The organism is Pseudarthrobacter sp. WHRI 8279, from assembly GCF_040224115.2.
GTDB lineage: Bacteria > Actinomycetota > Actinomycetes > Actinomycetales > Micrococcaceae > Arthrobacter.
The window spans coordinates 225981-282173 of record NZ_CP168162.1; the positions used below are offsets into that span (position 1 = coordinate 225981).

At 66.7% G+C, this 56193-nt stretch carries 52 protein-coding genes (2 of these 52 running past the window's edge); 23 read left to right on the forward strand and 29 right to left on the reverse strand.

The annotated features are described in order from the left end of the window. Both ABRP28_RS01070 and ABRP28_RS01075 read left to right on the forward strand, forming a co-directional pair. Positions 1 to 1431 carry the 3' portion of a GntP family permease gene (locus ABRP28_RS01070; protein ID WP_350004344.1) on the forward strand. It extends 60 nt beyond the left edge of the window, so the window shows 1431 of its 1491 coding nt (coding positions 61-1491); its start codon lies off the left edge, out of view; the stop codon is at positions 1429 to 1431. Positions 1432 to 1684: 253 nt separating this feature from the next. Continuing rightward, positions 1685 to 2467, forward strand: coding sequence for an SDR family oxidoreductase (locus tag ABRP28_RS01075; protein ID WP_350004343.1), 783 nt, complete (start codon positions 1685 to 1687; stop codon positions 2465 to 2467). Positions 2468 to 2560: 93 nt separating this feature from the next. Here ABRP28_RS01075 and ABRP28_RS01080 read toward each other — a convergent pair whose 3' ends face one another. Then, complete coding sequence (locus tag ABRP28_RS01080) at positions 2561 to 4150, reverse strand: alkaline phosphatase D family protein (RefSeq protein WP_350004342.1); 1590 nt, start codon at positions 4148 to 4150, stop codon at positions 2561 to 2563. A gap of 164 nt (positions 4151 to 4314) precedes the next feature. Here ABRP28_RS01080 and ABRP28_RS01085 point away from each other — a divergent pair, with 164 nt between their 5' ends. After that, positions 4315 to 5568 (forward strand): S8 family serine peptidase, encoded by a 1254-nt coding sequence (locus ABRP28_RS01085; protein WP_350004341.1) that lies wholly within the window; start codon positions 4315 to 4317, stop codon positions 5566 to 5568. A gap of 3 nt (positions 5569 to 5571) precedes the next feature. On the opposite strand, the gene ABRP28_RS01090 is transcribed toward ABRP28_RS01085, so the two are convergent. The 3 genes from ABRP28_RS01090 to ABRP28_RS01100 form a co-directional block, all read right to left on the reverse strand. Beyond that, on the reverse strand, positions 5572 to 5991 hold the full coding sequence (locus tag ABRP28_RS01090; protein WP_350004340.1) for a hypothetical protein: 420 nt from the start codon (positions 5989 to 5991) through the stop codon (positions 5572 to 5574). Between the two features lie 155 nt (positions 5992 to 6146). Next, positions 6147 to 6596, reverse strand: coding sequence for a DUF4383 domain-containing protein (locus ABRP28_RS01095; protein WP_350004339.1), 450 nt, complete (start codon positions 6594 to 6596; stop codon positions 6147 to 6149). 125 nt (positions 6597 to 6721) lie between these two features. Next, entirely contained in the window at positions 6722 to 8035 is a 1314-nt protein-coding gene (locus ABRP28_RS01100) for a GAF domain-containing protein (RefSeq protein ID WP_350004338.1), read from the reverse strand. Positions 8036 to 8204: 169 nt separating this feature from the next. Between ABRP28_RS01100 and ABRP28_RS01105 the strand changes: the two genes are divergently transcribed. The 3 genes from ABRP28_RS01105 (at position 8205) to ABRP28_RS01115 (ending at position 12982) form a co-directional block, all read left to right on the forward strand. Beyond that, a complete protein-coding gene (locus ABRP28_RS01105) occupies positions 8205 to 10004 on the forward strand; it encodes an NAD(P)/FAD-dependent oxidoreductase (protein WP_350004337.1) in 1800 nt (599 codons plus the stop codon). A gap of 16 nt (positions 10005 to 10020) precedes the next feature. Beyond that, positions 10021 to 11076: a 2,3-butanediol dehydrogenase gene (locus tag ABRP28_RS01110; RefSeq protein ID WP_350004336.1), complete on the forward strand. Its 1056-nt coding sequence runs from the start codon at positions 10021 to 10023 to the stop codon at positions 11074 to 11076. Between the two features lie 70 nt (positions 11077 to 11146). Continuing rightward, the gene (locus ABRP28_RS01115) at positions 11147 to 12982 is read left to right on the forward strand and encodes a gamma-glutamyltransferase (RefSeq protein WP_350004335.1); all 1836 of its coding nucleotides are present in this window, start codon (positions 11147 to 11149) and stop codon (positions 12980 to 12982) included. Positions 12983 to 13008: 26 nt separating this feature from the next. On the opposite strand, the gene ABRP28_RS01120 is transcribed toward ABRP28_RS01115, so the two are convergent. From ABRP28_RS01120 to ABRP28_RS01135, 4 genes are all read right to left on the reverse strand, one after another. After that, positions 13009 to 14481: a multicopper oxidase family protein gene (locus ABRP28_RS01120; protein ID WP_350004334.1), complete on the reverse strand. Its 1473-nt coding sequence runs from the start codon at positions 14479 to 14481 to the stop codon at positions 13009 to 13011. Beyond that, positions 14481 to 14750 (reverse strand): SHOCT domain-containing protein, encoded by a 270-nt coding sequence (locus ABRP28_RS01125; protein ID WP_350004333.1) that lies wholly within the window; start codon positions 14748 to 14750, stop codon positions 14481 to 14483. The genes ABRP28_RS01120 and ABRP28_RS01125 overlap by 1 nt, the downstream gene beginning before the upstream one ends. Before the next feature lie 90 nt (positions 14751 to 14840). Next, complete coding sequence (locus tag ABRP28_RS01130; protein ID WP_350004332.1) at positions 14841 to 15698, reverse strand: alpha/beta fold hydrolase; 858 nt, start codon at positions 15696 to 15698, stop codon at positions 14841 to 14843. A gap of 47 nt (positions 15699 to 15745) precedes the next feature. Then, positions 15746 to 17020: a flavin-containing monooxygenase gene (locus ABRP28_RS01135; RefSeq protein WP_374152907.1), complete on the reverse strand. Its 1275-nt coding sequence runs from the start codon at positions 17018 to 17020 to the stop codon at positions 15746 to 15748. A gap of 316 nt (positions 17021 to 17336) precedes the next feature. Here ABRP28_RS01135 and ABRP28_RS01140 point away from each other — a divergent pair, with 316 nt between their 5' ends. Both ABRP28_RS01140 and ABRP28_RS01145 read left to right on the forward strand, forming a co-directional pair. After that, entirely contained in the window at positions 17337 to 17540 is a 204-nt protein-coding gene (locus tag ABRP28_RS01140; RefSeq protein ID WP_066274236.1) for a cold-shock protein, read from the forward strand. 401 nt (positions 17541 to 17941) lie between these two features. Next, positions 17942 to 18790: an alpha/beta fold hydrolase gene (locus tag ABRP28_RS01145; protein WP_350004330.1), complete on the forward strand. Its 849-nt coding sequence runs from the start codon at positions 17942 to 17944 to the stop codon at positions 18788 to 18790. 25 nt (positions 18791 to 18815) lie between these two features. Here ABRP28_RS01145 and ctaD read toward each other — a convergent pair whose 3' ends face one another. Next, positions 18816 to 20570 carry a cytochrome c oxidase subunit I gene (gene ctaD, locus ABRP28_RS01150; protein ID WP_231454453.1) on the reverse strand — a complete coding sequence of 585 codons (1755 nt, stop codon included), beginning with the start codon at positions 20568 to 20570 and terminating at the stop codon, positions 18816 to 18818. 98 nt (positions 20571 to 20668) lie between these two features. Next, entirely contained in the window at positions 20669 to 21406 is a 738-nt protein-coding gene (locus ABRP28_RS01155) for an FCD domain-containing protein (RefSeq protein WP_350004329.1), read from the reverse strand. 188 nt (positions 21407 to 21594) lie between these two features. Here ABRP28_RS01155 and ABRP28_RS01160 point away from each other — a divergent pair, with 188 nt between their 5' ends. Next, positions 21595 to 22140, forward strand: coding sequence for a gluconokinase (locus ABRP28_RS01160; RefSeq protein ID WP_231454448.1), 546 nt, complete (start codon positions 21595 to 21597; stop codon positions 22138 to 22140). 42 nt (positions 22141 to 22182) lie between these two features. Continuing rightward, the gene (locus ABRP28_RS01165) at positions 22183 to 23586 is read left to right on the forward strand and encodes a GntP family permease (RefSeq protein WP_350004328.1); all 1404 of its coding nucleotides are present in this window, start codon (positions 22183 to 22185) and stop codon (positions 23584 to 23586) included. Between the two features lie 134 nt (positions 23587 to 23720). Here ABRP28_RS01165 and ABRP28_RS01170 read toward each other — a convergent pair whose 3' ends face one another. Both ABRP28_RS01170 and ABRP28_RS01175 read right to left on the reverse strand, forming a co-directional pair. Then, positions 23721 to 24524: a GAF domain-containing protein gene (locus tag ABRP28_RS01170; protein ID WP_374152908.1), complete on the reverse strand. Its 804-nt coding sequence runs from the start codon at positions 24522 to 24524 to the stop codon at positions 23721 to 23723. Between the two features lie 163 nt (positions 24525 to 24687). Further along, on the reverse strand, positions 24688 to 25071 hold the full coding sequence (locus ABRP28_RS01175) for a TfoX/Sxy family protein (RefSeq protein WP_350004326.1): 384 nt from the start codon (positions 25069 to 25071) through the stop codon (positions 24688 to 24690). 163 nt (positions 25072 to 25234) lie between these two features. On the opposite strand from ABRP28_RS01175, the gene ABRP28_RS01180 reads away from it, so the two are divergent. Next, positions 25235 to 26056, forward strand: coding sequence for an SDR family NAD(P)-dependent oxidoreductase (locus ABRP28_RS01180; protein WP_350004325.1), 822 nt, complete (start codon positions 25235 to 25237; stop codon positions 26054 to 26056). 40 nt (positions 26057 to 26096) lie between these two features. Here ABRP28_RS01180 and ABRP28_RS01185 read toward each other — a convergent pair whose 3' ends face one another. Together ABRP28_RS01185 and ABRP28_RS01190 are read right to left on the reverse strand one after the other, a co-directional pair. After that, the gene (locus ABRP28_RS01185; RefSeq protein ID WP_350004324.1) at positions 26097 to 26726 is read right to left on the reverse strand and encodes an FMN-binding negative transcriptional regulator; all 630 of its coding nucleotides are present in this window, start codon (positions 26724 to 26726) and stop codon (positions 26097 to 26099) included. A 4-nt stretch (positions 26727 to 26730) separates the two neighbouring features. Next, positions 26731 to 27705 (reverse strand): DMT family transporter, encoded by a 975-nt coding sequence (locus ABRP28_RS01190; protein WP_350004323.1) that lies wholly within the window; start codon positions 27703 to 27705, stop codon positions 26731 to 26733. Between ABRP28_RS01190 and ABRP28_RS01195 the strand changes: the two genes are divergently transcribed. Beyond that, positions 27704 to 29116 carry a PLP-dependent aminotransferase family protein gene (locus ABRP28_RS01195; RefSeq protein ID WP_350004322.1) on the forward strand — a complete coding sequence of 471 codons (1413 nt, stop codon included), beginning with the start codon at positions 27704 to 27706 and terminating at the stop codon, positions 29114 to 29116. The two genes, ABRP28_RS01190 and ABRP28_RS01195, sit on opposite strands and share 2 nt — an antisense overlap. Before the next feature lie 12 nt (positions 29117 to 29128). On the opposite strand, the gene ABRP28_RS01200 is transcribed toward ABRP28_RS01195, so the two are convergent. After that, positions 29129 to 29632: a hypothetical protein gene (locus tag ABRP28_RS01200; protein ID WP_350004321.1), complete on the reverse strand. Its 504-nt coding sequence runs from the start codon at positions 29630 to 29632 to the stop codon at positions 29129 to 29131. A gap of 239 nt (positions 29633 to 29871) precedes the next feature. On the opposite strand from ABRP28_RS01200, the gene ABRP28_RS01205 reads away from it, so the two are divergent. From ABRP28_RS01205 to ABRP28_RS01215, 3 genes are all read left to right on the forward strand, one after another. Then, entirely contained in the window at positions 29872 to 32838 is a 2967-nt protein-coding gene (locus ABRP28_RS01205; RefSeq protein ID WP_350004320.1) for a BTAD domain-containing putative transcriptional regulator, read from the forward strand. A 204-nt stretch (positions 32839 to 33042) separates the two neighbouring features. After that, complete coding sequence (locus ABRP28_RS01210; RefSeq protein WP_350004319.1) at positions 33043 to 34476, forward strand: amino acid permease; 1434 nt, start codon at positions 33043 to 33045, stop codon at positions 34474 to 34476. A 159-nt stretch (positions 34477 to 34635) separates the two neighbouring features. Next, positions 34636 to 35403, forward strand: coding sequence for an IclR family transcriptional regulator C-terminal domain-containing protein (locus tag ABRP28_RS01215; protein ID WP_350004367.1), 768 nt, complete (start codon positions 34636 to 34638; stop codon positions 35401 to 35403). Here ABRP28_RS01215 and ABRP28_RS01220 read toward each other — a convergent pair. The 3 genes from ABRP28_RS01220 to ABRP28_RS01230 all read right to left on the reverse strand — a co-directional run bounded on the left by ABRP28_RS01220 (position 35400) and on the right by ABRP28_RS01230 (position 37560). Then, positions 35400 to 36164, reverse strand: coding sequence for an IclR family transcriptional regulator (locus ABRP28_RS01220; protein WP_350004318.1), 765 nt, complete (start codon positions 36162 to 36164; stop codon positions 35400 to 35402). The genes ABRP28_RS01215 and ABRP28_RS01220 overlap by 4 nt on opposite strands. Positions 36165 to 36331: 167 nt before the next feature. Continuing rightward, entirely contained in the window at positions 36332 to 37084 is a 753-nt protein-coding gene (locus ABRP28_RS01225) for a cyclase family protein (RefSeq protein ID WP_350004317.1), read from the reverse strand. After that, entirely contained in the window at positions 37081 to 37560 is a 480-nt protein-coding gene (locus tag ABRP28_RS01230; protein ID WP_350004316.1) for a hypothetical protein, read from the reverse strand. Before ABRP28_RS01230 ends, ABRP28_RS01225 begins: the two co-directional genes overlap by 4 nt. Positions 37561 to 37658: 98 nt before the next feature. On the opposite strand from ABRP28_RS01230, the gene mmuM reads away from it, so the two are divergent. Further along, positions 37659 to 38621: a homocysteine S-methyltransferase gene (gene mmuM, locus ABRP28_RS01235; protein WP_350004315.1), complete on the forward strand. Its 963-nt coding sequence runs from the start codon at positions 37659 to 37661 to the stop codon at positions 38619 to 38621. 58 nt (positions 38622 to 38679) lie between these two features. Here mmuM and ABRP28_RS01240 read toward each other — a convergent pair whose 3' ends face one another. Then, the gene (locus tag ABRP28_RS01240) at positions 38680 to 38958 is read right to left on the reverse strand and encodes a hypothetical protein (protein WP_350004314.1); all 279 of its coding nucleotides are present in this window, start codon (positions 38956 to 38958) and stop codon (positions 38680 to 38682) included. Between the two features lie 39 nt (positions 38959 to 38997). Beyond that, complete coding sequence (locus tag ABRP28_RS01245; protein WP_350004313.1) at positions 38998 to 39549, reverse strand: dihydrofolate reductase family protein; 552 nt, start codon at positions 39547 to 39549, stop codon at positions 38998 to 39000. A gap of 210 nt (positions 39550 to 39759) precedes the next feature. Between ABRP28_RS01245 and ABRP28_RS01250 the strand changes: the two genes are divergently transcribed. After that, entirely contained in the window at positions 39760 to 40188 is a 429-nt protein-coding gene (locus ABRP28_RS01250) for a hypothetical protein (RefSeq protein WP_350004312.1), read from the forward strand. 24 nt (positions 40189 to 40212) lie between these two features. Here ABRP28_RS01250 and ABRP28_RS01255 read toward each other — a convergent pair whose 3' ends face one another. Both ABRP28_RS01255 and ABRP28_RS01260 read right to left on the reverse strand, forming a co-directional pair. After that, positions 40213 to 42429, reverse strand: coding sequence for an EAL domain-containing protein (locus tag ABRP28_RS01255; protein ID WP_350004311.1), 2217 nt, complete (start codon positions 42427 to 42429; stop codon positions 40213 to 40215). Positions 42430 to 42600: 171 nt separating this feature from the next. Continuing rightward, positions 42601 to 42870 (reverse strand): GlsB/YeaQ/YmgE family stress response membrane protein, encoded by a 270-nt coding sequence (locus ABRP28_RS01260; RefSeq protein ID WP_350004310.1) that lies wholly within the window; start codon positions 42868 to 42870, stop codon positions 42601 to 42603. A 223-nt stretch (positions 42871 to 43093) separates the two neighbouring features. On the opposite strand from ABRP28_RS01260, the gene ABRP28_RS01265 reads away from it, so the two are divergent. Then, positions 43094 to 43960 (forward strand): HAD family hydrolase, encoded by an 867-nt coding sequence (locus ABRP28_RS01265; RefSeq protein WP_350004309.1) that lies wholly within the window; start codon positions 43094 to 43096, stop codon positions 43958 to 43960. 36 nt (positions 43961 to 43996) lie between these two features. Here ABRP28_RS01265 and ABRP28_RS01270 read toward each other — a convergent pair whose 3' ends face one another. Then, positions 43997 to 45379 carry a UDP-glucose/GDP-mannose dehydrogenase family protein gene (locus tag ABRP28_RS01270; RefSeq protein ID WP_350004308.1) on the reverse strand — a complete coding sequence of 461 codons (1383 nt, stop codon included), beginning with the start codon at positions 45377 to 45379 and terminating at the stop codon, positions 43997 to 43999. Then, positions 45376 to 46533 (reverse strand): glycosyltransferase family 1 protein, encoded by a 1158-nt coding sequence (locus ABRP28_RS01275; RefSeq protein ID WP_350004307.1) that lies wholly within the window; start codon positions 46531 to 46533, stop codon positions 45376 to 45378. Before ABRP28_RS01275 ends, ABRP28_RS01270 begins: the two co-directional genes overlap by 4 nt. 259 nt (positions 46534 to 46792) lie before the next feature. Between ABRP28_RS01275 and ABRP28_RS01280 the strand changes: the two genes are divergently transcribed. After that, positions 46793 to 47662: a PRC and DUF2382 domain-containing protein gene (locus ABRP28_RS01280; RefSeq protein ID WP_350004306.1), complete on the forward strand. Its 870-nt coding sequence runs from the start codon at positions 46793 to 46795 to the stop codon at positions 47660 to 47662. 247 nt (positions 47663 to 47909) lie between these two features. Here the strand turns inward: ABRP28_RS01280 and ABRP28_RS01285 are convergent, their stop codons facing one another. Further along, on the reverse strand, positions 47910 to 48368 hold the full coding sequence (locus tag ABRP28_RS01285; protein WP_350004305.1) for a DUF4383 domain-containing protein: 459 nt from the start codon (positions 48366 to 48368) through the stop codon (positions 47910 to 47912). A 153-nt stretch (positions 48369 to 48521) separates the two neighbouring features. Here ABRP28_RS01285 and ABRP28_RS01290 point away from each other — a divergent pair, with 153 nt between their 5' ends. Continuing rightward, positions 48522 to 49841 carry a DUF6350 family protein gene (locus ABRP28_RS01290; protein WP_350004304.1) on the forward strand — a complete coding sequence of 440 codons (1320 nt, stop codon included), beginning with the start codon at positions 48522 to 48524 and terminating at the stop codon, positions 49839 to 49841. Here the strand turns inward: ABRP28_RS01290 and ABRP28_RS01295 are convergent. Continuing rightward, complete coding sequence (locus tag ABRP28_RS01295; protein WP_350004303.1) at positions 49838 to 50269, reverse strand: hypothetical protein; 432 nt, start codon at positions 50267 to 50269, stop codon at positions 49838 to 49840. The two genes, ABRP28_RS01290 and ABRP28_RS01295, sit on opposite strands and share 4 nt — an antisense overlap. A gap of 39 nt (positions 50270 to 50308) precedes the next feature. Here ABRP28_RS01295 and purN point away from each other — a divergent pair, with 39 nt between their 5' ends. Beyond that, a complete protein-coding gene (purN, locus tag ABRP28_RS01300; protein ID WP_350004302.1) occupies positions 50309 to 50902 on the forward strand; it encodes a phosphoribosylglycinamide formyltransferase in 594 nt (197 codons plus the stop codon). A gap of 119 nt (positions 50903 to 51021) precedes the next feature. Here the strand turns inward: purN and ABRP28_RS01305 are convergent, their stop codons facing one another. Next, entirely contained in the window at positions 51022 to 52374 is a 1353-nt protein-coding gene (locus ABRP28_RS01305; protein ID WP_231455852.1) for an MFS transporter, read from the reverse strand. Between the two features lie 142 nt (positions 52375 to 52516). Between ABRP28_RS01305 and purH the strand changes: the two genes are divergently transcribed. Next, the gene (purH, locus tag ABRP28_RS01310) at positions 52517 to 54202 is read left to right on the forward strand and encodes a bifunctional phosphoribosylaminoimidazolecarboxamide formyltransferase/IMP cyclohydrolase (protein ID WP_350004301.1); all 1686 of its coding nucleotides are present in this window, start codon (positions 52517 to 52519) and stop codon (positions 54200 to 54202) included. 126 nt (positions 54203 to 54328) lie between these two features. On the opposite strand, the gene ABRP28_RS01315 is transcribed toward purH, so the two are convergent. Both ABRP28_RS01315 and ABRP28_RS01320 read right to left on the reverse strand, forming a co-directional pair. Then, positions 54329 to 54502, reverse strand: a complete 174-nt coding sequence (locus ABRP28_RS01315; protein WP_231455856.1) for a hypothetical protein — start codon at positions 54500 to 54502, stop codon at positions 54329 to 54331. After that, positions 54486 to 55445 carry a hypothetical protein gene (locus ABRP28_RS01320; RefSeq protein ID WP_350004300.1) on the reverse strand — a complete coding sequence of 320 codons (960 nt, stop codon included), beginning with the start codon at positions 55443 to 55445 and terminating at the stop codon, positions 54486 to 54488. Before ABRP28_RS01320 ends, ABRP28_RS01315 begins: the two co-directional genes overlap by 17 nt. Positions 55446 to 55778: 333 nt before the next feature. On the opposite strand from ABRP28_RS01320, the gene ABRP28_RS01325 reads away from it, so the two are divergent. Continuing rightward, positions 55779 to 56193: the start of an NADP-dependent isocitrate dehydrogenase gene (locus tag ABRP28_RS01325; RefSeq protein WP_350004299.1), read on the forward strand. It continues 1805 nt past the right edge of the window; only the first 415 of its 2220 coding nucleotides appear in the window; it begins with the start codon at positions 55779 to 55781; the stop codon falls past the right edge of the window.

The following is a 56193-nucleotide window of genomic DNA, read 5'->3' on the forward strand; positions in this document are numbered from 1 at the left end:
CTGCGCACCCGGCTCGACGCGTTCGTCGCGCTGCTCATCGCCGCCCTCGTGACCGGCCTCGTGGCCGGCCAAAGCCCCCTCGACATCGTCAAAGCCATCACCACGGGCTTCGGCAACACCCTTGCCTCGATCGGCATCGTGATCGGGCTCGGCGTGGCCATCGGCAAGATCCTTGAAGTCTCGGGCGCCGCCAACGCGCTGGCCCTGGCCTTCCTGCGGCTCTTCGGCAAGGGCCGGGAGCCCTGGGCCATGGGCACCGTGGGCGCCCTGGTGTCCATCCCGGTCTTCTGCGACTCCGGCTACGTGATCATGAACCCGCTGGCCCGCTCCATCGCACGGGTCAAGCGCGCCGGCTACGTGACCCTGGCCCTGGCACTGGGCGTCGGCATGACCCTGACGCACCACCTGGTCCCGCCCACCCCCGGACCCCTGGCCGTCACCGGCCTGCTGGGCGCGGACCTGGGCGCCGTCATCCTTACCGGCCTGGTGTTCACCGTCCTGCTCCTGCCGATTGCCGTGACCTACGCCAAGTGGATGGGACCCAAGCTCGAAAGCGCCGTCACCGAGGAAGTCCGCGAGGCCGTCTACGGCCGCGCCGCACTGGTGGGTGCCTCCGAAGGATCCCACCACGGCAGCACGGGAACCAGCACCGCCGACGACACCCCTGCGCAGGACGAAGACCTCCCGGACGATCCCGAACTGGACCTGGGCACTCCGCCGGAGGGCGCCAAGCCGCACCGCGTCGGCGCGTTCCTGGCCTCCCTGCCCCTGCTGGTTCCGCTGCTGCTGATCGTGCTGAACACGGTCACCGGCGCCATGGACCAGAACGCCCAGGGCGTTGTGGGCGGCAAGTACGAACCCTCCGCCTGGGTTGTTCCCTTCGCCTTCATCGGCAACCCGGTGATCGCCTTGATCATCGGCGTCCTGCTGGCCGTCTACGTCCTGCTGCCGCGGTGGACCCCGCGCAGCCGGGTCCAGCACTGGTTTGCCGAGGCTGCCGCTTCGGCCGGCCTCATCCTGCTGATCACCGGTGCCGGCGGTGCCTTGGGACAGGTCCTCCGCAGCTCGGGCGTGGGCGACGCCCTGGCCGAAGCCATCGCCGCTACGGCACTGCCCGCTTTCCTGGTGCCGTTCCTGGTGGCCACCCTGGTCCGGCTGGCCCAGGGCTCGGGCACCGTGGCAATGATCACCGCCGCTTCGGTCACCGCCCCGCTGGTGGGCACGCTGGGTATCGATCCGCTGGTGGCGGCCATGGCCTGCACCGCCGGATCCATGATCCTGAGTTACTTCAACGACTCCTACTTCTGGGTGGTCACCCGGTTCACTGGGCTTGAAGGCACCGCGGCACTCCGCGGCTGGTCCGGCATCACCACAGCTGTCTGGGCCGGCTCCATCCCGCTGCTGTTCATCCTGAACCTCATCCTGGGCTGAGCCGCCGCTGCAGGACTCGCCGACCAAGCGCCGTAAGGGCCCGGGTCCGGTTTCAAACCGGGCCCGGGCCCTTCCGTGTTGGGGCTACGAATTTCGCCGGCCACCCCGCCGCCACCCTTCTGAACGGGCGAGGGCGCGGACAACCGCCGTGCCATCCACGGGCCTTTGGACTCATGGGCCCTTGGACTCTGGCCGCGCGCCGGGCAGCCGGGCACAGTGGGCACATGCTGGATAGCGAGGGAAAGAAGGCACCATGCCCCGCACATCTGTCCTCACCGGCGCTGCCTCGGGCATCGGGAAGGCAACGAAAGACCTGCTCGAGCAGCGGGACGAACGCGTCATTGGGGTGGACATCCATGACGCCGAGGTGGTGGTGGATCTTTCCACCGCTGAAGGGCGCGCGGCCCTGGTCCAGGAGGCAGGCAGGATCAGCGGCGGATCCATCGATGCCGTCTACGCCGTCGCCGGCCTGGCCGTCCCGGCGCCCGCCACCGTGGCCGTGAACTTCTTCGGCACGGTGGCCACCCTTGAAGGCCTCCGGCCCCTTCTGGCGGGATCAGAGGCTCCACGGGCAGTCCTCGTTTCCTCAATGGCCGCCCTCCTGCCCGGCGACGGTGAGCTCGTTGCCCTGCTGACCGACGGGGATGAGTCAGCGGCCATGGCACGCGCTGAGGTACTGGCCAGGGATCCGGTAACCACGGGACAACTGATCTACGCTTCGGCCAAGCTGGCGCTCTCCCGGTGGGTCCGCCGCGAGGCCGCCACAGCGGCGTGGGCCGGGGCCGGCATCCCGTTGAATGCCGCAGCGCCCGGCATCATCGCCACCCCGATGACAGCCGGCCTGATCGCCACCGCGGAAGCACGGGAGCAGTTGCTGCACGTGGTCCCTATGCCTCTGAACGGCATTGCCGAGCCCATCGTCGTCGCCCGCCTGCTGGCGTGGCTCAACAGTGAAGAGAACACGCACCTGTGCGGGCAGGTCATCTACGTTGACGGCGGCAGCGACGCCGTCCTGCGGGGCGACTCGGTCTGGTGACCAGCTGCCCGGCCACACGGAACCCGCGCCAACTCCTGGGCCCGCAGCAGCAGCGGGCCCAAGAGTTGCGCAGTTCGGTACCAGTCCGACCGCTTACCCGCGCGCCTGCAGGCCCGGCACGCCATCCTGGATGGCAAACGAGGCCTTCGTGCTGACCGGTGCGCCCGGCGTCGTCACGTAGTCCAGCGTGCGGAAGTCCGCCGTCATGGCATCCCGCGTGATCTTGGTGTTCACGTAGCCGCGGTTGTCATTGAAGAACTTCAGGTGCGGGTTCCACGCCATGACCGGGTCCGTGGTGGAGCCGGTGCCGTTGCCGGTGGAGGTGATGGACGTGCACACCAGCTCCGAGCCCACCACGGGCGAGGCAGGATCCTTGTAGTCCACCTTGAGGTCGTTGGCCCAGTTGCGGTGCACGTCGCCCGTGAGCACGACGGCGTTGCGCACCTTCGCGTCCAGCCAGCCCTGGGTGATGCGGCGGCGGGAGGCGGCGTACCCGTCCCAGCCGTCCATGGAGACGTCGTCGATCTCCAGCGCCTGGGCCCGGTCCCGCTCGGCGAAGAACACCTGCTGGCCCAGGATGTCCCAGCGCTGCGTGGAGTTCCGGAACCCGTCCAGCAGCCACTTCTCCTGCTCCGCGCCGGTGATGGTCCGGTTTTCCGCGAGGCGTTCGGCCACGTTCTTCTTCCAGCCGTCACCGGCGAGCTGGTCGTCGCGGTACTGCCGGGTGTCCATCATGTGGAAGTTGGCCAGCTGGCCCCACTGGATGGTGCGGTAGATCTTCATGTCGAACCCGGCCGGCACGGAGGACCTCCGCAGCGGCATGTTCTCGTAGTACGCCTGGAACGCGGCGGCCCGGCGCTGGCGGAACCGCTCGGTGGTGTCGTTGAGCTGGCCCGCGTCGCGGTTCTCCGGGATCTCGTCCGCCCAGTTGTTGTCCACCTCGTGGTCATCCCACACCACCAGCCAGGGCGCCACCGCGTGCGCTGCCTGCAGGTCGGCGTCGGACTTGTACTGCGCGTGCCGCTGCCGGTAGCCCTGCAGCGTGGTGGTCTCCGGGCCCTGGTGGTCGCGCGGGTTCCCGCCGCCGATCACGTAGCTGTCCTTCTTGTACTCGTACAGGTAGTCGCCCAGGTGCAGCACCAGGTCTGGCTGGTCCTCGGCCAGGCGCGTGTAGGCGGTGAAGTAGCCGTGCTCGTACTGGGAGCAGCTGGCGAACGCCATGGCCAGCGCGGCAGGCGTCTCGTGCGGCGCGGGGCTGGTGAGCGTGCGGCCCACGGCGCTGAGGTGGCGGCCGCTGCGGAAGCGGTAGAAGTATTCGCGGCCGGGCTTCAGGCCCTGGAGCTCCACGTGGACGGAGTGGGCGGTTTCAATCCGGGCGTGTTCGACGCCGCGGGCTACTACGGAGCGCATGCTTGCGTCCTCAGCCACTTCCCAGGCCACGGGGACCGGGCGTGCGGGCATGCCGCCGAGGCCGTCCTCGGCCAGGGGGTCCAGCGCCAGGCGCGTCCAGATCACGAAGCCGTCCGGCCACGGCTCGCCCGACGCTATGCCGAGCATGAACGGATCGGTGCGGAGGCCGGCGTCGTCTGCTGTTGACACGGCGACGGCGGCACCCGGCAGGGCGGCGACAAGCCCGGCACCCAGGCCGGCGGAAATGAGGGATCTGCGGGAGATGTTGTCCATGCGTCCGAACCTAGGGAGGCCGGTTGGACAGGTCTTGAGGGGAATGTAAATGGACAGTTAACTGCGTGACAAGAGATGTCTTTTTGATCAGATTCCTTTTGCTGCGCCCAACAACTCCACTGAAGCCCCTATCCAGCCAGGGCTGCGGGGAGCAAAATGACGGGATGAAAAGACTTCTTACGGCCAGTTTCGCAGCGGCAGCGTTGGTGCTGGGCGGCGTCACCCAGGCAGCCCCGGGCGCCGCGGCCGGCCCGTCCCATACAGCCGGGCAGATCATGGTCAAGTTCCGGGACCACGGCGCGGCGGCCGCGGTGCTGCGAGGGTACGGCCTCAGCGACGGACCCGAAATCGGCGGCACCGGCGCCCGCCTGATCAAGGTTCCGGCCGGGAAAGAACTCCAGCTCGTTGACGCCCTGGGCCGCAACCCGGCCGTCGAGTACGCCGAGCCGGACCAAATCGTCACTCCCGCTGCCGCCGACCAGTACATCGACCGCCAGTACGCATTGAACAACAGTGGCCAGTCCTTCACGAACACCGCCGGCACGCTGACTGTCGGCGGGGGCACAGCGGACGCGGACGTGGACGCCGTTGAAGCGTGGGGCGTCACCAAGGGCCTTGGCATTAGGGTTGCCGTGCTCGACTCCGGAGTTGCCAGTGACAACCCGGACATCGCACCGAAGGTTGTGGCGCGGGCCAACTTCAGTGGTGCCAGCACCGGCGAGGACAACTACGGCCACGGCACACACGTGTCCGGTACCGTTGCCGCCTCCGAAGGCAACACCATCGGCGTTGCCGGGGTATGTCCGGGGTGCAGCATCCTGGACGGCAAAGTCCTCAACGACAGCGGCGTGGGTTCGAGCTCAGGCCTGGCGAACGGGATCAACTGGGCGGTCACTAACGGGGCGAAGGTGATCAACATGAGCCTTGGCGTCCGGGCATCACGCACTCTGGAGACTGCCGTCAACAACGCCTGGGCCAAGGGCGCCGTGCTGGTGGCCGCGGCGGGCAACGGCGGGAACCAGACCAAAATCTACCCGGCCGGATACACCAACGTCATCGCCGTCGCAGCCACCGACAACAAGGACGCCAAGGCCTCCTTCTCCACCTACGGGGCAAGCTGGGTGGACATCGCTGCCCCCGGCGTCAACGTCTACTCCACTTTCCCGAACCACAAGTTCTACCTGGGAACACAGAACAACCGCTCGATGGGTTACGACGTGGGCAACGGCACCTCGATGTCCGCGCCGATTGTGGCTGCCACGGCCGCACTCGTCTGGAGCATCAACCCCGGATTGGACAACAAGGCCATCCGGGAGAAGGTCCAATCAAGCGCCGACAACATCCCCGGCACCGGCACCTACTGGGCCAACGGCCGTGTCAATGCGAACAATGCGGTCCAGCCGCCGCCTGCAGGCTGAAAGCTATAACCCCGTTGCCCGCCCGCGGCGGAGGTTTTTCACGTGGAGGTAGGCCATCAGTGCCAGCAGGGGAGTGTGGATGGCCGGCAGGTTGTGCGCGAACCACCGGGGCAGGTAGATGTCCGTGACGGAGCCGGACTCGGCGCCGTACCGCTTGGCCAGGCCAGTCAGGGGGCAGCGGAACCCGTTTCCCGCAAACACCAGGGTTTCGGTGGTAACCACCGCCGCGGCTACGCCCACGCGTTTGTCGGTGCGTCCGGCCAGGCCGGTGATGAGCAGATAGACAACGCACGACTCAATTGACAGCCACGCCAGGGTATGGACTGCCTTGATGGCTACGACGGCAGCATGGTTGGTTTCTGTCCCGCTGCCGGCAGCCTCACGTTTCCGCAGCCGGGGGCCCCGCCGGGGTGTCCTGCTCACCCCTGCAACTTCCCACGCAATGCCCCCGGTGGAGAAGTGCCATAAGTCCCGCCGGACGTCCAGGCCACCCACGCGAATGGCCCCGGCCGCAGCGGGAAACTGCGGCCGGGGCCACTGTGGTTCTGGTGCGGCGGGGGCGCCGCCGCGGAACACCTTTAGGCGCGGGCCTTGTGTCCCTTGGTGAGGACCAGTGCCAGGGCAACCATGCCAATGCCCAGCACCAGGTGCAGGATGTTGTCAAAGCTGTTCAGCGGCACGAAGTTGCCGGCCGAGTCCTGGGGAACCACCAGGCCGTAGACGAACAGGACCAGGTAGATGACGCCGCCGTAGAGAAGGTAGGAGCGGGCGCCGCCGGCCGTCTTTGCCAGGGCGATGCCGGCCACGCCGAACAACAGGTGGACGATGTTGTGCAGGGCCGAGACCTGGAACAGGCCCAGCAGCAGGGCCTCGGAGTGGTGGCCGGCAAAGTGCAGCTGGTCGAAGTTGGCCGTGATCCCGGGGACGAAGCCCAGGATGCCGACCAGCAGGAACACGGCGCCTACTGCCAGTGATGCCTTTTGGACGTTGGTGCGGGTAGCCATCCCGGTGCTGGTGTGTGTTGCCACAATAGTCTCCTCATACGATATGCGTTTATGGATTAGCCGGTTTATATTCCTGCCAACCCAAGGGGTTATGCCTGCTATTCGCGGCGTTATCGCACGTCGGATGGGTTTAGTGACAAAAGAATTTGCTAAGCGAGTTTCGCATCCGCCGCTGCAGCTCCGGCACTGAATGACAAATACCGTGCATCGCGCAGGCCCACCAGTTGCCCCAGCGCCTCCACCGCCGGCATGTCCGCGGAGCCCATGTCCGTGGACAGCCACCGCATGAGGAGAGCGGGGTCCGTACTGGCGCGAACGGCCGCCCGCAGTGTCAGGTCCAGCCGGTCCCGTAGGAGCTGTATGGCCATGTTTCCGGAGCGGCTGAGCAGGGGAGCGCGGTACGCTTCCAGCGCCGCAGCCGCCTTGCCCTCGCGCAGCAGCCGCAGCACCTGGCCCGCGTCCGAGCGGCCGGCGAGCCCCTCACCGAGCCGGTAAGGGTTGGACGCTATGGCATCGCCCAGCAGGGACCGGACCCGGAACATTTCGGTGCGGATGGACGCCGCGATGCCCGCATCACCGTGGAGCTCATAGGCCAGTTCCTCGGCACTCCAGCCCTGGCTCCTTGAATCCAGCAGCGCCAGGATCTCCGCCCGGCGCAGCGTCAGCGGCACGCGGCTGCCGTCCCGGAAGACCGCCGCCGGCTGGTCGCCGAGCAGCTCAAGCGACTTGGCGGCCGCCGTTGGCCGTGCAGCAGATCCGGTCCGGGAGGACTGGCGGGAAACAGGAGCGGGGGAAGGGGCACCCAGGGGCGTGCCGGCGTCGGACATTCTCAGGAGAGCCTCCGCCATGCTCACGGCGCACCGCACCATGCGCAGTGTATCCGCAGTGAGGGACTCCAGCGGCCCTGAAACGTCCAGCACGCCCAGCAACGCCCCCGTCAGGGGATCCCTGACGGGCGCCGCAGTGCAGGCCCATTCGTGGTGGGTGCGGACCAGGTGCTCGGCGGAGAACAGCTGCACCGGACGGCCGGTGACCAGCACCTCGCTGATGGCGTTGGTGCCGATTCCGGCCTCGGACCAGTCCGCGCCCTCGGAGAACTCCAGCCGGTCCGCCCGCCGGAGCACCTGGGGGCTGCCCACCCGCCACAGGATCTCGCCGCCGGCGTCCGTCAGCACCAGCAGGTGCCGTCCGTCGGTGGAGTCATCGGCCAGCAGCTCACTGAGCGCGGGCATGACCTGCTGCAGCCGGTGCTCCCGCCGCAGTTCCAGCACCTCGGACGCGGCGTGCAGGTGGCGGGGGCTGTGCTGGTCGGGGCTGATGCCCAGCGCCATGGAGCGGCGCCAGGAGCTGGCCAGCCCTTCCGGGATTTCGGGGCGCGGAACGCCGGAGATCACCTGTTCATGGGCGCGGCGCAGCAACCGCGAATACGCCGCCGGGTCCGAGAACTTCAGGCCGTGGTCCATGGCTCCCTTCCACCGCCGTCGCCCTTGTCCGGCGGTGCTGAATGCAACGCTGCTGTAACCCCCACTGCGTTTCACTGGGGTGACGCAGCTCACGCCCGCCCAGCATACCGCAGGGGGCAGGCCGGAAACGGGGCCCACCGAACACGGACCATCACACAAAGGAGTGGACATGACCGAATCACCAACGGCCGCCGCACAGGCCTGGCTCAAAGGCCTGGAGGACGCGCTGCAGCGGCGCGACGTGGACGCGGCGCTGGAGCTTTTCGGGGATGACGGCTACTGGCGGGACTTCGTGGCCTTCACCTGGAACCTCAAGACGCTCGAAGGCAAGGCGGATATCCGCCGGATGCTCGAGGCCACGCTGGACCGGGTGCAGCCTGCCAACTGGGCCCTGGCCGAGGACGCCACCGGCAGCACCGCCGCCGGCGGAACAGTGGAAGCCTGGATCACTTTCGAAACCGGTGCTGCCCGGGGCTACGGCCACCTCCGGCTGCGGGACGGCAAGTGCTGGACGCTGCTTACCACCATGCAGGAACTCAAGGGCTTCGAGGAGAAAAAGGGCCCGCGCCGGGACCAGGGCGTGGCCCATGAGATCGTCCGGGGACGCCGGTCCTGGCTGGAGCTGAAGGAAGAGCAGGAAGCGAAGCTCGGTTATGAGGAGCAGCCGTACTGCGTGATCATCGGCGGCGGGCAGGGCGGCATCGGCCTCGCGGCGCGGCTGCGGCGGCTGGGCGTGCCCACCATCATCATCGAAAAGAACCAGAAGCCGGGGGATTCCTGGCGGAACCGCTACAAGTCCCTGCACCTGCACGATCCGGTCTGGTACGACCACCTGCCCTACCTGCAGTTCCCGGACGACTGGCCCGTCTTCGCCGCCAAGGACAAGATCGGCGACTGGCTGGAGCACTACACCCGCATCATGGAGCTGAACTACTGGTCCGGCACCGAGTGCGTGGGGACAACGTTCGACGACGGTGCGCAGGAATGGGTGGTCAGCGTCCTTCGCAACGGCGAACCTGTGACCCTCCGGCCCAAACAGCTGGTGTTTGCCCTGGGCGTCTCCGGCTACCCCAACATCCCCACGTTCGACGGCGCCGAGAGCTTCCTGGGCGAGCAGCGGCACTCCTCGCAGCACCCGGGCGGCGGGGACTGGACCGGCAAGAAAGCCGTGGTGATCGGTTCCAACAACTCGGCGCACGATATCTGCGCAGACCTCTGGGAGCATGGCGCCGATGTGACTATGGTCCAGCGGTCCTCCACGCACATTGCCCGGAGCGAATCCCTGATGGACCTGGCGCTGGGCGGGCTGTACTCGGAGAAGGCGCTGGCAAACGGGGTCACCACCGAGAAGGCCGACCTGCTGTTCGCCTCGCTGCCCATGCGGATCCTGCCGGGAACCCAGGTGCCGGTGTACCAGCAGATGGCCGAGCAGGACGCCCAGTTCTACTCCCAGCTGGAGGCCGCGGGGTTCGATCTGGACTTCGGCGTGGACGGCTCGGGGCTCTTCGTGAAGTACCTGCGGCGCGGCTCCGGCTACTACATCGACGTCGGTGCCTCCCAGCTGATCATTGACGGGCGGGTGAAGCTGAAGTCAGGTCAGGTCTCCAAGATCACCGGAAACGCGGTGGTCATGGCGGACGGCACGGAGCTGGAAGCGGACCTTATTGTCTACGCCACCGGCTACGGGTCCATGAACGGCTGGCTGGCTGACCTGGTCTCGCCCGAAGTGGCGGACCAGGTGGGCAAGTGCTGGGGATACGGCTCAGACACGCCAAAAGACCCTGGTCCGTGGGAGGGGGAGCTGCGCAATATGTGGAAACCAACCAACGTCCCCAACCTCTGGATCCATGGCGGCAACCTGCACCAGAGCCGGCACTATTCCTCCTACCTGGCGCTCCAGCTCAAGGCCCGGATGGAAGGGCTGGAGACGCCGGTCTACGAACTGCAGCCCAGCCACCACACCCGCTGAAAGGTAGAGCCCAATCATGAAGGCAGCACGATTCCACGCCCGCAAGGACATCCGCATCGAGGACATCCCGGAGCCAACGCTCCGGGCAGGGGCGGTCAAGATCGACGTCGCCTGGTGCGGCATCTGCGGCACCGACCTGCACGAATACCTGGAGGGCCCCATCTTCTGCCCGGCACCGGGGCATCCGCACCCGCTCTCCCGCGAGGAATCCCCGGTGACCCTGGGGCACGAGTTCTCCGGGACGGTCTCTGACGTGGGCGACGGGGTGACGGGCCTGGCTAAGGGGGACAACGTCGTCGTCGAACCCTATTTTGTGGACGGGACCTGCGACATGTGCCAGGCCGGCAGCTACCACCTGTGCCGGCAGATGGGGTTCATCGGACTCTCCGGCGGCGGGGGAGGGCTGAGCGAGAAGATCGTGGTGGATGCGCGGTGGGTGCACCCCATCGGGGATATTCCGCTGGATGAGGCGGCGCTGATCGAGCCGCTGTCCGTGGCCCACCACGCCGTTGCCCGGAGCGGCGTGAAGGCTGGGGACACGGCCCTGGTGGGCGGTTCGGGCCCCATCGGGCTGCTCACCGCCGCCGTCCTCAAGGGCATGGGCGTCACCACGATCATCAGCGAACTCACCCAGGCCCGGAAGGAGAAGGCCACCTCCAGCGGCGTGGCGGACCACGTGCTGGATCCCAGCAAGGAGAACGTCCCAGAGCGGGTGCGGGAACTTACCGGCGGGACCGGCGCGGACGTCGCCTTCGAGTGCGCAGGCGTGAACGCGGTGCTGGACACCATGCTCGACGCCGTTCGGCCAGGGGGAGTGGTGGTGAACGTGTCCATCTGGGGCGCTCCGGCCACGCTGGACATGCAGAAGCTGGTGCTCAAGGAGATCGACCTGCGCGGCACCATCGCCTACGTCCGCGACCACCCCGCCGTCATCAGGATGGTGCAGGAGGGCAAGGTGGACCTCAAGCCGTTCATCACCGGGAGGATCGCGCTCGATGACCTGGTGGAGCAGGGGTTCGACACCCTGATCAACCACAAGGACACCGCCGTCAAAATCCTGGTGCATCCGTAGCGGCTCGGGGCGGGGAGGCGGGCGTGGCGGTCACGGCCGCCTCCCCGCCGGGTCCCTAGGATTGCAGACCATGGCGTACACACCGGCAGGCGGCTTCACCACCCGGCCCACTCTCCAGGGCACGTTCGGCATGACGGCCTCCACCCACTGGCTGGCCACGGCCTCGGCGCAGGCGGTGCTGGAGCGCGGCGGGAACGCGTTCGACGCCGCCGTTGCGGGCGCGTTCGTCCTCCACGTGGTGGAACCCCACCTGAACGGCCCGGGCGGGGACATGACGGGCGTGTTCGTCACCGCAGGCAATCCCTCCGAGCCCGTTGTGCTGATGGGCCAGGGACCCGCCCCGGCCGCGGCTACCCGCGAGCACTACCTCGCCGAAGGGCTGGAGCTGGTGCCCGGTGCCGGTGCGCTCGCCGCCGCCGTGCCCGCCGCCGTCGACGCCTGGCTGCTGCTCCTCCGCGACCACGGCACCTGGGAGCTGGCGGACGTGCTCTCCTTCGCCATCGGCTACGCCAGAAACGGGCACCCCGTCCTGGACCGCGTGGGCAGCACCATCGCCTCGGTTGCGGCGCTCTTCACAGAGCACTGGCCGACGTCGGCTGCCCTCTGGATGCCGGGCGGGAAAGTTCCCGCAGGGGGAGACATCATTAGGAACGTGGCGTACGCGGACGTGCTTGAGCGGCTTATTGCCGCCGGCACGGATGTAGCGGACGACGGCGGCATGTCGGCCCCGCGGTCGGCGCGGATCGACGCCGCGCGGCGGGAGTGGCGCGAGGGTTTCGTGGCCAAGGCGGCGGTTGCGTTCCTTGCCACACCGCACCGCCACTCGTCCGGCACGGACCATGCCGGCGTGATGACGGAAGCGGACTTCGCGGGATTCTCGGCCGGCTACGAGCCCGCCGCCACCCTGGAGTTCCGCGGCCACACCATTGCCAAAACCGGGCCCTGGGGGCAGGGGCCCGCCCTGCTGCAGACGCTCGCAATCCTGGACGGGTTCGACGACGAGTACCTGGATCCGTCCACCGCCCTCGGCGCGCACACCATCCTGGAGGCGCAGAAGCTGGCCATCGCGGACCGCGAGGCGTACTACGGCGACGCCGCGGTGCCCCTGGACTACCTGCTGAGCAGGGAGTACGCGGCGGAGCGCCGGCAGCTGATCGGGGAGCAGGCCTCGCACGCGTTCCGGCCCGGCGAGGTTCCCGGCCACAAACCGTTCCTGCCGCCGCTGCGCACGGAGTACCTCCCGCCGTCGCTCGCTGCCCGCGGGGAAGGCGCGTTCGCCGGCGTGGGCGAGCCGACGGTGGCACCCACCGGGGAAACCCGCGGCGATACCTGCCACATCGACGTGGTGGACCAGTGGGGAAACATGGTGTCAGCCACCCCGTCCGGCGGCTGGCTGCAGTCCTCCCCGGCGATCCCCGGGCTTGGGTTCTGCCTGGGATCACGGCTGCAGATGACGTGGCTGGAGGACGGCGCCCCGTCCACCCTGGCGCCCGGCAAGCGGCCGCGCACCACGCTGACGCCCACGCTGGTACTCAGGGACGGCAAGGCGGTGGCAGCCCTCGGGTCACCGGGCGGCGACCAGCAGGACCAGTGGCAGCTGCTGTACCTGCTCCGCACGATTGTGGGCGGCTATGAGCCGCAGCAGGCCATCGATGCCCCCGCTTTCCACACCACGTCCATCCCCGGTTCCTTCTGGCCGCGCACCTGGACGCCCGGCGGCGCGGTTGTGGAAGACAGGCTCGGGGACGGGGTCATCGCCGGACTCGAGGCGCGCGGCCACATTGTGACCCGGGCGGGGGACTGGTCCCTGGGACGCCTGTCGGCTGTGGTTCGCTGTCCGGAGACCGGCGTCCTGAAGGCTGCGGCCAACCCGCGGGGCGGGCAGGGCTACGCGGCCGGGCGGTAAGCAGTGGGCACTTCGGGCGGCCTGGCTCACCGGACATCGATCACACCCATCATGCCCTGGTCCTCATGGTCCAGGATGTGGCAGTGGTACACAGAACGGCCGGTGAAACCGGTAAAACTGATGCGGACTTTCACCTGCCCGTTCGCGGGGATGTTGACCACATCCCGCCACGTGACCGAATCCTGGGCGGTCCCTGCTTCCTCGATGACCTGCATGGGCCACACATGCAGGTGGAAGGGGTGGTCCATGGGGCTCGGGTTGAGCAGCGTCCACTCTTCCACCGTCCCCGCAGCCACAACAGTGTCCGTCCGGTCCGGATCGAAGGTCCGCCCGTTGATGGTGAACGCCATCATTCCCATGCCCATCCCCCTACCTGTGCCCGTGGCAAGGGTCAGCTGCCTGCGGGCTGCGACCACCGCGGTCCGCAGGTCCTCCGGTGCCGGCCGGGCGGGCAGGGGCGGGGGAGCTGGCGGCGTGGTGGCAGGGGCTCCGGACACCGAGAACGTGGCCAGCATCAGGTCACCGGTGCCTCCGGCGTCGCCCCTGCGGGCTGCCGGTCCCATCATGCCTGCCATGCTTCCCCGGTTGTAGTAGCTGGACCTGAGGGCGGACACTCCCTCGCCGGCCGTGACCAGGACGTCGGCGCGGTTTCCCGGCGCCAGCAGCAATTCGTCCACCATCTGCGGTGCGGGGAGACGTGCAAGGTCGATGCCCAGCAGTTCCCACTGCTGCCCCTCCAGCCGCAGCCGCAGGTAGCGGGCAACGCAGGTGTTCACGATCCGCCACCGCTCCCGTTCGCCTGGCCGGGCGGAAAGCTCCGGGTTGCTGTGGCCGTTCACCAGGACAAGCCGGCCTTCGCGCCCGAGTATCCGGTCCATCGGTGTGGCCTCCGCCAGGGCGCCTGTTCCGTCCAGGGTGAGGTCCGAAACCACCAGGATGCGTTCCCGGCTGACAGCTGGCGCGTCCTCTTCTTCGACGATGATGGCGCCGAACAGACCGCCGGAAACCTGGTCTGCCACCATGCCGTGGTGGTGGGGGTGGTACCAGTACGTTCCGGGCGGATGGTCCGCGGGGAGGTTGTACTCATAGCTGAACGACTGTCCCGGCCGGACCATCACAAAGACGTTGTCGCCATTGCCCTGGGGCGAGACGTGGAGGCCGTGGACGTGCAGGTTGGTGGGGACCCCCAGGTTGTTGACCAGCTCGATTTGCAGTTTGTCTCCACCCCGGACCCGCAGTGTGGGGCCGGGGACACCTCCGTTGTAGCCCAGGATGGATGCCTGCTGGCTGCCGAGCGGCACCGACACCGGGGAGGCCTCCAGCCGGACCTTCAGCTGTCCGTCCGCGCTGCTCAGCTCCTCCGGCTCAGTAAACCCACCGCCGGCTTCGGGGGAGAAGCTGGACGTGGCCGTCCACCAAAGCCCGGCTCCGCCAGCCGCCGTCGCCGCCGCGCCAAGCCCTCCCAGCAGCAGCGCCCGCCGTCGGCTGATGGCACGCATCAGTGGTCCTCGCCGAGGACCCTCAGCCGCTCGCGGTATTCCTCCTCCGCGATTTCACCCCGGGCAAAGCGTTCATCGAGGATCTGCTGCGCCCGGGTCCGGCCCGCATCAGGTCCCGGCAGACCCCGCCATTCTGGATGACGTCCTGGTGTCCCTCCGGGGCCTGACAACCGCACGGCCACCAGCACCAGCAACGCGATCCCAACCAGCAGGAGGACGCCCCAGAGCCACATCATCCAGCCCATGTTCGTGCCGTAACCCCACATCATGACCGGCGCCCTTTCGCCCGTGGACCACTGATAGGGCTATCCTCCGCCGGTTCACTGCCGGCCGCCAGAGTCCGAAGTCCCGTGGCCTGGTCACCGGTCACCCCGGAGGTCGTCCAGAATCTCCTCCGTACTGGACTCCAGAGTGACCCGGGGCATGGTGCTGAAATTGTCCGCTCTCCCCGCCCGGCCTCTTTCCGCCTGCTCCCAGTGCCGCCGCAGCAACTCCGCCAGCCGTACGGGCTCCATCCGGTGTGGTGGATCGAAGTGGTGGCGCCTGGGGAACACTTCAAGATGGAAGTCCGGGAAGAAGACCCGCGCCAGCCGGCCTGCAATCTCGCCGTAGTCATCCGGGTTACTCAGGCCGCCGAGGGCAAAGAACACGGGCGGGCGGAACGCGGCCAGGCGCGCACGGTCCAGGTCATAGCTCCTGAAGGTGCGCAGGAATGCTTTGATTCCCGCCGGCCGCTTTGCCATCCACGGCGGCGGGGGACCCGGCGGTGGTGGTGGCAGGACGACGTCGGACTTGACTCCCAGCCTCATAAAGGCGGGAAGGAGCTGATCCGGCGGAAGGGCCTCCAGTTCCCCGAATTTCTTCCAGACCGCGGCGTGGGCGGGGCTCCAGTCCCAGCTCCCGGCCCAGGCCGGCTCAAGCAGGGCAAGGCTCAGCAGCCGTTCGGGGTGCTTCGCGGCGAAGGCCAGCGCCGCGGCCCCGCCCCCGGAGTAGCCGGCAAGGTGGAAGGTCTCCCACCCGAGGGCATCGGCGTCGCGGAGCACGCCGTCGATCTCTGTATCAAGGCTCCAGCCGGGCGGCGGCTCACTGTCCGCGTAAATCTCCAAGTCCTTGGCCACGGCCTGGACATCCGGCCCCAAGGCTTCAATCAGCGCGCCGTACGCTTCCTGCGCAGGGAGGACAGCGCCAGGGAGGAGGATGGCCCGAATCGGTTCCATGGAAAGAACCCTACGCCGCGGCCGGACGTTGGCAAGGGCCACCAGGCTCAGCGTCCCGCGACATGCTCCGCGACGTACCTTGCGTCATCGCCCACCAACGCCAGCGTGGCTGAGAGGTGCCTGGTGAGCCATGGCAGTCCGACGGCGTACAGGCCGGGAACGTCTGTGACGCCGCGGGTGTGCCGCGGATAGTTCCATTCATCCAGCACCGGCATGTCCAGCAGGCTGAAGTCCAGCCTGTACCCGGTGGCCCAGATGACGGAGGTTATGTTTTCCGCGGCCAGGTCCAGCCGTGCGCCGGACTCCCCGGGCAGCCAAGTGTCGTCGGGGCGCGCTTCGGCCGGCGGCGCATCTATGCCCGCTGCCTCGATGTAGGCGTCCGCCATCAGTTTCAGGCGCTGGCTGAACCCGGCCTCAACCATGGCGAGGCGTCCGGGGAGGTCGTCGCTGAAGACGAGGACGCCGTTGTCCGTTCCTTCAAGGTGGCCGTGCAGCCGCACCCCGCGGCGGCCGAGTTCCCGCAGGTGGATACTGTGTCCGCCGTCGTTGCCGGAGAGGAGCGGATTGCACATGAACCGGGCTGCGGGGGTGGGGAGCTGCGCCGTCTGGAGTCCGTTGATGCCGTACTCAGGGCCGTGCATGTTGACCTGCAGGATCCAGTGGAAGATGTCCCGGCCGCGGTAGCGGCGCGGCGCCTCCGGGCAGGCGGACACGGACAAGTGGACCACGCGGCCGGCGTCCAGCAGGTCCTCCGTGATCTGGCCCCCGGACTGGCCGGTGCCCACCACCAGCACGGCGCCGTCCGGGAGCTGGCGGGGGCTGCGGTAGTGGTGGCTGTGCAGTTGCAGGACGTTCCCGGGGAATCCGGCCGACGACGGCGGGACGCGGGTGCGCTGGAACGCGCCGTTCGCCAGAACCACGTTCGCCGCGGCGAACGTTCCGCCGGAGGTTTCCACGCGGAAGCGGCCATCTGCCGCCGCGATGCGGGTGGCTTCCGTTCCCATCTGTACCGGGGCGGCGATCCGGGTTGCGTAATCGCGGAAAAGGTCGATGACGGCGTCGCGGGGGAGGAACGCGTCCGGATCGGGGCCGTCGTACGTCAGGTCCGGCAGGAGGAATGAGAAGTTGGGCGTGTTCAAGTGGAACGAATGCCACCGGTCCTGCCATGCGCCGCCCAGGGTATCCCGCGCCTCCAACAGCAGGTGCTCCACCCCGCCCTGGGCGAGCCAGTAACTTGCGGCCAGCCCCGCCTGCCCGGCGCCGATCACCAGGGTGTTGACCTCCTGCGGAGCAGTCTTGCCTGTGGGTGCGGGCATCTCCATGATTCTTCTCCCGCGGCTCGGGGCGGAGTTGGACCTGCTGGCAGGATATGCCTGCCGCGGGCCTGCGTACAGGGGGCGACAGCGGTGCCCGGCCCGGGGTGCCTGGGCCCGGCCTCGGGGCCTAAAAGTGGCACTGGTAATTGCTGTCCGCAATCTCCTGTAGAGTAGATCCTGTTGTTGTGTTTATGCAGTTCGTAGTTCAGGCAGTACGCACGGTCGAAAGCCCGTGTTCTTCTGAAGCAGCGGTTTTGAGCACCCCAAACAGGAGGACCCGAAAGTCGGGACAGTTCCTCCACCTTCACGAAGGACAAAAATAATGGCTACTGGTACCGTCAAATGGTTTAACGCTGAAAAGGGCTTCGGCTTCATTTCCCCCGATGACTCCTCACAGGACGTCTTCGCACACTACTCTGCGATCGCCTCCTCCGGCTTCCGCTCACTCGAAGAGAACCAGAAGGTCTCCTTCGAAACCGAGCAGGGCCCCAAGGGTCCCCAGGCCGTAAACATCCAGTCCCTCTAATTTCTTAGAGAAACTGGGGCCTTAGGGTTTCAAAGTTTGAAAGCATGGCCGGTCACTGACCGGCCATGCTTTTGTTTAACCCGTTTGTGCCAGCAAGCTCCTCAACGCGACGGCGGCGGTACCGCGAGTGAACATTTGTGCAGCGGCCATGAACCGCCGGCTAGGCCCGGGGGTCACTCAGTAATTCAGTGCGCGGCGGGCAAGTAGCTACTGACCAGTAACAATGCGTGGTGAGCGTGCCAGGCGGTCCAGGTCCCGCCGTCGTGCGGTCTGCTCCCGCAGCTGCGCACATTCGTGCACGTCACGCCGCTGCCGCACCAATCATGCCTAGCATGAAACCCGGCCGATTACCCGGCTCCCGGCCCTGGCCGCACCTGCTGACACAAAACAAAGAGGTTTCCATGTCGCTGCTCACCAGAACCCTGTCCATCGCCGCCTCCGCGCTCCTGGCCGGATCCCTCGCCGTGGCACCCGCCCAGGCGGACGTCGTCGAAATTTCCCCTCCCGGCGCCAATGACTGGTCCTGCACGCCCACCGCCGAGCACCCCTACCCGGTGGTCCTGGTGCCCGGGACCTTCGAGAGCATGGTGAAGAACTGGTCCACCCTCTCGCCCTACCTCAAGAGCCAGGGCTACTGCGTGTTTGCCCTGAACTACGGCGAGACAAACGGCGTCTACGCCACGGCCCCTGTGGCGGACTCCGCCCAGGAACTCGCCCCGTTCGTCGACGCAGTACTGGCTGCCACCGGCGCCAGGAAGGTGAACCTGGTGGGCCACAGCCAGGGCGGCATGATGCCCCGCTACTACATGGGCTTCCTGGGCGGTGCTAAGAACGTCAACCAGCTCATCGGGATCGCGCCCTCAAACCACGGCACCGAGGGCGTGATCATCCCGCCGCCGGAGCTCCTGGGCGATCCGGTCTTCGCCGCCCTCGGCTGTGCCGCCTGCGCAGATCAGCAGGCCGGCTCGCCGTTCATGCAGGAGCTTAACTCCATTGGTGACACCGTGGCCGGGCCGTCCTACACCGTCATCTCCACGGTCTACGACGAGGTTGTGATTCCCTACAACAGCCAGTTCCTCGCGGGTCCGGCCCGGCAGGTCACCAACATCACCGTCCAGGACAAGTGCCCGCTGGACGTCTTCGAGCACGACCAAACGCCCAATGATCCCGTGGTCCACCAGATCGTGGCCCACGCGCTGGGCAGGAGCTCGGGACCTGCGGACCCGGCCTACCAGCCCCGCTGCATCTAGCAGACGGCCGGATCCGGCCTCTTTGTTACTCGTCCGGGCTGGGGCTGCGGACGTCCTTCTGGCCGATATCGGCTGCACCCAGGGCCTCCGCCGCCGGGCTGTGGACGGGGGCGTGCTCACGGACCCGGATTTCCGGGTGGTGCAGGTCCAGTGCCGGCCGCTCCGAACGGATCCGGGGCAGTGAAGTGAAGTTGTGCCGCGGCGGCGGGCAGGACGTGGCCCACTCCAGCGAGGCGCCGAAGCCCCACGGATCATCCACGGTGACCTTCTTCCCGGTCCGCCAAGTGATGTAGACGTTCCAGAAGAACGGGAGCAGGGATGCGCCCAGGAGGAAGGACGAAATGGTGGAGAACTGGTTCATCCAGGTGAAGTTGTCTTCCACCAGGTAGTCGGCGTACCGGCGGGGCATGCCCATGACGCCCAGCCAGTGCTGGATCAGGAAGGTGCCGTGGAAGCCCAGGAACAGCATCCAGAAGTGGATCTTTCCCAGGCGTTCGTTGAGCATGGTGCCGGTGAATTTGGGCCACCAGAAGTAGAAGCCGGCGAACATGGCGAACACCACGGTACCGAACACCACGTAGTGGAAGTGGGCCACCACGAAGTAGGTGTCCGACACATGGAAGTCCAGCGGCGGTGAGGCCAGGATGATGCCGGTCAGGCCGCCGAACAGGAACGTAACCAGGAAGCCGATGCTCCAAAGCATGGGGGTTTCGAAGGTCAGCGAGCCTCCCCACATGGTGCCGATCCAGTTGAAGAACTTCACGCCGGTGGGCACTGCGATCAGCATGGTCATGAACGCGAAGAACGGCAGCAGCACCGAGCCGGTGACGTACATGTGGTGCGCCCAGACGGTCATGGACAGTGCGGCAATGGCAATGGTTGCGTACACCAGGCCCTTGTAGCCGAAGATCGGCTTGCGGCTGAACACCGGGAAGATCTCCGAGACGATGCCGAAGAACGGCAGCGCGATGATGTACACCTCGGGGTGGCCGAAGAACCAGAACAGGTGCTGCCAGAGGACTGCGCCGCCGTTCTCCGGGTCGTAGATGTGGGCACCGAAGCGTCTGTCGGCACCGAGGGCGAACAGGGCCGCGGCCAGCGGCGGGAAGGCCATGATCACCAGGATCGAGGTGACCAGGGTGTTCCACGTGAAGATCGGCATCCGCCACATGGTCAGACCCGGGGCGCGCATGCAGATGATGGTGGTGATGAAGTTGACGGCACCCAGGATGGTTCCGAAGCCCGAGAGCGCCAGGCCGAACACCCAGAGGTCACCGCCGATTCCCGGGCTGAAGGTCGTATCCGAAAGCGGCGCATAGGCGAACCAGCCGAAGGACGCGGCGCCCTGGGGCGTGATGAAGCCGGACAGCGCAATGGTGGAGCCGAAGAGGAAGAACCAGAAAGCCAGCGCATTGAGCCGCGGGAAAGCCACGTCCGGAGCACCGATCTGCAGCGGCATGATGAAGTTGGCGAACCCGGCGAACAGCGGGGTGGCGAACATCAGCAGCATGGCGATGCCGTGCATGGTGAACAGCTGGTTGTACTGCTCCTTGGTCTGCAGGATCTGCATGCCGGGTTCGAACAATTCGGCCCGGATGAGCAGGGCCATCACGCCTGCCAGGCAGAAGAAGGCAAACGACGTTATCAGGTACATATACCCGATGGTTTTGTGGTCGGTGGTGGTGATCCAGTTGACCACCAGGCTGCCTTTGCGGCGCCGCGTGACAGCCGGCGCGGCGGTAGCGGCAAGTCCTTCAGCTGAATGTTCTGTAGTGGCCATCTTCCACCTCACCGAATCTTCCCTATGGCGCGGCAGGTCCTTTTGTGGGCCTTACTTTGAAGGCTACTCAGGATCATGGCCCCCGGGAAGGGGATCTTTCAGCCGCTGAGTCCCATTGCTTCCCGCACTTCATCGAGGATGTGGTGCATGGCCGACTCCGCAACCGCCGTATCTCCGCGCGCCACCGCTGCTGCCACGTCCTGGTGCGCCTGCAATGCCTCGTCCCGGGGCTTAAACGGCATGAGCCCCTGCTGCGTCCGGCTGGTCAGCACTTCCGCCACCATACCCTCCAGGGCCCGGAACATCTCGTTCCCGCAGCTTCGCAGGAGCAGCTGGTGGAACTCGATGTCCGCGGACAGGAACCCCTGCAGATCGCCGTCCTCGCCCAGCCGCCGGAGTTCGGCCCCCAGGGCAACCAGCTGCGCGCGTTCGGCAGCACTGGCACGCCGGGCGGCGCCGGCGGCGGCAATGGGTTCGACGGCGATGCGCAGCTCGGTGAGGCTGGTGTACTGGAGCTCCCGCCGGTCTGAGGCCAGCCGCCAGCGCACCAGCTTCGGATCAAAAACGTTCCACAGCGACCGGTCCTGCACCACAATGCCCACGCGCCGCCGCGAATAGACAAGGTTCATGGACTCCAGGACCTTCATGGTGTCCCTGGCTACGGTCCGGGATATCCCGTATTCCTGCTGCAGGCCCTCGAGCGTGAGCCGGCTGCCGGGCGGAAGCTTGCCGGAAGCGATGGCAACGCCGACCACCTCCAGGACGCGCTCGTGCATCGCGGGGGAGGCCCCGCCGTCGTGCGCTTCATCCGCGCCCTCATCTGTCGCCGTCGACATGCTGTCCGCCTCTCCTGCGCCGCAGCGCCCTCCCAGAATACCGGGAAAAATGGCAAAGGTATGACCTGTAACACGAAAAGATAGTATCTTTTGGTGCAAAAGGTGATACCTTATGGCGTAGGCCACTTCTTCACGGGCTCGCAGTGAGCTTCTTCGAAAGCCAAAGACGTCTTCTCCGGAGGTATGACATGCAGTATCCCCCCACGCATCTTGTGGTCATGGGCGTTGCCGGGTCCGGCAAGACCACCCTGGCGGCGGCCCTGTCCTCGCAGCTGGGCTGGGCCTGCGCCGAAGCGGACGAGTTCCACCCAGAAGCCAACATCACCAAAATGACGCAGGGCATCCCGCTCCAGGACGAGGACCGCTGGCCCTGGCTGCAGGAAATCCGCAGCTGGATGACAGCGCAGGCGCAGGCCGGCTGCAGCACGGTCCTGACCTGTTCCGCCCTCAAGAAGAGCTACCGCCAGCTCCTCTCCGAAGCGGAAGGCCGCGTCGTCTTCCTCCACCTCGACGGCGGCGCGGACCTGATCAGCCAGCGCATGCAGGGCCGGGAAGGCCACTTCATGCCGCCCACCCTGCTGCCCAGCCAGCTGGCCACCCTCGAGCCGCTCAGCCAGGAAGAGCTCGACGCCGGCAGCCTCCGCCTGGACATCTCGCAGTCACCTGAACAGCTGGTCGCCGCCGTCGTGAAGGCTTTGCAGCTTCCCGCCGGACAGGCGCCCTGCGCGCCCTGACTTTCCCCAAAACCCCAATAAATACTGTTTCAAAGGAGAACCATGACCATCGAAGGATGGACCCAAACGCTGGGCGCAGGACCCCTGCTGCTCATCGCGGGAGCCGCGATCCTCGTCCTGCTGTTCCTGATCATCAAGCTGCGCATGCACGCCCTGATCGCCCTGATCCTCATCAGCCTCGCCACCGCCTTCGCCACCGGCATTCCCGCCAACCAGGTGGTCCCGGTGCTGATCAACGGCTTCGGCACCACCCTCGGCACGGTGGCCCTCCTGGTGGGGCTGGGCGCCATGCTCGGCCGCATCGTGGAAACCAGCGGCGGCGCCAAGGTGCTGGCCGACTACCTCATCGGTGTCTTCGGTGAGAAGCGCGCCCCCTTCGCGCTGGGCCTGGCCTCCCTGATCTTCGGCTTCCCCATCTTCTTCGACGCCGGCCTGGTAGTCATGCTGCCCGTCGTCTTCGCCGTGGCCCACCGCCTGGGCGGGGGCGTGCTCCGCTACGGCCTGCCCGCCGCCGGTGCATTCTCCGTGATGCACATCTTCCTGCCGCCGCACCCGGGCCCGGTCTCCGCGTCCGCGTTCTTTGACGCCAACATCGGCCTGGTCACCATCGCCGGCCTGCTTGTCGCCATCCCCACCTGGTACGTCACCGCCTACCTCTTCGGCCTCTACACCGGCAAGAAGCTGGTCCTTCCCGTGCCGGAAATCCTGGGCCACGCCTCCGCGGAAGCCGAATCACACCCGCCGCGCTTCCGCACCGTGGTAGGCCTGCTGCTCCTGCCGCTGGTCCTGATCTTCATGAACACCGGGCTGAACACCCTGGCCTCCTCCGGCGTGCTCGCCGAAGGCGTCAAGGACGAGCAGTGGTACCAGGTCCTGCGCACCCTCGGTGAGACCCCGGTGGCGCTGCTGATCTCGGTGCTGGTGGCACTGTTCGTGCTCGGCACCAAGCGCGGCAAGGACGCCGGGGCCCTCGAGAAGCTCCTGGAATCCTCGCTCGGCCCGGTCTGCTCCGTCATCCTGATCACCGGCGCCGGCGGCATGTTCGGCGGCGTCCTGCGCACCTCAGGCATCGGCCAGGCACTCGCCGACGTCCTGGGCGACCTGGGCATCCCGCTGATCCTGGCCGGCTTCCTGATCTCCAGCATCCTGCGCATCGCCCAGGGATCCGCCACCGTGGCATTGACCACCACCGCGGGCCTGATCGCCCCGGCGGTGGCCCTGGCCGGACTCAACGGCATGCAGGTGGCCGCCATGGTGATCGCCGTGGCCGCAGGCTCCGTGGTGGTCTCCCACGTGAACGACTCCGGCTTCTGGCTGGTGGGCCGCTTCTTCGGCATGGACGTCAAGACCACGCTGAAGACCTGGACCGTCATGGAAACCCTCATCGGCGTGATGGGCTTCGCCATTGCCGCCCTGATCTTCCTGGTGGCCGGGGTGGCGGGCTAGCATCCTTCCCAGCCACGGCTGACTGGACAACAAGCGGCGGGGCGGGCAGCAGAAATGCTGGCCGCCCCGCCGTCGTCGTACCCGGAGGCCCTATGCTCCGCCCGCCCGCGGCGGGCTGGGAGGGCGGCCGGAGTCTAGGTACGGGCGTCGATGTCTTTCTGGACCACCGCCGAGAGTGTCCGGAGCACCTGCTGGTCGGAGGGGGAGAAGGTCCTGGGCTCCTGGTCGATGACGCAGAGCGTCCCGATGTTCCAGCCCCTGGGCCCGTGCAGGGGATAGCCGGCATAAAAACGGATGTAGGGCTCGCCGGTGACCAGCGGATTGGAGGCGAAGCGGTCGTCGGCAAGGGTGTCGTTGATGACCAGCATCGCGTTCTGCTCCACCGTTTCCGTGCAGAGTGCGATGATGCGGGGAGTCTCCTCGCGCAGCGGCCCGACGGCTGACTTGAAGAACTGGGCATCCTCGGCGATCAGGGACAGTGATGCGGCCCCCACGCCAAAGAATTTCCAGGCGGCCGCAACCACGCGGTCGTATACTTCCTCCGGGCCGGTGAACAGGAGGTCCGTCTCATGCAGTGATTTCAGGCGTTCCGCCTCCGCCCGTTCCGGGGAAAGCAGGGATTTGCCTGCGGCGCCGAGGGCGGCCAGTGCGTCTTCCTTGTCAGGTTTCCGGCCCGGGTGCTGTCCCGGTCCCACCCGTTCCGGGTTCATGCCCCGCTGCTCCACGGGGTGTGCCGGCTGTTCTGCGTTCTGGTCCTTGACGGCATCTGGCCCGCGTTCGATCGCGGGCAGCCTCAGGGCCTCATGAAGATAGGCGTCCAGCTCAAACGCCGAGCAGGGGGACCTGCCGAAGTAGGACGGCCAAAGCTTCTGGGGATCCAGACCGATCGTGGCGGCAAGTTCGAGCCGCCGCTTCACCTCTTTGTCGATTGCGTCCACCTCCCCTGAGACGCGTTTGCTGGGTCCGCGCACTCTGTAGTTGCAAAAGCCATGTTAATAAGCTTACTTAGTAATTCAGTCCCCGGCTACCTGGGATGGTTCGGCGCAGTTCCGGGAACAGTGGGGCGTGCTGGCTGGGCTGGGGTCGGGGGTGCAGGTGGGGCTATTTTCCGGCGGTACGGGTTTTGCTTTTGGGCTCTTTCGGCGGCAGGCCGGCCACGTGCTCATACGCTTTATGGATCCATGCTTTCGCGCGGGCGTCGTCGCCGTCGCCTTCCTCGTTCCAGATTTCGGGCAGGCCGGTGTACTCGCGCATCGGCCTCTCCGCCGGGCCGAACGGGACGGTCCGTTCGCCGCTCTCGAGCTGCTCTTTGTCCTCCGGGGAGAGCCGGATGCCGATGGTGTGGCCGAAAAGCCCTGCGAACATATTGCCGTTGACGAACGCCCCCAGGTTGCCGAACATCGGTTTCACCGACACCACCGGGGTGTCCGGGACCAGGGACCGGAAACGCTCCTTGGCCTCGTCCGGCGCTTTGGGCATCTCCATGGCTTCCCCCTGGGATCGGACCGCTGGGCGCGGTGCCTGCTGGTCTGTGCAGGATATGCCCAGCGCGGTGCGCCGGGGAACACCCTGCCGCCCGCCGTCGTTGTGCCGGGTAGGCGGCGCGCCCAAGCCGGGCGCCGGACGTTCCCCAACCAAAGGACACCCCTTGACCCCTCGCACCATCGTGATCACTGGCGCCAGCGACGGCATCGGCGCAGCAGCCGCGCGTACCCTGGCCAAGGCAGGTGACCAGGTGGTCGTCGTCGGCCGCTCCGAGGAAAAGACGCGGGCCATCGCCAAGGACCTGGACGCGGACTATTTTGTCAGCGACTTTTCCGAGCTCGCCCAGGTCCGCACCCTGGCCGCGCAGCTGGAGTCCGACTACCCGCGCATCGACGTCCTGGCCAACAACGCCGGCGGCATCATGGGCAAGCGCACCCTCACCGCGGACGGCAACGAGTCAACGTTCCAGATCAACCACCTGGCGCCGTTCCTGCTCACCACGCTGCTGATGGGGACCCTGGTTGCCAGCAATGCCAAGGTGATCAACACCTCCAGCGGCGCCAATAGCTTCGGCAAGCTGGACCTGTTCGACCTCAACTCCGAGAAGGGCTATTCCACCAACCGCGCCTACGGCACCGGCAAGCTGGCCAACATCCTCTTCACCTCCGAGCTGCACCGCCGCTTTGGCGAACAGGGAATTACGACGGCTGCGTTCCACCCCGGCGTTGTGCGCACCAACTTCGCGGCAGACTCCACCAGCCCGTTCCGGCACGCCTACAAGACCCTGCTGAACCGCTTCATGCTGACGCCGGACCAGGGTGCCGACACCCTGCTGTGGCTGGTAAACGGGACTGCGGGCAAGGACTGGATCTCCGGTGCGTACTACTACAAGCGCGCCTTGGCCAAGGCCAACCCGCAGGCCTACGACGCCGAGCTGGCCCGCCGCCTGTGGGAGCAGAGCGAGGAACTGGTCAAGGCTGCCTGACTTCCGAGGGCGGTGACGCCACGGAGGTGCCGGAAAAAACCTAGTTGGGTCGGGGGCGCGCCTGATCAACGTCGGCGGCGGCCTCAGCCTGGCCACGGGCAGCCAGCCCCTCCACCACGCCATCTATATCGGCTTCGGGCCGGTTCTGGCTCAGCTTGGCCTTGGCCTCGATCCGGGTGATCACCAGTTCCACGCCCACGATTGCGCGCAGCTGCCCGGCGATGTAACGCTCCGGTGCGTCGTCCACGTCCCAGGGGTGGTCGAAGCCGGACTCGTGCACGCCGGTCAGCCGCCGGACCTGCCGGTCCAGCCAAACAGGATCATCATGGATCACCAGCCGCCCGTACACGTGCGCTGTGGTGTAGTTCCAGGTGGGGACAACGCGCCCGTGCTCGGCCTTGGATGCATACCAGGACGGGGAGACGTAGGCGTCCGCACCTTGGATGATGGCGAGGGCTTCCCCGGCGGCGGGCTCGGACCACTGCGTGTTGCTCCGTGCCAGGTGCCCCTGCAGCGCGCCGTACTCGCCGGCGTCGGGATCGTAGACGAACGGCAGGAGCGTGGCCACAAGCCCCTGTGGGGTTGCGGTGACCAGGTTTGCTGCGCCCGGCCTGGTCAGCAGGTGCCGGACTGTTTCGGGGACCGCGGCGAAGTGGGCTGGAATGTACATGGAGCTAGTCCTTTACTGTCTGAAGCGGTGCGGGGTCGAGTTCGGAATACGCTGCCGGGGCGGGCTGGAGCCGCACCCGGACAGCGGCGGCAGCGCACAGGATGACGGCCAGCCCGCCTAGGACCGTGGACCAGGCCAGGGTTTCACCCAGCAGGAGCGCCGCCCAGCAGATGGTCAGCACGGGCTGGACGAGCTGGATCTGGCTTACCCGGGCGATGGGGCCGATGGCCAGGCCGCGGTACCAGGCGAAGAAGCCCAGGAACATGCTCACCACGGCGAGGTAGCCGAATGCTGCCCACTGTGCGGGAGTTGCCGACGGCGGCTGCTGGGCGGCGGAGACGGCGGCCAGGACCAGCATCAACGGCGAGGCGAGAACCAGCGCCCACGAAATGGTCTGCCAGGAACCCAGCTCACGGGCCAGCAGGCCGCCCTCCGCGTAACCGACCGCGGCGGCCACCACGGAACCGACGAGCAGCAGGTCCGCCCAATGCAGGACTCCTAGGCCGCCGGACTGGACGGAGGCGAAAGCCGTCACCGCAAGGGCGCCCACAGCGGTGACCAGCCAGAAGGCTGCCGGCGGTCGTTCCCGCCCGCGGATCACGGCTGCGGCAGCCGTCGCGGCCGGGAGCAGGGCGATAACCACGGCGCCGTGGCTTGCGGCGGTGCTGGTGAGGGCGACGGAGGTGAGTAGCGGAAAGCCAATCACGACGCCGGCCGCCACTACCGCAACACGGAACCATTGCGTCCCGCGGGGGAGTGCCTGCCGGGTCAGTGCCAGTGCGGCACCGGCCAGAACAGCCGCGACCACGGCACGGCCCGAACCGATAAACAGCGGCGCCAGGCCGGCGACGGCCACCTTGGTGAAAGGAACGGTCAGCGAAAATGCGGCAACTCCGAGCAAGCCAAGCCATAGCCCGGCCGGGCTGGAGCGGGATAACACTGTGCGCACCTGTGCGGTAGCGCTACTATTGTCTCTCATGAACAACGATAGCAGTTCGCGGATTGTGGTGCACCTGAAATCATGGATGGCCACTGCCGCGCCCGGAGCGAAGCTGCCGTCCACACGTTCCCTGGTGGCCCAATACCAGGCAAGCCCTGTCACGGTGCAGAAGGCCCTCCAGACCCTGACAGCGCAGGGGATGATCGAGAGCCGGCCCGGCGTGGGTACCTTCATGCGGGCGGTCCGGACGGCACGCCCGTCTGATTACGGCTGGCAGACGGCGGCCCTCCGCTCCCCGCTGGCGGCACTGCCGCCGGCCTCATCCACCATGCGGGACGTGCCGCAGGACGCCATCTCCTTCCATTCGGGCTACCCCGCAAGGGAGCTCCTCCCCGAGCGGCTGGTCAGGGCTGCGCTCAGCCGCGCCGCCCGCGGAGACGCTGCGCTCTCGCGGCCTCCCGCGGCGGGGATGCCGGAGCTGCAGTCGTGGTTCGCCCACGAGCTCACCGCGTCCACGCCTGCGGGGACCACCCCGCCCAACCCGAGCGACGTCGTCGTACTTCCCGGCAGCCAGAGCGGTCTGAGCTCTATCTTCAGCGCCCTGGTGGGCAGGGGGCAGCCCCTGCTGATGGAGTCGCCCTCTTACTGGGGCGCCATCCTGGCCGCGGCCCAGGCGGGGGTGCGGGTGGTGCCGGTGCCCACGGGACCGGACGGGCCGGACCCTGGCGAGCTGGCCCGCGCCTTCGAGGAGTCAGGCGCGCGGATTTTTTATGCGCAGCCCAACTATGCCAACCCCACGGGCGCGCAGTGGTCAGATGAGACGCGGGAAAAGGTCCTTGACGTGGTCCGTGCCAAGGGCGCGTTCCTTGTGGAGGACGACTGGGCGCACGATTTCGGCATCAGCTCCAACCCCGTGCCGGTCGCCTCCCGTGACGACTCGGGGCACGTCGTCTACCTGCGCTCGCTGACCAAGAGCGTGTCCACGTCCATCCGGGTGGCGGCGCTGATTGCGCGCGGTCCGGCGCGGGAGCGTATCCTCGCCGATCGTGCGGCAGAGTCAATGTATGTCAGCGGGCTGCTGCAGGCGGCAGCGCTCGACGTCGTCACGCAGCCCGGGTGGCAGACGCACCTGCGCAGCCTGCGGCACCAGCTCGAATCCCGCCGCGACCTGCTGGTCACCAGCGTCCGGGAGCACATCCCGCAGGCGCATATTGAACAGGTGCCTAAGGGCGGGCTTAACCTGTGGCTGCGCCTGCCCGACGGGACGGACCTGCAGCGGCTGACCCGGGACTGCGAAGCCGCCGGCGTGATCATAGCCCGCGGGGACGAGTGGTTCCCGGCAGAGCCTGCGGGGCCGTTTATCCGGCTCAACTTTTCGGGCACAAATCCGGGCGCCTTCCCCGAAGGCGCCCGGATCATCGGGCAGATGCTGGAGCGGAACCTGGGCTAGGAGTCAGTCGGCCTAGGGAGCAACAAGCGGGCAAATATTCGTCGCCTGGCCGCTGCCCGTGAACATCCCGCCTCGTTCGGAGAAGTCACTGTTAAGGGTCCAGCTGACGGTGCCGCTTGTAACGTAAACGCCTGCATCATGTCCATTTACTTCAGGCACCGTAATGACGTTCCTACCTGTCGCAGTGATGAAAAGTCCATCATCTGATGCGCTCTCGATCCGGTTCGCACCGGTCGCTACATACGTCACCGACTTGCCTGTAGGGCCGGTGACCGTAACCCTCAGGTTGGGGGATGTAGTTATAAACCTGCCCCCAGGCAAACTAATAAATCCACCCTTCCCGGTAGGTGTGAGGGTGACCTCGAAATCGGGGTTTCCCGAACAGACGGCCTCGATGGGCTTGGGATCGACAGGTCCCGGGACGGCGGGAGCTGCAAATGCCGGCTGTGCAGGGGCAACCAAGGCTGCTGCAGCCAGGGCCGCCGGGAACAGTGTGCGCGCAATTGTGGTTTTCATTTAGATCTTCCTTTCAGATGTACTCGGGTTGAGTGGCTCAAGAGTTGCCCCGAGGACTTAACGGAGCCTTAATCCAGCGGCTGACTCTGGATCCAGAACGGGTCCGGGCGCATGATGGGGTTGATGCCGCTCCTCGGGGCGCGGTATGGCAGGGCGGGCGCTAGGGGTCGCTGGTCGGTAAGCGCCACGGGACAGGGCACAGCCCGTTCCCGTGGCCGGTCAGTGAGGGGTGCTCGGCAATGGGCGCACTGTGGATCAGGGCATTGGGCCCGTTGCAGGTGATCGCTGACGGCGTCCAGGTTCCCGTCAGCAGCCGCAACCTGCGTATTGTCCTCGAATGCCTGGCGCTGCGGGCGAACTCGGTAGTAGCAGCCGACTTCCTTGCTGAAGCCATTTGGGACGGCCACCCGCCCGCGCATCCGGGCCCGCAACTGCAGGTCTACGTCGCGAACCTGCGGAACTTGCTGGAGCCCAATCGCCATAAGGAGGTTGCCTCGCACCGCCTGGCCAGCCGTCCCGGCGGCTACCTCCTGGCTGTTGCGGATGACGAACTCGACCTGCTGCAGTTCCGGGCGCACCTTGCCGCCGGGGAGCGCGCAGTAGAAGCGGGCGAACTCGCTGGCGGTGCGGTCCGCCTGCGCCAGGCCCTGGACTTGTTCGTCTGCCCTGCTTTTCCGGATCTTGCCGACATTCAGCTGCTGGTCCCTGACCTCGAAGAAGTGGAGGAAGCCCGGCTGGTTACTTGCCAGGACCTTTTCGACGTCGAACTGGCACTGGGCCGCCACGCCACGTTGGTGGGGGAGCTGCAGCGGCTGGTATCGCAGCATCCCTACCGGGAGCGCTTGTGGGCGTCCCTTGTGCTTGCGCTGTACCGATCCGACCGGCAGGCAGACGCCCTCGCCGCATGCCGTGCAGCCCGGAAGACCTTTGCGGCGGAGCTGGGCATTGATCCCGGGGTGCGCCTTCAGGAGCTGGAAGCACTGGTGCTGCGCCAGGATGCCTCCCTTGGGCCTCCCGCCGTGAACGAAAACCGCCGCGCCAGGCAGCGCCTCGATAACTTGCCTGCCGCACTCACCCCCATGGTGGGCCGGGATGTTGAACTGGGGGAGGTGTGTTCGCTCTACCGCTCCGAGGGATGCCGGCTGGTTACCGTAACGGGGGCGGGCGGGGCAGGGAAGACCCGCCTCGCCATGGCGGCGGCCGCGCGTTTGGGCGAGCGCATGCCCGACGGTGCGGGCTGGGTTAATCTGTCCCCGCTCACCCAGGTTGAGCAGGTGCCGGGTGCCATCGCTGCGGCACTTGGATTGGAGGCGCCAGCAGGCGAAGACCCGCTGAAAATCGCGTCCCGTTTTCTCCAGGCCCGCCGCCTGCTGCTGGTCCTGGACAACTTCGAGCACTTGGCAGACGCGTGGCCCGTGGTGCTGGACCTGCTCACTGCAGCCCCTGAGCTCCGGATCCTCACCACCAGCCGGAGGCGGCTTGGGTTGCGTCCGGAGTATGAGTTCGAACTTGCGCCGCTGGAGTTGCCACCGCTCGACCCGCCCCTGCCTCCCCGCCAGCTGCGGGAGGTGCCGGCAATGAAGCTGCTCTTGAACCGGGGCCGGACGGTCCGCCCTCGCTTTTCCCTAGACCACGGAAACGCCGCAGTACTCACTAGCCTGTGCCACCGGCTGGACGGGCTGCCGCTGGCCATTGAACTGGCCGCGGCCCAGCTTCGACACCTTAGCGAGCAAGATCTCCTCGCGGACTTGGAGGTCAGCCTGGCCGCCCTGCGGGCCACCTTCCCGGACCTTCCGGGCCGGCAGCGAACCCTCACCGCCACGATCGAGTGGAGTTACCAATTACTGGCGGACGCTGAACGCGTACTCTTCGGTCAACTCGGTGTTTTCGCCAACGATCCAACGACGGAAGCGATTGACGCCGTGCGCGGCTCCTTTTCCTCTGGCGCGCCATCCACTGAAGAACTGCTGTCCGCGCTCGCGGATCACAGCCTGCTGCGTCGCTACACCGACCATGCAGGACGGCGGCGTGTGACGCTGCTGCAATCCATCCATGAGTTTGCGCGTAACCGGCTGGCGCTGGTTCCTGAGCAACACGAGGTGCGCCGGCGGCATGCCGAGTACTACCTTGCCCTGGCTAAGACATTGGGTCCGCTACTGTGGGGTGCTGGCCAGGTGGAGGCATTCCGGATGCTTCACGCCGAAGCCCTCGACCTCCGCGCAGCACTGCTTTGGGCAGCAGGGCCGGATGGTTCGACTGAACTGGCCCTTCGCCTGGTGGGAGAGCTTTGGCATTACTGGGAACTCACCGGAGACGTTACCGAGCAGCAGCGAATTGCCGTTGAACTCGTGGAGGCAGCGCCGGATGCGGCGCCGCAGCTTAGAGCACCAGCCCTTAGCGGAGCAGCCACTCTGACATGGACCCTGGGCAGGTATGACCAGGCGGCCCACCTCCACCGCCGCGCCCTTGAAGCGTTTGAAAAGTCCGGCAATAGCCAGGGCGTAGCGTGGACCATCATGTGTCTGGCCGTGCAGGCAGCACAAAGTGGTGATTTCTCTACTGCCGAGCGGCTCACAGCGGAAGCCTTGGCCTATCCCGGAGTCAGCCTTCGGGTCAGAATTGGGGCGCTGGTTGTCCTCTCCCGCCAGGCTTACTGTGCCGGGGACCATCTGCGGGCACTCGAACTCTGCAGGGCGTGCGCGGAGCTGACCCGCCGGCTGGGGGACCGGTGGCTCCTGGGCGCTGTGCTCACCAATCTTGCAGAGAGCACCGAACAGGCTGGCGATTACGACGGTGCCGAGCTCCTGCTCATCGAAGCTATCAGCGCCTCACTCCAACTGGGGGCGGAGGGCAATCTGGCTGCTTTCCTTGACTCATTGGCGGGCGTTTATGCGTCAAAAAACCTCTATGACTTGGCCCCCCGCCTCCTCGCCGCGGCGGACTCCTACCGAGCAGACCGCGGTATTTCGCTGGATCAGGCAGAACGACGACGTGTTGATGCCATTATCGACAAAGCCCGGGCTGAAGCTGGCCCCATTCGCTTCGGGCTTGCCTGGTCTGGTGGACGTAGGCTTACCGTTCGGCAGGCAGCAAACGAAGTGCTCCAGGGCGGGCGCCAACCCAGACTCTCCGGCACCTCACGGGGTTCAGCCCGATCAGCTTCTACCGCCGTGGACAGTGCCGCTGGCTCAGCCCCCTGGACGTGACATGCGCGGCGACGCTGGCCGTTCGAATCCCGCTCCCCAGTCGTAATAGCGTGCAATATAAGCATGACCTCATGTATTTGATGACTATAAATTCGGCAGCCGTGCTACTTTCAACACTGCCGCCGCGCATTTCTTCGTTGCCAACGACCGGGACCAGGGGACTGCGCGCGCTCCCATTGCAGAGTCCGATCATTGGAGACGCCCGTGGAACCCACAACAGACGTGAAGCTGGACGCCCAGCCGGCCAGGCCCCCCGCGGCCGACTCCGGACTCCGCCGCTCCATGGGCCCGCGCCACCTGGTGATGATCGCCATGGGCGGCGTGATCGGCTCCGGCCTGTTCCTGAGCTCCGGCTACACCATCTCCCAGGCCGGCCCGCTCGGCGCGGTCATCGCGTACCTCATCGGCGCTTTCGTTGTGTACCTGGTGATGGCCTGCCTCGGCGAACTTGCCATCGCCTACCCGGTGTCCGGCGCATTCCACATCTACGCCGCCCGCTCCATCGGCCCCGCCACGGGTTTCGCCACCGCCTGGCTCTACTGGCTGTGCTGGGCGGTGGCCATCGGCTCCGAGTTCACCGCCTCCGGGCTCCTCATGCAGCGCTGGTTCCCGGACGTGGAGGTCTGGGTCTGGTGCCTGGTGTTCGCTGCCGTGCTCTTCGGCTTCAACGCCGTGTCCTCCAAGTTTTTCGGCGAGTCCGAGTTCTGGTTCGCAATCGTCAAGGTCGCCGCAATCATCGGCCTCATTGTCCTTGGCGGTGCGGCCCTGTTCGGTTTCCGCCCGCTCGGCGGCGGGGGAGAGCACCCGTTCCTGTTCGAGAACTTTGCCACCGAGGGCGGGCTGTTCCCCAACGGCTTCACGGGCGTCCTGGTTACCGTACTCGCGGTCTTCTACGCCTTCTCCGGCTCGGAACTTATCGGCGTGGCCGCCGGTGAAACCAAGGACCCGGCCACCAGCATCCCCAAGGCCCTGCGCACCACGGTGCTCCGCCTGCTGATCTTCTTCGTTGGAGCCATCGCCGTCATCGCCGCCACCATCCCGTACAACGAGGTGGGCCTCGATGAGAGCCCGTTCGTCACGGTCTTTTCCGCCATCGGCCTGCCGTTCGCCGCCGACATCATGAACTTCGTCATCATCACCGCACTGCTTTCCGCCGGCAACAGCGGCCTGTTCTCCTGCGCCCGCATGCTCTACTCCCTCGCCGACGAAGGCCATGCCCCCCGCGCCTTCAAAAAGCTGACGGGCCGCGGCATTCCCCTCATCGCGCTCTCGGTGAGCATGGTGGGCGGCATCGCATCGCTGATCAGCAGCGTGGTGGCCCCGGAAACTGTCTACCTGGTGCTGGTCTCGGTGGCAGGCTTCGCCGTCGTAGGCGTATGGATGTCCATCACGGCCTCGCACTTCTTCCACCGCCGCGCGTTCGTCCGCAACGGCGGCGACGTCAGCACCCTCGCCTACAAAGCCCCGCTGTTCCCGCTGGTGCCCATCCTGGCGTTCTCGCTGTGCGTGATCTCCCTGGTCGGCATCGCCCTCGATCCCACCCAGGCCGCCGCGCTCTACTTCGGCATCCCCTTTGTGGCCGCCTGCTACATCTGGTTCCACTTCCGGCACGGCCGCAAGGCCGCTGTGGCGCCATAGGCGCAGTAACAGGAACGGACGACGGCGGCTGCCGGGCCAGGTGCGTTGCGCACCTTCCCGGACGGTCGCCGTCGTCCTTTCCGCCGCATCACCGCCGCCCCTGAAAGGCGGGGCGTGGAAGAATGGGGCCTTGTGACCGGCCGGGAGGGGCAGATGAGCGTGGATTCGTCCACTGAGGCGTCGTCAATGGCGCAGGGGCTCCGGATTGTCCGGCTGGTGGCAGGCAGGGAGAAGCTGGGACGCCAACTGCTGGGCGTTTCGCAGCTGGCCGCGGAGCTGGACATGGAACAGAGTCGCGTCTCCCGCCTGGCGCAGGAACTGTGCGACCTCGGACTGCTGGAGCGCGTGGACCGCGGGCCATTCCGGACCGGTCCGCGCTTCTTCAGCCTGGCCGCGGCATTGAACACCGGCTGGGTCCGGGAAGCGAAAACCGAACTTGAGGCGCTGGTTGCGGCGCTGGGACTGCGCGCCCGGCTCTCCGTCCTGGACGGCTACCGCGTGATCCTGGTCCGGGCCTCCAGCAACGACGCCATCCCCGGCAGCTTCGTCAAGCCCGGCATGGTGACCCCGGCCTGGTGCACCGGCGCCGGACGGGCGCTGCTGTGGGACTTTGACCGGCCGGCGCTGGATGCCCTGCTGCAGGACGTGAACTACATCGGCATCGGCGGACCGGGGGCCGCGCACTCAACTGGTGGGGTCTGGGACCTCATGGTCCGCGACCGTGATGCCGGGTTTATCACCGCGGCCGAAGAATTCGAACATGGCGTTGTGGAGCTCGCGGTGCCCGTCCGTGACACCGGCGGCGCCATCCTTGCCTCGCTGAGTGTGCTGGGCAGCAGTGCCGGGATCGGTCCGGATGCGGCAGCTGCGGCGGCCGTGCTCACCAGGGCCGCTGAACGGATCGGATCCAGCGGGAGCGCACGCTAGGGCTCCTGAAATCCGAGCCTCTGCTCGAGCCACTTTCCCCGGGCCACCAGCGCGTCCGCGCAGGCTTGCCGGCGCGGTTCCAGCCTGTCTTTGATGCCCACGATCTGCAGCGCCGCCACCACGTCACCCTTGAAGTCCCGGACGGGGACAGCCAGGGAATAGAGTCCCGGTTCCGCTTCCTCATCCACGATCGAGTAGCCCCGCTTCCGGGCAGCTTCACGCCGCGCCAGGAAGTCGTCCACGCTGGCCGGCGTGTTGGGGCCGTGCCGCACAAACGCCACATCCGCGAAGACGGTCCGCACTTCCGCCTCCGACGCTTCCCACAGCACCGCCTGCCCGGCATCGCTGCAGTACGCGGGGTAGGGCCGGCCCAGCCAGGAACCCACCAGGTTGCTGCTGGCCGGGACGCTTTCGCCGATGGTCACCGTGCTGTCCCCGTGAAGGACCCCCAGGAAACATGCCTCGTCCGTTTCTCCCGCCAGCGTGTCCAAGGCGGTGCCGCCGTCGGACTCTAAACGGCGCTCCGTGAGCAGTTGGGCGTCAGTGAGGACGGACCAGTCCAGGCTGTAGGTGCGCTGGCTCGTTTTGTGGAGGAAGCCCTCCTGTTCGGCGCTGCGGAGGCTGCGCGAAACCTGGCTGCGGTCCTTGCCGAGGTCTGCGGCGATGTCCGCCACGGTTCCTCCGGGCTGTCCCGCGGCATGGCGTGCACCCACAGCAAGAAGGGCCATGATTCCGCGGCCCATGCTGGAGGTTCTTGGCATGGTGTCGAGTCTAGTGGAGGGGCCTTCCCTGCCCGGCTTCCGATGTGTCACCGACTGGCGCGCCGGATTCGCCGGAACAGGACATGGTCGCCGGAACGCCCCGGCGACCGTGTTCTCTTCCGGCGTTTGCGCAGCTGCCGGCCGCAGGGCAGGGGAGCACAGCCGAGTCAGCAGATGGCGAACACCCTTGCCGGGAAGCCGCTGCCGGCGAGGGGCTTTGGCCAGGAGGCGACGACGGCGGCGCCGAATTCCGGCAGTCCGTCCAGGTTGGCCAACAGTTCGATCTGCCAGCAGCCCTGTTCCAGGACATAGGTTTCCAGGCTGAAGTCCTGCCGGGAGGTTGCCAGGCCCGGGTCCGTGTCAGTCTGCTCGTGGCCGACCGCTGCCACGGCACGGTGCTCAACCAGGAAGGACAGCACGTCCATGGACCAGCCGGGCGTGTGGCTGATGCCCTCGCTGTCCCGGTTGGCCATCGCCCCGGCGTCGGGCCACCGGCCGCTCCATCCGGTACGCAGGGCAACAAAGGAACCTTGCGGGATGGGCCCGTTCCGGGTTTCCCACTCCTGTACGTCCTGCAGGGTGGGGGTGGCATCCGGATTGCCGGCCACCCGCTGGCTGATGTCCAAAACCACCAGCGGAAGGATCATCTCCTCCACCGGGATCTGGTCCAGCGTCCTGCCGCCGCGGATGAAGTGGGAGGGCGGGTCAACGTGGGTTCCCCACTGGCCCACGATTGTGTAGCGGTGGGCAGTGAAGCCGTCACCCTTGTCCAGGTCGAAGAGGGCTTCGCGCTGCTCATCCGGAAAGGCGGCGAAGTGGGGCTGGCCAGGGTGGAAGGCATGCGTCAGGTCCACGAACTGCCTGCCCGCGATCACCGAGTGCAGGCCCTCCCAGAGCGAGGTGGTGCTGGTGTCCGTCATGATGCTGCGGCTCCTTCTGCCATGGGCGCTTCAGTCTTTGATGCTTCTGCCTGCGGTGCCAGCGCGGTGCTGGAGACGCTGACGGGACCGGTCACTTCAATAACCGGCACCTCCCACGGGTGGATGTCCACGAGGCGGCGCATGAACCGCTCGACGGCGGCGTCCCCCAGTGAGGCGTCGAAGTACGTCGTGAAGACGAAGGTTGGCGAAAGGGTCTGCTCACCCACCCGTCCGAGGGTGGGGTTTGCGCCCTCGGCTGTGGTGAACCCCTCGAAACCGAGGCTGGACTCAAACACATGCTTGTAGTTGCCGAAGTCCCCGAGTTCCCGGAATTCTGCAAGGGCCTGCAGTAGGTGCGCGATGCCCGGATCATCCCGGAAGGCATCCGGCTCGCCCTTGGACAGCTGCCCGAAGGTGCTGCTGCTGATGGGCCAGTGGACGCGGAGCTTGCGTACAGGGTGAAGTTGAACGTCCAAGAACCTAGCCTCTTTCCTCCGCCGAGTGACGGCTGCCAGCCATCGTGACAGAAAGAAATAATCATTACAAGCATAATGAAATGCGTATTATGACTACTATGGCTTCCGCTGCACCGCTCTCGTCCCTGCTGGAATCCGGGGAACACCTCGTCACCGACGGCGCCCTGGCCACGGAACTCGAGGCCCGCGGCTGCAACCTGGACGATCCCCTGTGGTCTGCCAAAGTCCTGCTGGAGGATCCGCACCTAATCAGGGACGTCCACCGCGACTACTTTTCCGCCGGGGCCAGGATTGCCACCACCGCCAGCTACCAGGCCACCCCGCAGGGCTTCGCGCGGCGGGGCATGAGCGCCCACGATGCCCTGGAGCTGGTGGCGTTGTCGGTGCAGCTGGCGGATGAGGCCCGCCGCATGCACTTGGCCGCCGAACCTGACTCGGGCACGTTGCTCATTGCCGGCTCTGTTGGCCCTTACGGCGCCTACCTTGCAGATGGTTCCGAATACCGCGGCGACTACACGCTGGGGAAAGACGAGTTCCTGGACTTCCACCGGCCCCGGGTAGCGGCGCTCGTTGAGGCGGGTGTGGATTTCCTGGCGTGCGAGACGCTGCCGTCGTTTGCCGAAGCCGAAGCACTGGCCTCCCTCACGGAAGAGTTCGGCGTCGAATCCTGGTTCACGTTCTCCCTGCGGGACGGCGCCCACATCAGCGACGGCACCCCGCTGACGGCAGTTGCCGGGCTCCTTGATGCACACCCCCTGGCCGCAGCGATCGGCGTGAACTGCGTGCCGCTGCACCTGGTCGCTCCCGCGCTCGCCGCCCTCCACAGCGCGACGGACAAACCGCTGGTGGCCTACCCTAACTCAGGCGAAACGTACGATCCCGCGACCAAGACCTGGGGTCCGGCCACAGCCTCCGCCCAGGATGGGGACGCCGAACCAACAGATCCCGCCGGCGGGGCCGCCGCCTGGCTGGAGCACGGCGCCCGCATCATCGGCGGGTGCTGCCGCACGACGCCAGGCGACATCGCCGCCATCGGACGGGTCATTGCTGCGCACCACTGAACCAACCCGGGTGAACCATCCGCGCTGAACCTGCAGCGCAACGCGGCGCCTGACTGCCTCAGCCCTCTGCCGGGGTGTCCTTTTGGTTGTCCTGGTCCGCGGTGTCCTGGTCCTGAGTGTCGTCCCGGCCCGGGGCGTCCTGTTCGTCCGCGTGCTCGGCCTTCTCCCGGGCCTCCTGCTGGTGCTGCTCGAGTTTCGCCTCGGCGCCCCTGCGCCGATATCCGATGGAGCGGGCCTGTTCAGGGGTGGGATGCCGGTGCTCCCGCTCCCAGGCATGGTCATTGACGCCGGTGCCGGGAACTGCACCGTCATCCGGATCCAGAGGTTCTTTACCCATATCCAAACCCTGTCACAGTAACGGCACTGATAGTAGGGCTTACGCCTCAAGCCGCCCGTAGGTGGTGATCACGTTGCCCTTGCTGGTCCGGGACTGGTCCAGGAGTACCAGCCGGGTGGTGGGGTCGCCGTCCTGGAAGAGGCGCCGCCCGCTCCCTGCCACCACCGGATGGGTCATAAGCGTCAGGGAATCCAGCAGCCCGGCGAACAGCAGCTGCCGCGTGACCGAGATGCTGCCGCACACAGCGATCTCGCCGCCCTCGCGCTCCTTGAGCCCTGCCACGAACTCTTCCAGCGGTGCGTCCATCAGCTGCGAGTTTTGCCATTCGAGCGGTTCCGCCAGGGTCCGCGACGCCACAAACTTCTCCACCGGATTGATGAACGCGGCAAAGTCCTCGTCCACGGGCGCGGTAGGCCAGTACGCGGCCCACTCCTGGTAGCTCACCCGGCCCAGCACCACCGTGTCCACCGTTTCCATCATGGTGGTCAGGCCGGCTCCCAGTTCGTCGTCGAAGCTGTCGAACTGGAACTTGTAGGGATCGGACACCACGCCGTCCACGGAGTGGAACAGGCCGGCAGTGACTTTGCGCATGGGGACCTCCTGCGGGGGTTTTTGAGCGGACACGCCTCACGCTAGTGCGCCCCTCGGGCCAGCGGAAGATCCCTGCAAAAGTGCACGACGGCGGCCGCCCCAGTTACGTTCATCACTCGCCGAGGCGTCTTGCAGGGTTTGGCCGATCCTGAGCCCCATACTTGTGGTGAGCGGCTGTTGCCGTGCCCCGGCCAGGCAGGAGGAAAGTGCATGGAAACCCTGAAAAAGATCGTGAGCAACCAGTATTTTCCGGCCGCAGCAGTCCTTACCGCCGTGGTGCTGTTCTGGGCTGTGGGACTCCTGGGCGGGCTGTCCTTGCTGCACAACAACCAGCCCCCGCTGACCACGCTGACCTGGATGCTGTTCGTTTACACCGTTGCGGTCCTCAGTCCGCTGGCTGGCATCCTGGCCGCGGCCGACCTGCTCCGGCGCTGGCGCCGTAACCGGGCCGCCGAAATGGCCTACCCCGGGTATTCAGGTGACCTCGAAACAGGGGAAGGCCAGGCGGTGGTCGAGCCGGCAGGCGGAGCTCAGGCAATCGACGCACCCGAAGAGCCTGCAGTCCAGCACCCAGCGCCTCCCGCCCCCAAAGCAGCAAAGAAAACCTCCAAGCAGGCAGGCCGCAAGCAGGCCGCCTAGCAGGCTAGCCGCCGTCGTCCCTTCCTACCGGTCCTTTAACGCCGTGAGAGCTTCCTCTGCCTGCTGCAGCGCGTTCTCCAGCCGACGCCCCGGCTGCGGCAGCGAAAACAGGTAACCCTGCAGCGAATCGCAATCCAGGGCCGCCAGGTAATCTGCCTGCGCCGCCGTTTCCACACCCTCCGCCGTGACGGTCAAACCAAGGCTGTGGGCCATGTTGATCATGGAACTGAGGATGGGCAGCCGCTCGTTGCCGGTGCGCACCATGGAGACAAAAGTCCTGTCGATCTTCACCGTGTCCACCGGCAGGTCCTGCAGTCTGCCCAGGGAGGAATAGCCGGTGCCGAAATCGTCCAGGGCAACCCTGGCTCCCTCCTCACGGAGCGTGCTGAGCTGTTTGATGAGGCTGCAGTCGGCGTCGAAAAACACGCTCTCGGTGACCTCAACGACCAGCTGGTAGGCCGCCACGCCACTGGCCTCCGCAAGCCGCAGGACCGTCTGGGCAAACAGGGGGTCCTGCAGCTGGACGCCCGAAACGTTCACTGCGAGCGACCGGGATGGATCCTCGCCCAGCCACGGCGCCAGCTGCACCATGCCCAGCGCCATCACCTCTGCGCCGATCTCGTTGATCAGTCCCGTGCGTTCGGCCAGCGGAATGAAGACCGACGGCGGGACCCGCCCGCCGTCCCTGTCCCACCGGGCCAGCGCCTCGAACGTGACCACCTGGCCCATGCGGTGGGACACGATTGGCTGGAAGTCGACCGATATTTCGCCCCGGGCCACGGCCAGCTGCAGGCCGGCTTCCATATGGGTCCGCTGCACCAGGGCGGTCATCATGTCCGGGTGGAACCGCAGGAAGCGGTTCTTGCCGGCGGCCTTTGCCGCGTACATCGAGATGTCCGCCTGCCGGAGCAGCTCGGAGGCCCCCACGCTGTCCCGGCCCAGCGATGCGAGTCCCAGGCTGAGGCTGGGCCGCAGGACTGTGCCCTGGATCGTGACGGGGACGTGCAGGCACCGGACGATGCATTGGGCGATCGCATCCGCGTCCGGGCATGCGGTCAGGAGCACCACGAACTCGTCTCCGCCCAGCCGGGCCACGACGTCGGCAGTGGGGGCGCAGCCGCGGAGCCTTCGGGCCACTTCAACCAGCATGTCGTCGCCGGCCTGGTGGCCAAGGATGTCGTTAACTTCCTTGAAGTCGTCCAGGTCCAGGAGCAGGACGTCAACGGCCTTGAGCCGCGGTTCCTGCAGGGCACCAGCCAGGGCATCGTTGAACACGGCCCGGTTGGCAAGGCCTGTCAGCGGGTCCTGGAAAGCCATCGCCCGCAGCGTCTCGGCCTGCGCGGCGAGGTCCAGCATGGCCTGGTGGGCCTGCTCCTGGGCTTTGCGCCGTGGCGTGACGTCGCGGAAGCTCCACACGCGGCCCACGATGTTTTCGCCCACCTTCTGTGGCCGCGAATACCGTTCGAAGGTACGCCCGTCCGCGAATTCCAGGACGTCGTGGCTTTCTGCTGCCGGGTCTTCCCCAAGCGCCCTGATCCGTGCCAGGAAGCCCGCAGGATCCGCCACCTGCTCGATGATGAGCCGCAGGACGGGCTCCTCACTGTCCCCCTGCATGAGCTCCGGCGGGATACCCCACATGGTGAGGAACTGGTCATTGAAGCCGGCCACCCTGCCCTCGGTACTCATCACCAGGATGCCGTCGGCTGTCGATTCCAGCGTGGCGGTCAGCAGGGACATCGCTTCCCGCAGGTCGGCATCCGCGGCCTGGCGGTGGGAAGTACCCCGGACCGAAAGAAGCAGCAGGTCATGGCCGCGGCCGCCGTCGCCTGGTCCCCGGCATCCGTCCGAACCCCCTGGGGGTGCCGCAGGCCCCTGGGACGCTGGATGGAAAGGCAGGGCCGCTTCCCACGGCAGCAACGATCCCGTTGCCTCGGCGGGGAATTCCGTCCCGTTGCTGTGCAGCCCGTAGATTTCCCGCGGCGGCGGATGCTCACCGGCCCGGGCACGGAGGCGGGCGAAAAGCTGGTCCGCTTCGCCGCGGAAGCCTTCGGCGAGCAGTGTTCGGTGGTCCCGCCCGATGAGGTCCCCGGCGGCGAATCCGAACAACCTCCCGGCCGCGGCATTGGCCAGGGCGATGCTGCCGTCTGTTGTTATGGCCAGCAGCGCGTCCGGACTGGCATCCAGAACGGTGCCGAAAGTTTGTGCTGACGCAGTCCTGCCGTGGCTCCAAGAATTATTCAAGACTCCACCCCCCCTCGGACATCATAGAGGGCAGGAACCGATATTTGGTGAGCTGCCCGGCCCCGGTTTCCCAGGGGCTGTTGCGGACCCGCAGCCCTCCAGTCATTGCCAACATAAAAGCGCTGCCCCGCAGGGGGACAGCGCTTTCAAGGTTTGTGAATAAAGGGACCGCTATACGCGGCGGTGGCTGCGGTTAGTGACCGCGCCATAAACCAGCAGCACGATGATTGAACCAAGAATTGCCAGCAGCCAGGTGCGGATATCGAAGAATTCGGCCAGGCCACCGCCGAAGATCAGCGAACCGATCCAGCCGCCCAGGATGGCGCCGACAACGCCGAGGACCAGGGTAACCACCCAGCCTCCACCTTGGCGGCCGGGCAGGATAGCCTTCGCAATGGCGCCGGCGATCAGGCCCAAAATGAGAAATCCGAGAATGCCCATGTTGTCACTCCTTGTCAGTAAGTTGTGCCGGGCCCCCATTTCCGGTTCCATAATTCAATCAGCGTGCTTACTGCTCTGCAAGAGTTTGATTATCACGGGATGACTGTCAGTTTTCCCGGCCGGAATGCACCACTTTCGCTATTTGCTGGTGAATCCCGCGGGGGCGGCGGGCTGGGGCTTCGATAGGATTGATTGTCCCCGCAACAAACCAAGGAGTTTTGGCATGCGCAGCCAGCAGACCGTCCGCCCACGTGCCATCTTCCTCGACATCGACGGCACCTATGCCGACCACGGACTGGCGCCCGCTGCGCACGTAGACGCTGTCCGGACCGCACGCCGGCTGGGACACCTGGTCTTCGTCTGCACGGGACGGCCGCTGTCCATGGTCCCAAGCCACATCCTGGAGGCCGGCTTCGACGGCAGTATCACCGGGGCCGGAGCCCGCGTTGAGCTCGGGGGAGAGATCCTCAAGGACACACGCTTTGATCCGGACCTGGGTGCCCTCATTGTGGAGACACTGGACGCCCATGGCGCCGCCTACATCCTGGAAGCACCCGAGGCGCTGCACGGCCGGACAGGCGTGGACCAGAGGCTCCGGGAGGTGCTGGGCCCCATCTTCGCCGGCCGGGCGCAGCACGACGGGGTCCTCAGCACAGACGTGGATCCGCTGGAGGACATCCTGGGGCCGATGCAGTACAGCGACGACCTTCGCTCCACGTCCTACGCCAAAATATCCTGCTTTGATTCCCCGGTGCCGCTGAAGCAGCTGGTGGCCGGGCTCGGGCCGCAGGTGGGCCTCATTCCCAGTTCCCTCTCCGCCCTGGGCGACCGCGCCGGCGAGATCTTCATGGCCGGAACACACAAAGCCGTGGGCATCCAGGTGGTGGAGGAGCACCTGGGCCTTGACCGTGCGGACATCGTGGCCATCGGGGACAGCGCCAACGACATCGAAATGCTGGAGTACGCCGGCGTGGGCATCGCGGTGGAGGGCGGGCACCCGGCGGTCCTGGCAGTCGCGGACCGGACCACCGCCGGGCCGGCCGGCAACGGCGTGGCACTCGCCTTTGAGGAGCTCGGCCTGCTGGGCTGACCGGCTTCCGGATCCGGGCCTGGGCGGCCTGGGAAGTCAGGAAGGAAGCGGAGCGGGTGCCTGCTCGGACGGGTGCGCGGCAGCGCCGGTCCCCAAACCGCGCACCAGCCAACCGGAGGCCTGCCAGGCCGCGGCATCCAGCACGTTCCGCGCGTCCAGCACCACGCGCCGTCGTACCCGTGCACCCGCAGCTGTTGGGGAGAGGCGGCGGTACTCATCCCATTCCGTGAGCAGCAGCACCAGCTCGGCGCCCTCGAGTGCCTGCTCCGTCGAGGCCTCGAACTTGAGGCGCGGATAGCGGCGCCAGGCGTGGTTGACCGCCTTGGGATCCGTGACGGTCACGTGCGCCCCGGCCCCGGCAAGCCGGTCGGCAACGTCCAGGGCGGGGGAGTCCCGGATGTCGTCAGTGTCCGGTTTGAAGGACGCGCCGAGCACGGTGACGGAGCGGCCGGCAACGCTGCCGCCGCAGAGCCCGGCGGCCACGCTGACCGTCCGTTCGCGCTGGCCCAGGTTGACCGAATCCACCAGCCGCATCCAGTCGTCAAGGGCAGTGACCCCTGCCTGGACGGCTTGGGTCCGAAAGCTGCGGATGTCCTTGGGGAGGCAGCCGCCGCCAAAACCCAGGCCGGCGTGCAGATACCTTCCGCCGATGCGCGGGTCCATGCCCATGGCCTCGGCCAGCTCCGCCACGTCCGCCCCTTTTGCGTCGCACAGTTCGGCCACGGCGTTGATGAAGCTTACTTTGGTGGCGAGGTAGGCGTTGGCCGCGGACTTGATGAGCTCCGCCGTGGCGAAGTTGCAGACCAGGCGGGGTATGCCAGCCCGGAGGAGCGGCTCGTAGACCGCATCCAGTGCCGCCGTAACCCCGAGCGGTGCGCCGGTGCGGGGATGGAAGGCGGCTCCGCGCCCGCCGTCCACGCCGTACACCAGCCGGTCCGGTACCAGAGAGTCCTTCACCGCGGTCCCCTGGCGGAGGAATTCCGGGTTCCAGCCCAGCAGCACGTCCGGACGGGAGTCCAGCACGCCGCGCAGCATCTCCACCGTGCCCACGGGCACCGTGGACTTACCCACGACGACGGCGCCGGCGGCCAGGTGCGGCAGCAGCGTTTCGATCGCGGAGACCAGGAAGGTGAGGTCGGCGGCGTCGGACGTTTTGTCCTGCGGGGTGCCCACGCACAGGAAGTGGACCTGTGCGCCCTTCACGGCAGCGGCGTCGGTGGAGAAAGTGAGACGGCCGGTGCTCAGGCCGTCCCGCAGGAGTTCGTCCAGGCCGGGTTCGTGAAAGGGGGCAGCGCCGCGCGCCAGCTGTTCCACCTTTCCGGGATCGACGTCGATCCCCACCACGGTATGGCCCATGGATGCAAGGGTGGCCGCATGGACGGCACCAAGATAGCCGCAGCCGATCACCGAAATCTTCACTGCGCCGCTCCAGCCCGGGGACCCGCAGCTGTCCGGGCAGGCGCGGCGGCCACGGCGTCACCGTAGTGCCGGACCAGTTCCTCGCACAGTGCCGGCCATGTCCTGTCCTGCACGGAGGCATGGGCTGCGGCAGCGAACGCGCGGCGTTTGGCGTCGTCGCCCATCAGGTCGAGCACGTGGCCGCGCAACCCGGACAGGTCGCCGGGCTCATAGAGCCAGCCGGTCCGGGAGTTCTCCACCAGGTCCAGCGGCCCGCCCCGGCCGGTGGCCACCACCGGAACCCCCGACGCCATGGCCTCCTGGATGGTCTGGCAGAAGGTCTCGAACTCGCCCGGATGCACGAAGAGGTCGAAGGACGCCACTGCTCGTGCCAGCTCCTCACCGCCCAGGAAGCCGGTGAAGACCGCATCAGGCAAGGCGTCCTCGAGGACAGCCCGCTGCGGCCCGTCGCCAACAACCACCAGTCTGGTGTTGGGAATCCCGGCCAGGGCGGCCAGGTCCTCCACCTGTTTCTCCACGGCCAGCCGTCCCACGTAGCCGATGACCCGCTGGCCGCCGGGGGCCACGGAAGCCCGCCACCCGTCGTCGCGCTTGTCCGGTGAAAACCGTGCCGTATCCACTCCCCGACGCCACATCTTCACCCTGGGGATGCCGCGGCCGCGCAACTGGTTCAGCGCGAACGTGGACGGCACCAGGGTGCGGGTGGCCAGCAGGTGGATGTTTTCAACCCGGTTCCAGGCCCAGTTCTCCAGGAACGGCACACCGTATCTCGCCGCGTAACTGGGAACCTCGGTCTGGTAGACGGCAACAGTGGGAATGCCCAGCTGGTGCGCCGCCTGCGCCGCCCGCCAGCCAAGCACGAACGGCGAGGCGAGATGGACAACGTCCGGTGCATAGTCGGCAAGGATTCGCTTGACCCGATACACACCGCCCATCGCCACCCTGACGTTTGCATAGCCCGCCAGCGGCACTGCCGGCAGCCGGAGGATTTCCGCGCCCCGCACATGGTCCGGCGCCTCCCCGTCCAGCGTGGAAGGCGCGATCACCAGGACGTCGTCGCCCCGGCTCTCAAGGTGTTCCAGCACGCGCAGGATGGAATGCGTTACGCCGTTCATCAGCGGCAGGAATGATTCAGCAACAATTGCGATCCTCACCCCTCCACGGTGGGCGGGCGGCGTTGCCGTGCGGGGGAGAAAACGTTACCCGGAGGGAAAGGGTGCGTGAACAGGAGGACGCCGAACTGAAAAAAATTACTAAGTAGGCTTTGCATATGATGCTAAGCATGCTTAGTGTAGGAGGGCAGCTAACGCAGAGCCTCAAGCAGACGGGGCGGAACCCGGCACCGGACCCCGGTGCAGGACCATCCAAATTTGTTAGTTAAGCCCAGCGCAACGACACATCCAAGGAGACGTCATGCTCAACAGGGAAAACATCGAAAGCCTGCTCACCAAGGGTGGCAACGTCATCGGTTCAGATGGCGAAAAGATCGGCTCAATCGGCCAGCTCTACGCGGACGACGACACGGGCGAGCCCACATGGGTCACCGTCAAGACGGGCCTTTTCGGCACCTCGCAGTCCTTCGTTCCCGTCGAGGGAGCACATAGCCAGGGCGACGACCTGGTGGTGCCGTACACCAAGGAACACGTCAAGGACGCCCCCCGCGTGGACGTGGACGGGCACCTCACCCCTGAGGAGGAGGACCGCCTCTACACGTACTACGAGCGTGGTGCCCGCACCTACTCGGACACCCGGAACGACGATCTGGACACCCGGAAGGATGTTGACTTCCAGGGCGATGCAGACCTGAACGCCGGCACTCCCACCACGGGTATTGGCCGCGACCGCGACCTTGACCGCGACAACACCCGCGGCACCGTGGGCCACGACACCTCCGGCCCCACTACGGACGACGCCATGACCCGCTCCGAGGAGCGGCTCCACGTTGGCACCGAGCGCGAAACCACTGGCCGGGCACGGCTGCGGAAGTACGTCACCACGGAAAACGTCACCAAGACCGTCCCCGTGCAGCGTGAAGAAGTCCGCCTGGAGCGCGAGCCCATCACGGATGCCAACCGTGGCGAGGCCCTGCGCGGTCCGGACATCAGCGAAGAGGAGCACGAGGTTGTCCTCCACGAGGAGCGCCCCGTCGTCGAGAAGGAAACCGTTCCGGTGGAGCGGGTCCGCCTCGACAAGGACGTTGTCCAGGACGACGTCACCGTCAATGAGGAAGTCCGCAAGGAGCACATCGACGCGGATGGCGTTGACCGCGACGCCCGCCGCTAAGCTGCGCCGCTAGTGCATCCCTGACGCGCCGCTGAACGGACCGGCGGGTCAGGCGCGCGAAACAGCACACGACGCCGGGAGTCCCCCTTGGGGGCTCCCGGCGTCGTTGTGCGTGCGGAACTTTCCTGGACGCTGGTGCAGCCCCCGCAGAGGGCGGAAACTGCACCAGCCAGTAGGACGAATATCTTCAGAACTTAAGGTTGTTCCTTCATTCGCGGCTCCTGTTTCCCGGTTTACGGATTCCGGGCTATGTCCTGCGGGCCGCCGTCCTGGAGAACAGCCAGCCGGCAACAATCATTACGACGCCCAGCACCAGATGGGCCCAGTTATCCATCATGTTCAGGGCCAGGAAATTCGCCGCCGAATCTACTCCGACAACGAGCCCGAAGATGGCCAGGACGATGTACAGTGCGCCTGCCCCCAGGAGGAAGTTCCGTGCTCCGTGTTCTGTCCGGGACATGGCCCAGCCGGTGGCACCGATGGCCAGCTGCACGATGTTGAGCAGCATGGACACCTGGAACAGCCCCAGGAACATGGCGTGCGACGCCGGTCCGGGGAACATCAGTTCGCTGTATTGGGTGGTGACACCCGGGATGAAGCCCAGGACACCGACCAGCATCAAAACAATTCCCACTCCCATGCCGGCGTTTTGGACGTCTGCCCGGCCAAAATGAACGCCGTGTGCATGTGGGGATGCGGTAGTCATTTCTTCCTCCAATCCACTCGTTGTGGACAGTTCAATTTTACGGCCGCCCACTGCGAAAAGCTCCGGCACAGCTTGCGGTGGAGTTCCGCCGATCCAGCGGATGAGCCTGTCGTTCCCGGCCCGGACGCCCCTGCCGTGACACCATGGGGCACGATGAAAATGCGTGCTGACCAGACCGGAGACCGTGGCCTTCCCATGCCCTTGTGGCTGCAGGGTGCCCTCGAAACGGCGCAGGCAGCCATCATTTCCGCGCTGGTGGTGATTGCCCCGATCATCGCAGTGTGGGCCACTGCCGGCTTCCAAAACGGCGCTTTCGACGCCTTGGCCCGGCTGGCGGGGCAGTCCTGGCTTTTGGTTCACGGAGTCCCGCTGGAACTCAGCGCCGCCGGCTCCGACGCCGCCGGCAACGGGGAAACCGGCGTTCTGTCGCTGGTTCCGCTGGGCCTCACCCTGCTCCCTTTCCTCCTTGCATGGCGGGCCGGCCGCCGCCTTGCCCGCGCGTCCTATACAGACCAGCTGTGGCAGGCATTGCTCGGCTCCTGGGTTGTCTACGCCGCTTTCGGTACGGCCACCGGCTTCGTGTGCCGTACTCCCGACGTCGGCATCAACCCCTGGTTCGCCATGCTGATCCCGCTCATTCCCTATGCGCTGGGCATGGTGATCGGCGCGCGGCGCGAGGCCGGTTCCTGGAGCCGGCTGATCGGCGTCGACGCCGTGGACTGGATCTCCCGCACCAGCCAGCATTCGCGGTGGGCCGGCTCCTACCTTGCCTCCGCCGCCAAGGCCGGGTTTGTTGCCACCGTTTCTGCGCTGGCATTGGCTGCCGTGCTCCTGGCCGTGGACCTCTTCATCCACTGGAACCTCGTGGTTGCCGTCTATGAGGCGCTCGACGCCGGGGCCGTCGGGGGTGCCGCCCTGACCATCGCGCAGCTCGGGTTCCTCCCCAACCTCGCCGTCTTCGCCCTCGCCTGGACGTCCGGGGCCGGTTTTGCCATGGGGATCGGCTCGCAGGTAGGCCCGCTGGGAACCGCCGTCGGACCGCTGCCTTCCATCCCCGTGCTGGCCGCCATTCCGTCCGGGCCGCTGGACTACGCCTTTGTGGCCCTGATTGTCCCGGTGCTGGCGGGAGTGCTGGCCGGATGGTGGTTCCTGCGCGAGGGTGAGAACCACTTCGATGAGTGGCTTTCCATCAAGATCCGTGCCCGCTGGTTCACGGCAACAGTCTCCACCCTGGTGCTGGGGATCCTGGCGGGACTGGCAGCCGGGCTCCTGGCCTTTGGCCTGGCCTGGATTGCGCGCGGCTCGGCGGGAATCGGCCGCCTCACTGACATTGGTCCGGACCCGTTCTGGACGGCAGTCTGGCTGGCCGCGGAAGTGGCCGCCGGCGTCGTCATGGGTTACGCGGCCGGGCCGTGGCTGGAACGTGAGCAGGCGGCGTCGGAAGAGGACGCTGAACTGGTTTCCAGGTCCTAGCGGAACTGCCCGGGCAGCGAGCTTTCCAGCTGGACCCGGCACGCCGACTGCGCCTGGTCCGTGAGTGCCCGTCCCACGCATGCCTGGTACTGCCGGACTTCGTCGAAAAACACGGCTGTCACAAGGATCAGCAGCACCATGATGGCGGAGACCACCAGGCCGGAGATGGTGCCGATCAGGACCAGCCTGGATTCCTTCAGCTTCGCGGCCCGGACCAGGAGTACCGTGCCCAGCGCCACGCTGGCTGCCGTGAGGATCCCGGTCAGCCACAGGTAGTTGACGTCCAGCTGGTAGACGAAGAAGGCGCCGAGCACCGAGATGACGAACATCCGGAACAGGGTATGGGTCTTGGCCAGCGAGGCTTTGGCTGCCTCGCTGAGCGGCGGCCTGGTCCGCTGCTGCCCAGCCGGTTCGGGGGAGGTGTTCATGTTTTCCAGCCTACGCGAGCCTGCCCATAAGCTAGAGCCATGCGCATCGTAGTCCTCGTTTCCGGTACCGGGTCCAACCTCCAGGCTGTTATCGACGCGGTCAAGGTGGGGGACCTGGACGTGGAGATCGCGGCCGTCGGTGCAGACCGTCCGGGCACCTACGGGGTGGAGCGGTCCGCGGCGGCCGGCATCCCGACGTTTGTGGTTGACTTCAAGGCGTACCCGGAGCGCGCTGCCTGGAACGCCGCGCTGACCGACGCCGTGGCGAGGTTCGAGCCGGATGTGGTGGTCTCCTCGGGGTTCATGCGCATCGTCAGCCCGGAGTTCATCGATGCCTTCAACGGCAGGTACCTGAACACCCACCCGGCACTGCTTCCGAGCTTCCCGGGAGCCCACGGGGTACGGGACGCCATGGCCTACGGCGTGAAGTTGACCGGATGCACCGTGCACTGGGCGGACGCCGGCGTTGACACCGGCCCCATCATCGCCCAGGAGGCCGTGGCTATCGAGGACTCCGACACCGAGGAAACCCTGCATGAGCGCATCAAGGTAGTGGAGCGCCGGTTGCTGGTGTCCACGCTCGCCTCCCTGGCCGCCGCCCACCGCGCCAGCACTTCGAACCTCCCCACCTGACCTTCGTCGGCGCGCATACACGTCACCGACACGCAGATTCACTGATGCACCCAAAATCCGGGTGGCGCATCCGGATTTGGGCGTCGAAATTGACGCTACGCCCATAGGGGGGAGGGGGGTTACTCGAGGCGGCGCTGCTTGGTTTCCGGGGAGAAGAACGCCATCCACAGCACCGCCAGCAGCACCAGCCCGCCGGCGAGGGCGAAGGACGTGGCCAGGCCCAGCTCGGGCCAGAAGTAGTTGGCGAAAATCAGCGGCCCGAATCCGGCGCCCAGCCGCGAGAAGGTGGAGGCCCAGCCGAACCCGGTGCCGCGCAGCTCGGTGGGGTACAGCTCGGACACGTAGGCGTACAGCACAGGGATGGCCACCTGCACCACGAACCCAAACACTAGCAGCCAGAACACCGCCGCCGTGGGGATGTCCACCACGAAAGCAACGATCACCAGGGTCAGCGCAGACAACGGCCCGGTAATGGCCAGAATCCATTTGCGCCCAACCCGCTCCACCAGCAGGGCGGCCACCACAACGCCCAAAAGCCCGACGGCAGCCATGGACGCCGTAGTGACAAACGCCTTGTACTCTGCGAAGCCGGCGCCGATCAGGATCCGCGGCATCCAGGTCAGGGACAGGTAATAGACCAGCAGGATCGAGAAGAACAGCGCCCAGGCCGTGGCGGTGATTTTCCAGTTGAACTGCCACACCAGCCTCAGCTGGTGCCAGGCGCTGCCAGCGGAAAGCCGCGGTACCTCCCTGGCATCGGGCAGGCTGTAGGCGCGCGGTTCCGCACCGGTGGCAGCCACCAGCCCGTCGATCACCTTGGCCGCTTCCTCGCGCCGGCCCTTGCGGATCAGGAAGAGCGGTGACTCGGGAACGCTGCGCCGGACCCAGAACACCAGCAGGGCGGGCAGGACCATCACCAGCATGGTCAGCCGCCAGTCGCCGTACAGGGCCACTAGGCCGGCGGACACAAAGCCTGCCAGGGCTGCCCCCACCGGCCACCAGCCATCCATCGCCGTGAGGACCTTACCGCGTTGCTTGCGGGGCGTGAACTCACCCACCAGTGCGTAGTCCACCGGGATGCAGCCGCCCAGGCCGAACCCGGCCATGAACCGGAACACGCAGAACCAGATGAAGTCGGGGGAGAAGGCGCCCAGGACGGTGAAGAGCGAGAAGATCAGCAGCGTGGCCGTGAAGGCTTTCTTGCGCCCGATGGTGTCCGCGATGGTGCCCCACACGAACGCGCCCAGTGCCATGCCGATCAGGTTGGACGTGCCCACCCAGGCAACCTCGCCCGGGGAAAGGGCCCAGTGGGTTGAGAGCAAAGGTATGAGGATGCCGTTGAGGGTCACGTCCCAGGCGTCGAACATGAAGCCGAGGCCGCCGATCAAAAAGATCTTGCCCTGGACTTTCCATCGCCAGGGCAGTTCCTGGACCACCTGTTCGCCGCTCGGCACAGTGGTGTAAGTATTCATCGCAGCCTCCTGGGAAAACTTTAGCCGGGCGCACCGGGGTTCACACTCCGGCCTACTCGCGGGGCAACCTCCGCTTCGGGATAAACTGGGCCGTATCCCCACCAACCGCGGCACTGTTCCGCGAGATAAGACGGAGACATTTGTGAGCTTCACGCAGCATGAGCGCGTATCCATCGACCGTGTTCCCATCCGCCGGGCACTGATCTCGGTTTACGACAAGACCGGTCTGGAGGAGCTCGCGCAGGGCCTGCATGCGGCCGGGGTGAAGCTCGTCTCCACTGGTTCCACGGCCAAGAAGATTGCCGCCGCAGGCATCCCGGTCCAGGAAGTCGAGGAAGTCACGGGTTCCCCCGAAATGCTGGACGGGCGCGTCAAGACCCTGCACCCGCGCGTGCACGGCGGCATCTTGGCTGACCGCCGCGTGGCGGCCCACATGGAGACGCTCACCCAGATGGAGATCGAACCCTTTGATCTTGTGGTGGTGAACCTCTACCCGTTCGTGGAGACCGTCAAGTCCGGTGCCGCCCAGGACGACGTCGTGGAGCAGATCGACATCGGAGGCCCCGCCATGGTGCGCTCCGCCGCGAAGAACCACGCCGCCGTCGCCATTGTGGTGGACCCCTCCTTCTACGGCCAGGTGGTCACCGCCGCCGCTGAGGGCGGCTTTGATTTGAAGACACGACGCCGGCTGGCCGCCAAGGCGTTCGCCCACACGGCGTCCTACGACAACGCCGTAGCCACCTGGACCGCGAGCCAGTTCCTGGACGAGGACGGCGACGGCGTCATCGACTGGCCCGCGTACGCCGGCCTGTCCCTGGAGCGCTCGGAGGTGCTGCGCTACGGCGAGAACCCGCACCAGCAGGCTGCCCTCTACGTGGACAAGGCTGCCCCGGTAGGCATCGCGCAGGCAGACCAGCTGCACGGCAAGGCCATGAGTTACAACAACTTCGTGGACGCGGACGCTGCCCTCCGCGCCGCTTACGACTTCAGCGAACCGGCCGTGGCCATCATCAAGCACGCCAACCCCTGCGGCGTCGCTGTGGGTTCCGCCGATGCCGCGGACCCGATCGCCGACGCCCACGCCAAGGCCCACGCGTGCGATCCCGTCTCGGCGTTCGGCGGCGTCATCGCGGCCAACCGCACCGTGACCGCGGGCATGGCCAACACGGTCAAGGACATTTTCACCGAGGTTGTCATCGCCCCGGGCTTCGAGCCGGAAGCGGTGGAGATCCTGTCCAAGAAGAAGAACATCCGCCTGCTTGCTCTGTTCGAGGGCTACGGCCGCTACCCCACGGAGTTCCGCGAGGTCTCCGGCGGCATGCTGGTCCAGGTAGCGGACAAGGTGGATGCCGACGGCGACAACCCTGCCAACTGGACCCTGGCAGCGGGTGAAGCCGCGGACGAGAAGACCCTCGCGGACCTCGCTTTCGCCTGGACAGCCTGCCGCGCCGCCAAATCCAACGCCATCCTCCTCGCCCAGGACGGCGCCGCCGTCGGTATTGGCATGGGCCAGGTCAACCGCCTGGACTCCTGCCGCCTGGCCGTGGAGCGGGCCAACACCCTCGGCGTGACGGTGGAGTCCAACGTCGAAGGTGCCGGCGGTGCCTCCAACGCCAGTGGTTCCGACGCACCTGCCCGCGCCCGCGGCGCAGTGGCAGCCTCCGACGCGTTCTTCCCGTTCGCTGACGGCCTACAGATCCTGATCGACGCCGGCGTCCGCGCCGTGGTCCAGCCCGGCGGTTCCGTCCGGGACGAGGAAGTCATCGCCGCCGCCAACGCCGCGGGCGTCACCATGTACTTCACCGGGGCCCGCCACTTCTTCCACTGAGCCCATCCATTGCTCCGTAGGTGCCGTTTCGGACCCGAAAACAACCATTTCAGAGCAATCGACGGTGACTTAACGAACGACGGCGCCCGCCCCCTAGGGGACGGGCGCCGTCGTCGTTGTGCTGGCTTAGTCCTGGTCGTCTTCACCGGTGCCGGGCTCCGGAAGCCGCAGCTCCCGGGGTTTGGCCTCGGCCATCCGTTCCGCTGTCCAGTACTCGAGGATCTCCTCGTGCGTCTGGTTCAGGTCGGCGTGGCTGACGGGGTCCTGGCCGGACGGGGTGTCCTTAGGAGGCTGCTGCACTGGCATAGGTCTGCTGGATGACTGATCCCCAGTACGGGCCGTACATCACTGCGGAACGGTTGTAGCCGTAGCTGTTGACCGAGTTCTGCACGCCCGCTGAGCTGGTGCCGATGAACCACGGGCCACCTGACGAGCCGCCGGTCATGTCGCAGGGGATGCCCTGGGTTCCAAACTGCGGGTTGTTGGGATCATTCGTGGCCGTTCCGGTGCAGCTCTTGAGGGTCTGGCCGTTGAAGGGCGATGCCGCGGGGTAGCCGAAGGACTTGTAGGTGAGACCGCGGGGCTCGTTGAACGCCACGCCGGATCCGCCCACAACATCAGTGAGGGTCTGGCCGTTCAGCGTGTTCATCACGGCAAAGCCGGTGTCGTAGGCCATGTCCCCGTCGGCGCTCCACTGGGTGGGGGCGTGGAGTGACTTGGCGGTCCACTTGCCGTAGGGCTCGGCGCCGTTCTCGTAGGCCGGCACAAAGGCGAAGTTGGTGGCGAAGTTGCCCGGTCCCTCGTTGAGGCAGTGGCCGGCCGTGGAGACGGTGCTCTCATTGGCGGAGGTTACGGCGTTGCCGGAGCAGACGTAGTTCGAGCCAGCCAGGGTGAAGAAGACCTTGCCGATGTGCTTGACCGGGGTCTCGCTCTGGGCGATGGTGGGCTTGCCCTTGGTGGCCCTCACCTCGGACTTCTTGCCCTTTTCCACGATCCCGGCGCTGGAGCGGTTGCCGCGTTCCAGGGCTTTTCCGGCGAGGACGTCACCCGGGATGGCGTTCTGCATCCGGTCGGCCGTCCAGTAGTCGGCCACGCCGGCGGTGTTCAGGACAATGCTTGTGACGGAGGGGTTTGCCTTGTCCTCCGCCGGGGCAGCGGTAGCCCCGCCGGCGGAGGTGAGTGCCAGAACGGCAGCGGCTGAAAGGCTCAGGAAGCCGGTAGCCAGAGACCTGGTGCGTGTCATTGTTGTCCTGTCTGAACGGGGAAATAGCCCCGGGGGAGGGGCGGGAGTGACCCTGCGAATTTATCGTCATATGACAACTTTGTAAATAGTAGTGACGTATCATGTAGGGGCTCCAGCGGCCCTCCGGGGAGGCGTGGCGAGGAAAGCGCGACGGCGGTCGGGCCCCGCAGGTGCGTGCCGGCGTCGGCCATTCTCCATCGCTGTAATCCGGCCCGTGCCGGGGGTAACGCGGCAGCCCCGGTAGGGGTGAAATCCCTGCGCTCGGGTAAGTTGTACATGGTGAAATAGACCGAATTTTCACAACCAAGCCGACCCACAGGGAGACGCCCGCGCATGTCCAAGATTATCTACACCCACACCGACGAAGCGCCGATGCTGGCTACCTATTCGTTCCTGCCCATCATCGAGGCGTTCGCCTCGACAGCAGGTGTGGAGGTGGAGACCCGCGACATTTCGCTCGCTGGCCGCATCATCGCCGTCTTCGGTGACTACCTGACCCCCGAGCAGCAGATCGGTGACGCCCTTGCTGAACTCGGTGAGCTGGCGAAGACGCCGGAAGCCAACATTATCAAGCTGCCCAACATCAGCGCGTCCATCCCGCAGCTGAAGGCCGCCATCGCCGAGCTCCAGGAGCAGGGCTACGCCCTTCCGGACTACCCGGACAACCCGTCCTCGGACGAGGAGACGGCCATCCGCTCGCGCTACGACAAGATCAAGGGCTCCGCCGTGAACCCGGTCCTGCGCGAAG

Excerpts from the sequence above, each read along its gene's own strand:
- ABRP28_RS01080 (WP_350004342.1), bottom strand. The coding sequence starts at position 4,150 with ATGGACAACATCTCCCGCAGATCCCTCATTTCCGCCGGCCTGGGTGCC.
- ctaD (WP_231454453.1), bottom strand. The coding sequence starts at position 20,570 with ATGGCCACTACAGAACATTCAGCTGAAGGACTTGCCGCTACCGCCGCG.
- ABRP28_RS01190 (WP_350004323.1), bottom strand. The coding sequence starts at position 27,705 with ATGAGAGACAATAGTAGCGCTACCGCACAGGTGCGCACAGTGTTATCC.
- ABRP28_RS01140 (WP_066274236.1), top strand. The coding sequence starts at position 17,337 with ATGGCTACTGGTACCGTCAAATGGTTTAACGCTGAAAAGGGCTTCGGC.
- ABRP28_RS01285 (WP_350004305.1), bottom strand. The coding sequence starts at position 48,368 with ATGACTACCGCATCCCCACATGCACACGGCGTTCATTTTGGCCGGGCA.
- ABRP28_RS01265 (WP_350004309.1), top strand. The coding sequence starts at position 43,094 with ATGCGCAGCCAGCAGACCGTCCGCCCACGTGCCATCTTCCTCGACATC.
- ABRP28_RS01085 (WP_350004341.1), top strand. The coding sequence starts at position 4,315 with ATGAAAAGACTTCTTACGGCCAGTTTCGCAGCGGCAGCGTTGGTGCTG.
- ABRP28_RS01120 (WP_350004334.1), bottom strand. The coding sequence starts at position 14,481 with ATGCGTGCCATCAGCCGACGGCGGGCGCTGCTGCTGGGAGGGCTTGGC.
- ABRP28_RS01290 (WP_350004304.1), top strand. The coding sequence starts at position 48,522 with ATGAAAATGCGTGCTGACCAGACCGGAGACCGTGGCCTTCCCATGCCC.
- ABRP28_RS01260 (WP_350004310.1), bottom strand. The coding sequence starts at position 42,870 with ATGGGCATTCTCGGATTTCTCATTTTGGGCCTGATCGCCGGCGCCATT.
- ABRP28_RS01195 (WP_350004322.1), top strand. The coding sequence starts at position 27,704 with ATGAACAACGATAGCAGTTCGCGGATTGTGGTGCACCTGAAATCATGG.
- ABRP28_RS01305 (WP_231455852.1), bottom strand. The coding sequence starts at position 52,374 with ATGAATACTTACACCACTGTGCCGAGCGGCGAACAGGTGGTCCAGGAA.
- ABRP28_RS01100 (WP_350004338.1), bottom strand. The coding sequence starts at position 8,035 with ATGGACCACGGCCTGAAGTTCTCGGACCCGGCGGCGTATTCGCGGTTG.
- ABRP28_RS01135 (WP_374152907.1), bottom strand. The coding sequence starts at position 17,020 with ATGGAGATGCCCGCACCCACAGGCAAGACTGCTCCGCAGGAGGTCAAC.
- ABRP28_RS01245 (WP_350004313.1), bottom strand. The coding sequence starts at position 39,549 with ATGCGCAAAGTCACTGCCGGCCTGTTCCACTCCGTGGACGGCGTGGTG.
- ABRP28_RS01175 (WP_350004326.1), bottom strand. The coding sequence starts at position 25,071 with ATGGAGATGCCCAAAGCGCCGGACGAGGCCAAGGAGCGTTTCCGGTCC.
- ABRP28_RS01115 (WP_350004335.1), top strand. The coding sequence starts at position 11,147 with ATGGCGTACACACCGGCAGGCGGCTTCACCACCCGGCCCACTCTCCAG.
- ABRP28_RS01160 (WP_231454448.1), top strand. The coding sequence starts at position 21,595 with ATGCAGTATCCCCCCACGCATCTTGTGGTCATGGGCGTTGCCGGGTCC.
- ABRP28_RS01200 (WP_350004321.1), bottom strand. The coding sequence starts at position 29,632 with ATGAAAACCACAATTGCGCGCACACTGTTCCCGGCGGCCCTGGCTGCA.
- ABRP28_RS01295 (WP_350004303.1), bottom strand. The coding sequence starts at position 50,269 with ATGAACACCTCCCCCGAACCGGCTGGGCAGCAGCGGACCAGGCCGCCG.
- ABRP28_RS01240 (WP_350004314.1), bottom strand. The coding sequence starts at position 38,958 with ATGGGTAAAGAACCTCTGGATCCGGATGACGGTGCAGTTCCCGGCACC.
- ABRP28_RS01125 (WP_350004333.1), bottom strand. The coding sequence starts at position 14,750 with ATGATGTGGGGTTACGGCACGAACATGGGCTGGATGATGTGGCTCTGG.
- ABRP28_RS01075 (WP_350004343.1), top strand. The coding sequence starts at position 1,685 with ATGCCCCGCACATCTGTCCTCACCGGCGCTGCCTCGGGCATCGGGAAG.
- ABRP28_RS01145 (WP_350004330.1), top strand. The coding sequence starts at position 17,942 with ATGTCGCTGCTCACCAGAACCCTGTCCATCGCCGCCTCCGCGCTCCTG.
- ABRP28_RS01250 (WP_350004312.1), top strand. The coding sequence starts at position 39,760 with ATGGAAACCCTGAAAAAGATCGTGAGCAACCAGTATTTTCCGGCCGCA.
- ABRP28_RS01205 (WP_350004320.1), top strand. The coding sequence starts at position 29,872 with ATGGGCGCACTGTGGATCAGGGCATTGGGCCCGTTGCAGGTGATCGCT.
- mmuM (WP_350004315.1), top strand. The coding sequence starts at position 37,659 with ATGGCTTCCGCTGCACCGCTCTCGTCCCTGCTGGAATCCGGGGAACAC.
- ABRP28_RS01225 (WP_350004317.1), bottom strand. The coding sequence starts at position 37,084 with ATGACGGACACCAGCACCACCTCGCTCTGGGAGGGCCTGCACTCGGTG.
- ABRP28_RS01130 (WP_350004332.1), bottom strand. The coding sequence starts at position 15,698 with ATGGAACCGATTCGGGCCATCCTCCTCCCTGGCGCTGTCCTCCCTGCG.
- ABRP28_RS01280 (WP_350004306.1), top strand. The coding sequence starts at position 46,793 with ATGCTCAACAGGGAAAACATCGAAAGCCTGCTCACCAAGGGTGGCAAC.
- ABRP28_RS01320 (WP_350004300.1), bottom strand. The coding sequence starts at position 55,445 with ATGACACGCACCAGGTCTCTGGCTACCGGCTTCCTGAGCCTTTCAGCC.
- ABRP28_RS01185 (WP_350004324.1), bottom strand. The coding sequence starts at position 26,726 with ATGTACATTCCAGCCCACTTCGCCGCGGTCCCCGAAACAGTCCGGCAC.
- ABRP28_RS01155 (WP_350004329.1), bottom strand. The coding sequence starts at position 21,406 with ATGTCGACGGCGACAGATGAGGGCGCGGATGAAGCGCACGACGGCGGG.
- ABRP28_RS01105 (WP_350004337.1), top strand. The coding sequence starts at position 8,205 with ATGACCGAATCACCAACGGCCGCCGCACAGGCCTGGCTCAAAGGCCTG.
- ABRP28_RS01220 (WP_350004318.1), bottom strand. The coding sequence starts at position 36,164 with ATGCCAAGAACCTCCAGCATGGGCCGCGGAATCATGGCCCTTCTTGCT.
- purN (WP_350004302.1), top strand. The coding sequence starts at position 50,309 with ATGCGCATCGTAGTCCTCGTTTCCGGTACCGGGTCCAACCTCCAGGCT.
- ABRP28_RS01110 (WP_350004336.1), top strand. The coding sequence starts at position 10,021 with ATGAAGGCAGCACGATTCCACGCCCGCAAGGACATCCGCATCGAGGAC.
- ABRP28_RS01165 (WP_350004328.1), top strand. The coding sequence starts at position 22,183 with ATGACCATCGAAGGATGGACCCAAACGCTGGGCGCAGGACCCCTGCTG.